Origin of the sequence: Floridaenema flaviceps BLCC-F50 (assembly GCF_041929275.2) — a bacterium.
Classification (GTDB): domain Bacteria; phylum Cyanobacteriota; class Cyanobacteriia; order Cyanobacteriales; family Aerosakkonemataceae; genus Floridanema; species Floridanema flaviceps.
The window spans coordinates 3,813,773-3,871,443 of record NZ_JBHFNR020000001.1; the positions used below are offsets into that span (position 1 = coordinate 3,813,773).

Annotated in this window: 51 protein-coding genes and 1 tRNA gene (2 of these 52 running past the window's edge); 26 read left to right on the forward strand and 26 right to left on the reverse strand. The window is 42.2% G+C overall.

Features of this window, described 5'->3' with window-relative positions; translation table 11 throughout:
* Positions 1–3,855, forward strand: partial view of a PAS domain S-box protein gene (locus ACE1CI_RS18465; RefSeq protein WP_496615560.1) — the 3' portion only. 1,047 nt of this gene lie to the left of the window's left edge; the window shows 3,855 of its 4,902 coding nt (coding positions 1,048–4,902); its start codon lies beyond the left edge, outside the window; it ends in the stop codon at positions 3,853–3,855.
* 213 nt (positions 3,856–4,068) lie between these two features.
* Positions 4,069–4,557 carry a TerB family tellurite resistance protein gene (locus ACE1CI_RS18470; protein ID WP_413265927.1) on the forward strand — a complete coding sequence of 163 codons (489 nt, stop codon included), beginning with the start codon at positions 4,069–4,071 and terminating at the stop codon, positions 4,555–4,557.
* A gap of 142 nt (positions 4,558–4,699) precedes the next feature.
* Here ACE1CI_RS18470 and ACE1CI_RS18475 read toward each other — a convergent pair whose 3' ends face one another.
* Positions 4,700–5,194 (reverse strand): hypothetical protein, encoded by a 495-nt coding sequence (locus tag ACE1CI_RS18475; protein ID WP_413265928.1) that lies wholly within the window; start codon positions 5,192–5,194, stop codon positions 4,700–4,702.
* 38 nt (positions 5,195–5,232) lie between these two features.
* Positions 5,233–5,730 (reverse strand): hypothetical protein, encoded by a 498-nt coding sequence (locus ACE1CI_RS18480; RefSeq protein WP_413265929.1) that lies wholly within the window; start codon positions 5,728–5,730, stop codon positions 5,233–5,235.
* A 294-nt stretch (positions 5,731–6,024) separates the two neighbouring features.
* Here ACE1CI_RS18480 and ACE1CI_RS18485 point away from each other — a divergent pair, with 294 nt between their 5' ends.
* Positions 6,025–7,710, forward strand: coding sequence for a potassium channel family protein (locus ACE1CI_RS18485; RefSeq protein WP_413265930.1), 1,686 nt, complete (start codon positions 6,025–6,027; stop codon positions 7,708–7,710).
* A 641-nt stretch (positions 7,711–8,351) separates the two neighbouring features.
* On the opposite strand, the gene ACE1CI_RS18490 is transcribed toward ACE1CI_RS18485, so the two are convergent.
* A complete protein-coding gene (locus tag ACE1CI_RS18490) occupies positions 8,352–8,585 on the reverse strand; it encodes a hypothetical protein (protein ID WP_413265931.1) in 234 nt (77 codons plus the stop codon).
* Between the two features lie 273 nt (positions 8,586–8,858).
* Between ACE1CI_RS18490 and ebsA the strand changes: the two genes are divergently transcribed.
* Positions 8,859–9,254, forward strand: coding sequence for a type IV pilus biogenesis protein EbsA (ebsA, locus tag ACE1CI_RS18495; RefSeq protein ID WP_413265932.1), 396 nt, complete (start codon positions 8,859–8,861; stop codon positions 9,252–9,254).
* A gap of 315 nt (positions 9,255–9,569) precedes the next feature.
* Here ebsA and ACE1CI_RS18500 read toward each other — a convergent pair whose 3' ends face one another.
* Positions 9,570–10,460 carry an alpha/beta fold hydrolase gene (locus ACE1CI_RS18500; RefSeq protein ID WP_413266096.1) on the reverse strand — a complete coding sequence of 297 codons (891 nt, stop codon included), beginning with the start codon at positions 10,458–10,460 and terminating at the stop codon, positions 9,570–9,572.
* A 135-nt stretch (positions 10,461–10,595) separates the two neighbouring features.
* Between ACE1CI_RS18500 and ACE1CI_RS18505 the strand changes: the two genes are divergently transcribed.
* Positions 10,596–13,094: an S-layer homology domain-containing protein gene (locus ACE1CI_RS18505; protein WP_413266097.1), complete on the forward strand. Its 2,499-nt coding sequence runs from the start codon at positions 10,596–10,598 to the stop codon at positions 13,092–13,094.
* Positions 13,095–13,364: 270 nt separating this feature from the next.
* On the opposite strand, the gene ACE1CI_RS18510 is transcribed toward ACE1CI_RS18505, so the two are convergent.
* The 3 genes from ACE1CI_RS18510 to ACE1CI_RS18520 all read right to left on the reverse strand — a co-directional run bounded on the left by ACE1CI_RS18510 (position 13,365) and on the right by ACE1CI_RS18520 (position 15,049).
* On the reverse strand, positions 13,365–13,874 hold the full coding sequence (locus tag ACE1CI_RS18510; protein WP_413262819.1) for a hypothetical protein: 510 nt from the start codon (positions 13,872–13,874) through the stop codon (positions 13,365–13,367).
* 72 nt (positions 13,875–13,946) lie between these two features.
* Entirely contained in the window at positions 13,947–14,429 is a 483-nt protein-coding gene (locus tag ACE1CI_RS18515; RefSeq protein ID WP_413262818.1) for a GNAT family N-acetyltransferase, read from the reverse strand.
* Positions 14,429–15,049: a MiaE family protein gene (locus tag ACE1CI_RS18520; RefSeq protein WP_413262817.1), complete on the reverse strand. Its 621-nt coding sequence runs from the start codon at positions 15,047–15,049 to the stop codon at positions 14,429–14,431. Before ACE1CI_RS18520 ends, ACE1CI_RS18515 begins: the two co-directional genes overlap by 1 nt.
* Positions 15,050–15,170: 121 nt before the next feature.
* Here ACE1CI_RS18520 and ACE1CI_RS18525 point away from each other — a divergent pair, with 121 nt between their 5' ends.
* Positions 15,171–15,920, forward strand: a complete 750-nt coding sequence (locus ACE1CI_RS18525; protein ID WP_413262816.1) for a metallophosphoesterase family protein — start codon at positions 15,171–15,173, stop codon at positions 15,918–15,920.
* Positions 15,921–16,068: 148 nt separating this feature from the next.
* Here ACE1CI_RS18525 and ACE1CI_RS18530 read toward each other — a convergent pair whose 3' ends face one another.
* On the reverse strand, positions 16,069–16,920 hold the full coding sequence (locus ACE1CI_RS18530; RefSeq protein ID WP_413262815.1) for a M48 family metallopeptidase: 852 nt from the start codon (positions 16,918–16,920) through the stop codon (positions 16,069–16,071).
* 323 nt (positions 16,921–17,243) lie between these two features.
* Between ACE1CI_RS18530 and ACE1CI_RS18535 the strand changes: the two genes are divergently transcribed.
* A complete protein-coding gene (locus ACE1CI_RS18535) occupies positions 17,244–17,771 on the forward strand; it encodes a DUF4330 domain-containing protein (protein WP_413262814.1) in 528 nt (175 codons plus the stop codon).
* Positions 17,772–18,031: 260 nt separating this feature from the next.
* On the opposite strand, the gene ACE1CI_RS18540 is transcribed toward ACE1CI_RS18535, so the two are convergent.
* Together ACE1CI_RS18540 and ACE1CI_RS18545 are read right to left on the reverse strand one after the other, a co-directional pair.
* Positions 18,032–18,643, reverse strand: a complete 612-nt coding sequence (locus tag ACE1CI_RS18540; protein ID WP_413262813.1) for a chorismate lyase — start codon at positions 18,641–18,643, stop codon at positions 18,032–18,034.
* A 117-nt stretch (positions 18,644–18,760) separates the two neighbouring features.
* A complete protein-coding gene (locus tag ACE1CI_RS18545) occupies positions 18,761–19,591 on the reverse strand; it encodes a DUF4351 domain-containing protein (protein WP_413262812.1) in 831 nt (276 codons plus the stop codon).
* A 159-nt stretch (positions 19,592–19,750) separates the two neighbouring features.
* On the opposite strand from ACE1CI_RS18545, the gene ACE1CI_RS18550 reads away from it, so the two are divergent.
* On the forward strand, positions 19,751–20,650 hold the full coding sequence (locus tag ACE1CI_RS18550) for a putative endonuclease domain-containing protein (protein WP_413262811.1): 900 nt from the start codon (positions 19,751–19,753) through the stop codon (positions 20,648–20,650).
* Between the two features lie 375 nt (positions 20,651–21,025).
* On the opposite strand, the gene ACE1CI_RS18555 is transcribed toward ACE1CI_RS18550, so the two are convergent.
* Positions 21,026–21,106 (reverse strand) — tRNA-Leu (locus ACE1CI_RS18555).
* Positions 21,107–21,395: 289 nt separating this feature from the next.
* On the opposite strand from ACE1CI_RS18555, the gene accC reads away from it, so the two are divergent.
* Positions 21,396–22,751: an acetyl-CoA carboxylase biotin carboxylase subunit gene (accC, locus tag ACE1CI_RS18560; protein WP_413262810.1), complete on the forward strand. Its 1,356-nt coding sequence runs from the start codon at positions 21,396–21,398 to the stop codon at positions 22,749–22,751.
* A gap of 94 nt (positions 22,752–22,845) precedes the next feature.
* Here accC and ACE1CI_RS18565 read toward each other — a convergent pair whose 3' ends face one another.
* Positions 22,846–23,130, reverse strand: a complete 285-nt coding sequence (locus ACE1CI_RS18565) for a YggT family protein (RefSeq protein ID WP_413262809.1) — start codon at positions 23,128–23,130, stop codon at positions 22,846–22,848.
* Positions 23,131–23,419: 289 nt separating this feature from the next.
* On the opposite strand from ACE1CI_RS18565, the gene psbX reads away from it, so the two are divergent.
* From psbX to ACE1CI_RS18580, 3 genes are all read left to right on the forward strand, one after another.
* Complete coding sequence (gene psbX, locus ACE1CI_RS18570) at positions 23,420–23,539, forward strand: photosystem II reaction center X protein (protein ID WP_193986431.1); 120 nt, start codon at positions 23,420–23,422, stop codon at positions 23,537–23,539.
* 221 nt (positions 23,540–23,760) lie between these two features.
* Positions 23,761–24,576, forward strand: a complete 816-nt coding sequence (locus ACE1CI_RS18575) for a Ycf66 family protein (protein WP_413262808.1) — start codon at positions 23,761–23,763, stop codon at positions 24,574–24,576.
* 444 nt (positions 24,577–25,020) lie between these two features.
* Entirely contained in the window at positions 25,021–26,475 is a 1,455-nt protein-coding gene (locus tag ACE1CI_RS18580; RefSeq protein WP_413262807.1) for a trypsin-like peptidase domain-containing protein, read from the forward strand.
* Between the two features lie 83 nt (positions 26,476–26,558).
* On the opposite strand, the gene ACE1CI_RS18585 is transcribed toward ACE1CI_RS18580, so the two are convergent.
* Positions 26,559–27,596 (reverse strand): succinate dehydrogenase/fumarate reductase iron-sulfur subunit, encoded by a 1,038-nt coding sequence (locus ACE1CI_RS18585; protein WP_413262806.1) that lies wholly within the window; start codon positions 27,594–27,596, stop codon positions 26,559–26,561.
* A gap of 619 nt (positions 27,597–28,215) precedes the next feature.
* On the opposite strand from ACE1CI_RS18585, the gene ACE1CI_RS18590 reads away from it, so the two are divergent.
* Positions 28,216–28,647, forward strand: a complete 432-nt coding sequence (locus ACE1CI_RS18590; protein ID WP_413262805.1) for an AbrB family transcriptional regulator — start codon at positions 28,216–28,218, stop codon at positions 28,645–28,647.
* A 133-nt stretch (positions 28,648–28,780) separates the two neighbouring features.
* On the forward strand, positions 28,781–29,611 hold the full coding sequence (locus ACE1CI_RS18595; protein ID WP_413262804.1) for a CPBP family intramembrane glutamic endopeptidase: 831 nt from the start codon (positions 28,781–28,783) through the stop codon (positions 29,609–29,611).
* Between the two features lie 3 nt (positions 29,612–29,614).
* Here the strand turns inward: ACE1CI_RS18595 and cbiE are convergent, their stop codons facing one another.
* The 3 genes from cbiE to ACE1CI_RS18610 all read right to left on the reverse strand — a co-directional run bounded on the left by cbiE (position 29,615) and on the right by ACE1CI_RS18610 (position 32,433).
* Positions 29,615–30,865, reverse strand: coding sequence for a precorrin-6y C5,15-methyltransferase (decarboxylating) subunit CbiE (gene cbiE / locus ACE1CI_RS18600; protein WP_413262803.1), 1,251 nt, complete (start codon positions 30,863–30,865; stop codon positions 29,615–29,617).
* Positions 30,866–30,913: 48 nt separating this feature from the next.
* Positions 30,914–31,582, reverse strand: coding sequence for a cobalt-precorrin-8X methylmutase (locus tag ACE1CI_RS18605; RefSeq protein ID WP_413262802.1), 669 nt, complete (start codon positions 31,580–31,582; stop codon positions 30,914–30,916).
* Between the two features lie 71 nt (positions 31,583–31,653).
* A complete protein-coding gene (locus tag ACE1CI_RS18610; RefSeq protein ID WP_413262801.1) occupies positions 31,654–32,433 on the reverse strand; it encodes a DUF1868 domain-containing protein in 780 nt (259 codons plus the stop codon).
* Between the two features lie 173 nt (positions 32,434–32,606).
* Between ACE1CI_RS18610 and holA the strand changes: the two genes are divergently transcribed.
* Both holA and ACE1CI_RS18620 read left to right on the forward strand, forming a co-directional pair.
* The gene (gene holA / locus ACE1CI_RS18615; RefSeq protein ID WP_413262800.1) at positions 32,607–33,587 is read left to right on the forward strand and encodes a DNA polymerase III subunit delta; all 981 of its coding nucleotides are present in this window, start codon (positions 32,607–32,609) and stop codon (positions 33,585–33,587) included.
* 141 nt (positions 33,588–33,728) lie between these two features.
* Entirely contained in the window at positions 33,729–34,193 is a 465-nt protein-coding gene (locus ACE1CI_RS18620; protein ID WP_413262799.1) for a DUF4168 domain-containing protein, read from the forward strand.
* Between the two features lie 14 nt (positions 34,194–34,207).
* On the opposite strand, the gene ACE1CI_RS18625 is transcribed toward ACE1CI_RS18620, so the two are convergent.
* On the reverse strand, positions 34,208–34,819 hold the full coding sequence (locus ACE1CI_RS18625) for a helix-turn-helix transcriptional regulator (RefSeq protein WP_413262798.1): 612 nt from the start codon (positions 34,817–34,819) through the stop codon (positions 34,208–34,210).
* Positions 34,820–35,194: 375 nt separating this feature from the next.
* Here ACE1CI_RS18625 and ureE point away from each other — a divergent pair, with 375 nt between their 5' ends.
* The 3 genes from ureE (at position 35,195) to ACE1CI_RS18640 (ending at position 37,346) form a co-directional block, all read left to right on the forward strand.
* Positions 35,195–35,626, forward strand: coding sequence for an urease accessory protein UreE (ureE, locus tag ACE1CI_RS18630; protein WP_413262820.1), 432 nt, complete (start codon positions 35,195–35,197; stop codon positions 35,624–35,626).
* A 227-nt stretch (positions 35,627–35,853) separates the two neighbouring features.
* Positions 35,854–36,531 (forward strand): urease accessory protein UreF, encoded by a 678-nt coding sequence (locus ACE1CI_RS18635; protein ID WP_413262797.1) that lies wholly within the window; start codon positions 35,854–35,856, stop codon positions 36,529–36,531.
* A gap of 380 nt (positions 36,532–36,911) precedes the next feature.
* Positions 36,912–37,346 (forward strand): HmpF-related protein, encoded by a 435-nt coding sequence (locus tag ACE1CI_RS18640; protein ID WP_413262796.1) that lies wholly within the window; start codon positions 36,912–36,914, stop codon positions 37,344–37,346.
* Between the two features lie 61 nt (positions 37,347–37,407).
* Here the strand turns inward: ACE1CI_RS18640 and ACE1CI_RS18645 are convergent, their stop codons facing one another.
* The gene (locus ACE1CI_RS18645) at positions 37,408–39,387 is read right to left on the reverse strand and encodes an AarF/UbiB family protein (protein WP_496615561.1); all 1,980 of its coding nucleotides are present in this window, start codon (positions 39,385–39,387) and stop codon (positions 37,408–37,410) included.
* 321 nt (positions 39,388–39,708) lie between these two features.
* Here ACE1CI_RS18645 and recN point away from each other — a divergent pair, with 321 nt between their 5' ends.
* On the forward strand, positions 39,709–41,469 hold the full coding sequence (gene recN / locus ACE1CI_RS18650) for a DNA repair protein RecN (RefSeq protein ID WP_413262794.1): 1,761 nt from the start codon (positions 39,709–39,711) through the stop codon (positions 41,467–41,469).
* A gap of 884 nt (positions 41,470–42,353) precedes the next feature.
* Complete coding sequence (locus ACE1CI_RS18655; protein ID WP_459564018.1) at positions 42,354–44,945, forward strand: GAF domain-containing protein; 2,592 nt, start codon at positions 42,354–42,356, stop codon at positions 44,943–44,945.
* A 38-nt stretch (positions 44,946–44,983) separates the two neighbouring features.
* Here ACE1CI_RS18655 and dusB read toward each other — a convergent pair whose 3' ends face one another.
* Both dusB and ACE1CI_RS18665 read right to left on the reverse strand, forming a co-directional pair.
* Positions 44,984–46,051 (reverse strand): tRNA dihydrouridine synthase DusB, encoded by a 1,068-nt coding sequence (dusB, locus tag ACE1CI_RS18660; RefSeq protein ID WP_413262792.1) that lies wholly within the window; start codon positions 46,049–46,051, stop codon positions 44,984–44,986.
* A 105-nt stretch (positions 46,052–46,156) separates the two neighbouring features.
* Positions 46,157–46,837 carry a Uma2 family endonuclease gene (locus ACE1CI_RS18665; RefSeq protein WP_413263015.1) on the reverse strand — a complete coding sequence of 227 codons (681 nt, stop codon included), beginning with the start codon at positions 46,835–46,837 and terminating at the stop codon, positions 46,157–46,159.
* Between the two features lie 533 nt (positions 46,838–47,370).
* Between ACE1CI_RS18665 and ACE1CI_RS18670 the strand changes: the two genes are divergently transcribed.
* The 3 genes from ACE1CI_RS18670 (at position 47,371) to hcp (ending at position 51,424) form a co-directional block, all read left to right on the forward strand.
* Positions 47,371–48,321 carry a PEP-CTERM sorting domain-containing protein gene (locus ACE1CI_RS18670; protein ID WP_413263016.1) on the forward strand — a complete coding sequence of 317 codons (951 nt, stop codon included), beginning with the start codon at positions 47,371–47,373 and terminating at the stop codon, positions 48,319–48,321.
* Between the two features lie 126 nt (positions 48,322–48,447).
* Entirely contained in the window at positions 48,448–49,170 is a 723-nt protein-coding gene (locus ACE1CI_RS18675; protein ID WP_413263017.1) for a hypothetical protein, read from the forward strand.
* A 604-nt stretch (positions 49,171–49,774) separates the two neighbouring features.
* The gene (gene hcp / locus ACE1CI_RS18680) at positions 49,775–51,424 is read left to right on the forward strand and encodes a hydroxylamine reductase (RefSeq protein WP_413263018.1); all 1,650 of its coding nucleotides are present in this window, start codon (positions 49,775–49,777) and stop codon (positions 51,422–51,424) included.
* Positions 51,425–51,461: 37 nt separating this feature from the next.
* Here the strand turns inward: hcp and ACE1CI_RS18685 are convergent, their stop codons facing one another.
* Positions 51,462–51,590: a hypothetical protein gene (locus tag ACE1CI_RS18685; RefSeq protein ID WP_413263019.1), complete on the reverse strand. Its 129-nt coding sequence runs from the start codon at positions 51,588–51,590 to the stop codon at positions 51,462–51,464.
* On the reverse strand, positions 51,590–51,958 hold the full coding sequence (locus ACE1CI_RS18690; protein WP_413263020.1) for a hypothetical protein: 369 nt from the start codon (positions 51,956–51,958) through the stop codon (positions 51,590–51,592). The genes ACE1CI_RS18685 and ACE1CI_RS18690 overlap by 1 nt, the downstream gene beginning before the upstream one ends.
* Positions 51,959–52,227: 269 nt before the next feature.
* On the opposite strand from ACE1CI_RS18690, the gene ACE1CI_RS18695 reads away from it, so the two are divergent.
* Together ACE1CI_RS18695 and ACE1CI_RS18700 are read left to right on the forward strand one after the other, a co-directional pair.
* Positions 52,228–52,572: a hypothetical protein gene (locus ACE1CI_RS18695; RefSeq protein ID WP_413263021.1), complete on the forward strand. Its 345-nt coding sequence runs from the start codon at positions 52,228–52,230 to the stop codon at positions 52,570–52,572.
* On the forward strand, positions 52,569–52,772 hold the full coding sequence (locus ACE1CI_RS18700; protein ID WP_413263022.1) for a hypothetical protein: 204 nt from the start codon (positions 52,569–52,571) through the stop codon (positions 52,770–52,772). Before ACE1CI_RS18695 ends, ACE1CI_RS18700 begins: the two co-directional genes overlap by 4 nt.
* 102 nt (positions 52,773–52,874) lie before the next feature.
* On the opposite strand, the gene ACE1CI_RS18705 is transcribed toward ACE1CI_RS18700, so the two are convergent.
* From ACE1CI_RS18705 to ACE1CI_RS18720, 4 genes are all read right to left on the reverse strand, one after another.
* The gene (locus ACE1CI_RS18705) at positions 52,875–54,275 is read right to left on the reverse strand and encodes a ferredoxin:protochlorophyllide reductase (ATP-dependent) subunit N (protein ID WP_413263023.1); all 1,401 of its coding nucleotides are present in this window, start codon (positions 54,273–54,275) and stop codon (positions 52,875–52,877) included.
* A gap of 233 nt (positions 54,276–54,508) precedes the next feature.
* Positions 54,509–55,447 carry a DUF5331 domain-containing protein gene (locus ACE1CI_RS18710; protein WP_413263024.1) on the reverse strand — a complete coding sequence of 313 codons (939 nt, stop codon included), beginning with the start codon at positions 55,445–55,447 and terminating at the stop codon, positions 54,509–54,511.
* Between the two features lie 34 nt (positions 55,448–55,481).
* Positions 55,482–56,348: a ferredoxin:protochlorophyllide reductase (ATP-dependent) iron-sulfur ATP-binding protein gene (gene bchL / locus ACE1CI_RS18715; protein WP_413263025.1), complete on the reverse strand. Its 867-nt coding sequence runs from the start codon at positions 56,346–56,348 to the stop codon at positions 55,482–55,484.
* Between the two features lie 723 nt (positions 56,349–57,071).
* A protein-coding gene (locus ACE1CI_RS18720; protein ID WP_413263026.1) for an iron uptake porin crosses the window boundary here: on the reverse strand, positions 57,072–57,671 show its end. 1,149 nt of this gene lie beyond the right edge of the window; only the last 600 of its 1,749 coding nucleotides appear in the window; its start codon lies off the right edge, out of view; its stop codon occupies positions 57,072–57,074.

Below are 57,671 nucleotides of genomic sequence, written 5' to 3' on the forward strand. Positions count from 1 at the left end.
GTAGTTAAAGATGAAGAAATTACTATCCTGCGGGGTGATGGTACTTATGGCACAATTTTGGCTAATTCTACCCCTTTTTACAATGCACAAGGACAAATTGAAGCAGGACTTGTCGCTTTTTTAGACATTAGCGATCGCAAACAAGTGCAAGAACAACTTGCCAATCTCAACACCATCTTAGAGCAGCGAGTACAGGAACGCACCGCCCAATTAGAACAAGCTAGAAACGAAGCTCAGTCAACCTTAAATCTTCTCAACGGGATTATTGAAGGCACTAACGATTTAATTGCGGCGGTAGATCTGGAATTTAGATTTACTGCTTTTAATACTGCCTATAAACGAGAATTTACCAAAGTCTTTGGTAGAGAACCTGAATTAGGAATGAATATAATAGATGCTGTGGCGCACTTGCCTATTGAGCAAGCAAAAGTTCGAGAGAGTTGGGATAGAGCGTTGCAGGGAGATAACTACACCATTATTCAAGCTTTTGACACTATAAATTCAGAACGCTATTACTACGAGATTAATTTTAGTTCGATTAAAGACACAAATAATCAGTTAATTGGAACTTCACAAATTGTTCGTAATGTGAGCGATCGCATTCGTAACGAAGAACAAATTCTTAACTTAAATCAGGAACTGGAACAAAGAGTAATTGAACGTACTCAAGCCTTAGAGATAGAAATTCAAGAACGGATTAAAATTGAAGCTAACTTGCGCGAAAGTGAAGAACGCTTCCGTACTTTGGCAGATAATATTTCACAATTTGCGTGGATGGCTGACGAGAAAGGATGGCTTTTCTGGTATAACCTTCGTTGGTTCGATTACACTGGCACAAACTTAGAAGAAATGCAAGGTTGGGGTTGGGAAAAAGTTCACCATCCCGATCATTTGCAGAGAGTGATTGAAAGCTTCACTCACTCACTAAATACAGGAGAACCTTGGGAAGATACTTTCCCACTGCTGAGTAAAGAAGGTGAGTTTCGCTGGTTCCTTTCCCGTGCTTTACCGATTAGAGATGAACAAGGAAATATTGTACGGTGGTTTGGCACAAATACGGATATTCAAGACATTAAAGAAGTTCAGGATGCCTTACGTGAAAGTAACGCGATTCTGAATGCGATTAACACTACCACCCCAACGATGATTTATGCTAAAAACTTAGCAGGACAGATGTTAATAGCAAATCCTGCTGTTCTTACTGCATTGGTTAAATCAGAGACAGAAGTGATTGGAAAAACCGATGCTGAGTTTTTGCCCGATCGTCAACAAGCAGAATATATTATGGCGAACGATCGCCGAGTCATGGAAACCGGAGAAGTGCAAACTTACGAGGAAAGCTTAGATTTTCCCATCGGTAAACGCACTTACATATCTACCAAATTACCTTACCGAGATAAAGATGGTAGCATTATCGGGTTAATTGGCATCTCTACAGATATTAGCGATCGCAAACGAGTTGAAGAAAACTTAGAAGCCAAAAATCGCGAAATTACTAATATTTTAGACAGCATTACCGATGGTTTTGCCAGCCTAGATAAAGATTGGCGCTACACTTTTGTCAACCCGAAAGCTGAAGATATTTTAGGCAAACAAAAGAGTGAGTTACTGGGTAAGAATGTCTGGGAAGTATTTCCCGAAGCAGTCGGTTTACCCGGTTACAATTATTGCTACCAGGCAGTAAACGAACAAGTAACTATTGAATACGAAGAATTTCACCCGTTCCTCAATAAATGGTTGAACGTGCGCCTTTATCCATCTGTTGATGGTTTAACACTTTACTTTCAAAACATCACTAAGCGCAAACAAGCAGAAATCGCATTGCGCTTGAGTGAATCAAAATTTAGACAATTAGCTGATGCAAATGTTGTCGGTATTATTGTTGCTAACTACGCAGGCGAAATTACCGAGGCGAATGATGCCTTTCTACAAATGCTTGGTTATGTGCGATCGGATCTAAAAGCTGGTGAAGTTAGCTGGCGCAATATTACCCCAATTGAATATTTCCCCCTAGACGAGCAAAAATGGCAGGAACTCCAACAAACGGGGAAAGTATATTTTGAAAAAGAATACTTGCATAAAAATGGCTCGCGCATTCCCGTTTTAATTGCCGCAGCTAAGTTGGAAGGCAACGAAGAGGCAGCAATTTGCATGATTGTCGATTTAACTGAACGCAAACAAGCAGAAAATGCCCTGCGCGAAAGCGAACAACGTTTCCGCAACCTCGCTGACTCAATGCCGCAAATTGTCTGGACTGCTAACCCAGATGGCACGATAGATTATTACAATCAGCGCATCCGGGAATTTAGTGGCTGTGAGCAACAACCAGATCGATCCTGGAAATGGCAATCAGTGTTGCATCCAGACGACGAACAACTCACCATAAAACTTTGGCAGCAAGCAGTTGAAACAGGCGAAATCTACGAATGCGAACACAGAATTAAACGAGTTGATGGCGAATTTCGCTGGCATCTGAGTCGAGGAATGCCAGTTAAAGATGAGCAAGGGCGCGTAATTAAATGGTACGGAACGGCTACCGATATTCATGCCCAGAAACAATACCAAGCGGAACGAGAAGAACTATTACGCCGGGAACAAGCCGCACGCACAGAAGCAGAATCAGCCAGCCGTCTCAAGGATGAGTTTTTAGCTACCCTTTCGCACGAACTACGAACCCCGATGAATGCTATGTTGGGGTGGACAACGATGCTGCGAACTCGCACCCTAAGTGAAGCGACTGTTGCGCGTGCATTGGAAACGATCGAGCGCAATACCAAAACCCTCAATCAACTAATTGAGGATATTTTAGATGTATCGCGGATTATTCGCGGTAAAGTCCGTCTCAACCTCCAACCATTAGAACTGTTACCTGTGATGGAACAGGCGATCGAAACAATCAAACCAACCGCAGCCGTAAAAGATATTCAGATTCTCCTACAACCGTTGCAGGTAAACTCTCTCAAAGTGATGGCTGATAGCAGTCGCTTACAGCAAATTATCTGGAACTTACTTTCTAACGCCATCAAATTTACGCCTAATGGTGGCAGCGTCAACATAAAATTATCAGCAGTAATGGCGAGGGCAAGGGAATCAGCTGAAAAGCAAAAGTACGACTCATGCCCGATTCTTAATTCTCACCATGCCCAAATTCAAATTACTGATACAGGTATCGGTATCGCCCCAGAATTTTTGCCATTTGTGTTCGATCGCTTCCGGCAAGCAGATGGCTCGATTACACGATCGCACGGTGGTTTAGGATTAGGATTAGCGATCGTCCGTCACTTAGTAGAATTACACGGTGGAACAGTCCATGTTTCCAGCTTGGGAATCGGACAGGGTGCCACTTTCACCGTTAACCTGCCATTAGTCTTACAGAGCAGCGCACAAGAGCAAACAGGTAGAAGAGAAGGTGATATCTCATCTTACGCTGATTATTCCTTACTTAAAGACTTAGAAGTGTTAGTAGTTGATGACGAACCGGATGTCCGCGATTTAGTAAGTGTAATTTTAGAAGACAGGGGAGCCAAAGTAACGACTGTCGGATCGGCTCAAGAAGCATTCACGACATTATTACAAAAATCACCTCCAGATATCATAGTCAGCGATATTGGAATGCCAGAAGGCGATGGTTATTCATTAATCCGCCAAATTAGGAAGTTACCGCCCGAAGCAGGGGGCGAAATTCCGGCGATCGCCCTAACAGCTTATGCTAGTGTTGAAGACTACAATAGAGCCCTTTCCGCAGGTTTTAATCTCCACATCCCCAAACCAGTCGATCCGACAGAGTTAACAATGGCGATCGCTCACATTGTTAAACATAATTCCTCTGGGCAGAAGGAAAGTTTTAAGTTTTGAATTTTGGGTTTTGAGTTAAAGACAGAAATTTGACTTCCCCGTTCTATAAGTAATAAATCAAAACAGCCGTATAAGTATTTTTTACAAGTGTAAATTGTAACATCAAATAGCATTTATATAATGATTTAATCATTTTGAAAAGTTTAATTTTTAATGCTACTCTGGTACAGTCAATATTACTTGAAAAAGTTCAATTAATGGAGTAATTAATTTATGGACATTGCCCAAAAAGTAGATTTTTCAGAATTTTTGAAAAAGAACTTGGGGATTTCCAACGCTCCCTTTGAAGCAGTATTAAATTATGGATATGCCTTGCTCACGATCGCGGGTGCTGATAATGACGTTTCAGAAGCGGAGCTCAACTGGTTAATCAATCATCAACGAATGGTCGGTGCACCTGAAGAAGCAATCGAAGCATACAAAACATTCGATTACAAAAATGCGAATCTAGAGAGCTTGCTGTCCAAGATTTCAGTTGATGTGTCTACTTGGTCGAAATCGAGAACATTATTGTATCACGCCATTCAGATGGCTCGCGCAGACCATAACTACTCAGCTGAAGAGCAAGCAGCGGTGAAGAGGGCAGCTAAACTGTTGAAGGTGGAAGATGATATTGCCTTCTCGATCGAGCGCTTGGTAGAAGCAGAAGAAGCAATCACTGCATTACGCAAGGCATTACTACAAACAGAGATTATATCTTAAATCTACTGCCCAGAACCGATGTCTGACTCATCCTACGGAAGATAACTCCAACACGAGGTAGGAAGGTGGCTTCGGTTAGAGGAGGTAGGGGGAGTAGAAGAAGTAGTGAATTATTTTCCCCATCCCCCATCTCCCCATCCCTTTAATCAGAGAGCGCCCATTTAATCGCCGGACGCGAAGACACCACACCTTTATAAGAAATTCTGGTTAGCCTATTACTAGGAAGGGAAGAAAGATCCATCCGAAAAATCACATTTTTATTACTAAATCGAAATCTATATATAGGTTCTTCATTAGAAGTAGCTTCTCCCACACAAGAAGCAAATTCCGATTTTAAAGGCGCAGTAAATTCCACAAATTTAGCCCCAGAATTAGTTAATCTCGCACCATTAGCGATCGCACTAGTATCAGCAATTACTGTATGTTCCCCCCCACCTTCATAACTCCGAAAAGAATTCCAAAGTTTCATATTACTGGGGCAATTTCCCGATCGCTTACTCACATTAATAGTTGTATTTGGCGCATTCTGAGGAATTGACGGCGCTGAAACTTGAGAATTTTGTGTAACGCCTGGATTAGCTGTCAGCAAAGCCGATAAAATCCCCAGGCTTAAAGTTAAACTCGTTAAGCTTTTCATAGTTTTACCTAATTCTTGATCTATGGTTTTGAACTTAATTAATCAGCGATCGCCCAACGCACCCCAGGTTGACCAGAAATCACCTTTTTAACCGTAATTTCTGAAGGATTGCTAGAAGTATCTTTAGGCAATTGCACGCGGAAAGTTACATTTCCGTTTTGCAACCGAAAACTATAAAGATTTAAAGTCTCACTCTGAGAAGTAGCTGTACCCACACAGGAAGCGAAATTACTTTTTAACGGTGCAGAAAATTCCGCAGACTTCTTATTGGAACGCACTAAACGAGCCGGACTTGCGATCGCCGAAGTATTAGCAATCACAGTAAACTCACCACCACCTTCGTATTGGCGCGTAGCAGTCCAAATACCAATACTTTGCGGACAAGTTCCCGAAGTACGAGTTACCTTAAAACTTTCATTCGGTGAAGTTCTTGGAATCGCTAGCGGCGTAGATTGGCTTTGTGTGAATCCCGGAATTGCCATAAATAGCGTCGCAAATATACTTAAACTAGTAGTAAATCGAATTAAATTGCTCATAAATGTTCCTAAGTAGGTCAGTCACCTTAATGATACAGACGCAAAAATTCCAGCTAAGTTTCATTAACTTTAAGTTATAAAAATAGTTTATGGTGTTTTCAGCTACAAAATCCAGCGCTACATAGATGGAAAATAAGATTTATATAGTACAGTGTCGCAGATAATGATGAGCAGTTAAAAACAGGTAAAAAGCTGAACTTAAAAGCCGAGCGAACCCTTCTGGCTTCTGTCCTAGAGCCCTCTGCCTTCTTGCATTAGAGAATAGCTTTAAAGCTTCGTTAATAGGTTAAGTCTATGAAAACCCGGATTATTGTCTGTGGCTTGAGTTCTGCTGGCTATAAAATATACACCTTATTGAGGCAACAAGGAGCATCTGTTACCGGAGTTCACGATCAACCGATCGCTGATGAAAGCTCAATAATTGTTGGAGATTTACGAGCAGCTTCTACTTTAATTTCAGCCGGAATACAGGAAGCAGATACTTTAGTTTTAGCCGGGAGTGATGAAGCTTTAAACTTAGCTATTCTCACCCAAGCCAGAGTTTTGAATCCGCAAATTCGGATTATTAACCGACTATTTAATACAAGTTTAGGCGATCGCCTCGACAAAATCTTACCCGACCACTTTACGATTAGCGTCGCCGCCTTAGTTGCCCCCGTCTTTGCCTTTGCCGCATTAGGAAATCGTGCCATTGGACAACTGCGCCTGTTTAATCAAACTTGGCCCATTCATGAAGAATGTATCCACGAATTTCACCATTGGAAAGGAAAGAAATTAAGCGAACTTTGGGACGATCGCTCCCGAATGTTAATCTATTATTTACCAATCAAAGGTCAAATAGACTTAGTTTCTGCGGTAAATTATGGGCAAACGTTGCAAGTTGGCGATCGACTAATTATAGGCACCAAACCCAGCATCCGTAACCATCGGCAATCCAAAATTCAAAAACTATTTAAATTCCTCACCAACCTCCGCCGATTTCAACAACATGGACAAGCATTAGCCATAGTTTCCCTCATCCTTCTTATTACCCTATTCTTTGCTACCACCACCTACGTTTTAACCAACTTAAAAATTACCATCACCGATGCCTTGTACTTTACCGTCGGCTTGATTACAGGTGCCGGAGGTAACGAAAAAGTCGCAGAAAGCGCCCCAGAAGTTATTAAATTTTTCACTGTAATCATGATGCTAATTGGTGCAGTAATCATCGGCATCTTTTACGCCCTACTCAACGATTTCGTCTTAGGAACTCGCTTAAAACAATTTTGGGATGCCGCCCAAGTTCCCAGCAAAAATCACTTCATCATCTGCGGACTTGGTGACATTGGAATGCAAATAGTTAATCAACTCCATTCCCAAGGACATGAAGTAGTTGTGATTGAAAAAGACCCCAACAATCGGTTTTTAAATACCATCCGTTCCATAGGCGTACCCGTAATTCATGGAGATGCCAGTTTATCCGCTTCTTTAAAAGCAGCCAACATCAACAAAGCCAATGCCTTACTAGCCGTCACCAGCAACGATATTAGCAACTTAGAAATCGCCTTAAGCGCCAAAGGAATTAACTCCAAACTACCCGTAATAGTGCGAAATCAAGACCCCCAATTTGCTTCCACAGTCCAACAAGTCTTTGAATTTGAAGCCGTCTTTAGTCCCACCGAACTAGCTGCCCCCGCCTTTGCCGCCGCCGCTTTAGGAGGCAGAATTTTAGGCAACGGAATGACAGGAAATACACTCTGGGTTGCTCTCGCCACCACCATCACTTCCGCACATCCTTTTTGCGGCAAACGAGTCAAAGAAGCAGCCATGACAGCTGATTTTGTCCCCTTATATCTAGAAACTAAAACTCAAACAATTCATGGCTGGAATTTATTAGAAACATCCTTAACAGTTGGAGATATTCTCTATTTAACAATGCCAGCCACAGAATTAGAACAACTATGGCGGCAAACTCCATCTCAGCTTTTAGCTAGTTAAACCAGGGAGAGAAAAGCACAAAAAAAGCAGCTTTTTATGTAGCTGCTAACCGATCTTCACTTACATAGCCTCAACATTTACCGACAAACCCTTTTGATTCTCTTATTATTCCCTTACTAAACCCTTTTAGAGTAGCCAACCTTATTTAGTAAAGGGGAAGCTGATGGCTTGGGATAATAACAAACCTTGCCTAACCATCAGCTACTCGTAAGGCATCTATCATCTAGGGGTCGTTATACCATAATACTTTTTTTGCCTCCAACTCCAAATTATTAGAGTAGAAAAAATGTAGTCTAACTTTTAAAACCTCGTTTCCATCTAACTTATAAATCAGCTACATTTTCTTTTTTAACTATCTAAATAAAAGCGCAAAAAAGTAATTTATTGATAATTATTTTCAATAATTAGACAATAAGGTTGATTTAAAACTATCTGTGTTGTAGGTAAATACAGAGTTTCACAAGTTTTTGATTTTGTCAATATCTTAACTGTAACTTGTTTTGAGAAATATTTAATTTCCACTCTAAATAACAGCAATATTGCCCACTACAAAACATCGGCTTGCCAGCCAGTTAATTCAGTTCATACATTGGACTAGCCATACTATTTTTATACGACTAGCCCAAAACTTCTCTGTGAAGTTACATCTTGCCTTTCTGCATCACTTCCTGAAGGTGATGGCGAATTTCTTGCGCCTGTTGCATATCTGACTCCATCAACTTCTTAAACAATTCCACACAAGGCTCAGACCCAGTTTCTTGGGCATCTTTTATATATGTGTCATAAGCCTTAATCGCTTCTGACTTATTTTGCAATACAGTCAGCAAATCATATTCTAGATTATTGATGACTTGTGAATCGCTATTAACAGCCATAGCTTTTACCTCGATCGATTTCAATACCACATTGACTCACCCAAAACTGTATTTCATCTGTCCAAAAGAGGATAAAAAGACAAGCCGTTTCCACTTGTCGTTTTAGTCAAAGTATAGTATTTTACTTTCTGACTTTCATACTTTTATGGTATTTCTGTTACTGCATAACTACTGTAGAGTTAGACATAATATATTTTGCGTAATGCAAGTACTTTCCCGTTAATTAGTCCGATCGACGGTTATCTATCCCTGTCAGAAAACAGAAAACAGAGCATGACACAATTACTTCCAGAACTGAAACCAGCCCAACCAAATATCGTCAACATTTTTCTACCTTACTGCCATAACAACAAACGTAGCCTGCTTCCTTTGGCACTCAATCTTTATCAAAGAGGTAACTTGGAAGGAGTACGTCAGATTATGGGCGGTGACAACATTCCTTTTGTGGCAATTTGGTCTGTAAATAACAACATCTTACCAACTGACTTAACTCGTTGTCGGATACAATTTGACAGGAACTCTGAGTATAGTTACGAAATTACGATCGCAACTTCTGAATTCGTCAATCATTTAATTGAACTAATTCTCAACTTCCAAAGAGATGGTATTAGAGATTTCTCCAAATCCTTTTACTACAGATTACTCCAAGCTAAACAAATCAACCGATAGGCAGATGACAAGGGGACAAGGGGACAAGGGGACAAGGAGACAAGGGGACAAGGGGACAAGGGGACAAGGGGACAAGGGGACAAGGGGACAAGGGGACAAGGGGACAAGGGGACAAGGGGACAAGGGGACAAGGGGACAAGGGGACAAGGGGACAAGGGGACAAGGGGACAAGGGGACAAGGGGACAAGGGGACAAGGAGAGTTGTTCTTTCACAGCGTCACCGCCTCCTGTTACTCCTAATCCCCAGTCCCCAGTCCCCAGTCCCCAGTCCCCATTCCCCAGTCCCCATTCCCCATTCCCCATTCCCCATTCTTCCTATTTCAAACTAGCCAACCAATCTAACATTAATTGGTTGACAAGTTCTGGCTTTTCATCATGAGGACAATGACCAGTATTCGGAATGGGAATAAACTTTAAAATTTGCCCATTTTCACTGAGTCGCTGATAAATTCCTGCACCTTTAATTGGTGTCCAAGGGTCTTTTTCTCCCCACAGCACTAACAAAGGATGCTGCACTTTTGGCAACAATTCTACAGGACTTGGGCCTGGAGGTGCAGTCAAAATCGAAGCAAAAACTTTTTGAGCACCCACATCACAGGAAGGCTCATAAAGCATATCAACTAATTCATCTGTGATCGCATCGGCGTTAATATAAACCTGCTTTAAAGTGTTGCGAATGCGGTGTTTTTGGCGAATCATATTAAATATGAAAGGGCCAAAAGCTGGCGAACTTACTAACTTAGTAAACGTTCCCATGACGAACCGCAAAGGCAGATTTAATTCATCTGGACGATGATTTAATCCTCCCGCACAATTAATTAAAACAGCACCAGCAGCAATTTCGGGATGATTCGCCACTACCATTAAGCTGAGTAAAGCCCCGATCGAATTACCCACAAATATGGTAGGTTCCTGTATGTGCGATCTGTGGAAATCCTTAACTAAATCTTGCCAAAGTTCCAAACTGTAGTTTAGTGGTGGCTTATCTGAAGCACCAAACCCCAATAAATCTAAGGCAAAAACTCGATAACCACCTGCGGCTAACACGGGAATATTTTGTCGCCAATGTCCAATCGAAGCGCCAAAACCATGTAACAGTAATAGCGGACGACCGCTTCCCATTACAGTGTATTGTATTTTGTGGCCTTGCCAATGCCAGGTGAGTTTTTCTAGCTGGTTGGCTTTCGTTAACTGCTGAGTTGTCACAGGATATTTATGAACTTTCGTAAAGTATTATCTCTTATATGATATTATGTCGAGATTTACAGGGATGATATTCAGGAACATTTACTTAAGGAATTAAGCTCAACCAGTTTTGTCTGAGGGTGGCAGAGGAGAATCATGAATCGAGGTTTTTTAGCTTTACTAGGCAGATTGGTGTTTGCTTCTGCCAGTTTGGTAATTATCCAAACAGCCGCTAATGCACAAGAAAGTCGGTTGTCAACAGTTAATGGTCAACGAATTAGTCAAAATTCGGCAGCAAATGAATTAATTTTAGGGCAAAGACCGACCAGAAGACAAAGGGTAATCAATAACAACGCCCCAGTTCCCCAAGGGGTTAGCGATGCGGTAATTCAAAATTTGTCCCAACAGACGGGAATAGAAGCTTCGGCTTTAAAAATTGTGGAAGCGCAACAGCAAACATGGGCAAATGGTTGTTTGGGAATTAGTAGCCCTGGAGTTCCTTGCGCGGAAGGAAAAGTTCCTGGTTGGGAAGTGGTAGTGGCGAGTGGAACCAGGCGCTGGGTTTATCGTAGTAATATATCTGGTTCTTTGGTGAAGCTAGATGCGATCGCTACTCAGAATATCGCCAATCGTCCCGCTGCGTCTACCGAAACTTCCCAGTCAGAGGCTACACCAACAGAACGGCAAACGACTTCTAGCGCCCGTCGCCAAACCACTCAAACTACGACTCAAACCCGCACTTCTGGAGGAGGCGCAACCCGCACGCAACGCCAAACTACTACTAACGTGCGTCGTCAGACTACTGCGCCAACAGAAGAGCAAACGGAAACGACTTCTAGCGCCACGCCCCAAACGAGTCAAACTACGACTCAAACCCCAGCTGCTAGCGACAGACAAACAACTTCTAGCACCCGTCGCCAAACTAATCAAACTACCACTCAAACCCCAGCTGCTAGCGAGAGACAAACAACTTCTAGCACCCGTCGCCAAACGAGTCAAACTACGACTCAAACCAGTACTTCCCAAGGAACTGCCACCCGCACGCCAAGACAAACTACTACAGCTTCCAGTCAGCAAACTCCAGCAAATGGTAGGGGAGAATTTAGCCTCGCAATTTGGCAACCTGCGGCTAATTTATCAGAAGTAATTGCTCGGATTTCAGTTATGTCGAAAGATAGCAATTTTGCCAGTGAAAGATACATCGGTGATTACCGCTATCAAGTAAATCAAAGAGCGAAGTTTGTCGGGGGAGTAAATCCAGGCGATCGCATCGTCCTTCGCTTGTATAATTATCAGAATCGCCTGATTGGGTTTACCGAATTTGAAGTTTTACCCCAAAGAGCCTCCGTTAACATTATTCTCGGCAATCGTCCCCTAGTTTCGCGCATCGTTCGCACTGTTTATGGCGCAGATGTTGACGAAAACGCCGCCATTGACAGAGGGGCAAATACTTACGATTTCTACACCAATATTAATGGCATAACACCAAATCAAGAAAGTGTAGTTTTCCTCAAAGATACTCAAGGAATTGATAAAAGTTGGTATCAAGTTGCTGGATTACCCGTACCGCCAGAAACTGGAGTTTTTTCCAGTTCAGTTAGAGCAAGGGAAGCGGCACAAATCAAGGTTTTTCCGGCAAATTTACCCGCAACTATTACCGCTGTTCCCGGTTCACAAGGACAAATTGTGAACGTAGCAGCTAACAACGAATCTACTTTTAATTTAAGTCAAGACGCTACTCGTTCGGCGCGAGAAACGCCCCGCACAATAACCGAACCAGTTAGCGGCACAACTGAACCAACTCGCGTAGTTAACGAACCAACTAACTCGGAAGTTCAAGCAAGTTTTCCCGATGTACCTGCAAATTATTGGGCAAGAAATTTCATTGGCAGATTAGCAGAAAAGGGAGTCATTCAAGGTTATCCCGATGGGTTATATCGCCCGACAGCTTCTTTAACTAGGGCAGAGTTTGCCATCATTATTACTGGCGCTTTTAACCAAGATAAAAAGCGGGAAGTTGTTGCCCTTAAGGATGTTTCTCCTAATTTTTGGGCATATCCAGCAATTCGAGAAGCTTACGAAATGGGCTTTTTAGATGCTGATAGTCGGGGGAATTTTCGCCCGGAAGAAAGGATTACTCGCTTAGATGTTTTGGTAGCTTTAGCTAAAGGATTAAATTATGCTCCTACTGCTGCTAGTGAGAAAACTTTGCGTGTCTACACCGATAGTGCTAGTATTCCGAGAGGCGATCGCAATTTAATCGCCGCAGTCACCGAACGAAATATTGTGGTAAATTACCCATACGTTCGCTCTTTAAACCCCCAACGAGCAGCAACCAGAGCCGAAGTAGCAGCCTTAATTTATCGCGCCTTAGTAAGTACCGGAGAAGTCGCTGATATTTCTTCACCTTACGTAGTTGGAGAAAATACTATCCAAAGAAGACAAACTACCCCCACCAGACAACCAGCTAATAACAATAGTGGCAGACAAACTCAGTCTCTTAGACGTTCAAATACTAATAATTCTGCCAACACTTCTCGCACCCGACGCACTACTACGGTAGAATCTTCTAATACTAATAGAACTAGACGGACTCCAGCAGTACAACGTTCTGGTAACAATTCAACTAGAAGCAATTCCTCCGTTAACCGTTAGGTATTAAAGTATTCAGCAAGAAGTAGAGACGTTTTATGAAACGTCTCTAAGTAGGTGCAAATAAATAAAGTGAAAATAGTTATCTATCAATGGGGCGGGCTAGGAGAGCCCACCCCACAAGAAAGCTGAAAATCTTGTGGGGTGGGCTCTCCTAGCCCGCCCTTGTTTTACTTTATTTAGATCTACCTACTTACTGAAACTTTGACGAAACCTCTCTACTGAAAGTTTTCTACTTCAAATCACCAGGGGGTAATTAACCAGGATTTTAAATTACAACTGTTGTTTTAACTGATAGATTTTTTCGGGAGTTAAAGCTACTTTTACTTCTAGCTGTTGCTTGTCGTCTCGGAGAATTAGTACATAATTTTCGCCCAATTTGCTAACTTCTATTTGCGGATTTATCGTCTGAAATTTTTGATAAACTACTTGCGGTAAAGCTAACTGAATCAGCACATCTTTTTGCGATTGTGGGTAAATATATAATTGCTGTTTGAGGGTATCTAACTCTAACTTAGAGGGTGTAGTGTTACGTTCTTGTGGTGAATCAGGTTTTTGCCAATACAGAGTAATACCTCGAATATCAGAATTAAAAATTATAAATTTTTCATCAAAACGTTGCGCTTCCCATTCAATTTTTATCACGTCGTAATCTGGGGGAATTAATCGCTGTTTCCATGTAATTTCTTTGCCATTGAGATTAGCGAACCATTGTTTGATAATAGCAAAATTATCTGCGTTTTCCGGGTTGTTGCTACCTTGTTCCCAAATGATTGTTGACATAGATACTCCTTTTTTTGAACTTTTTTCCTAAATAATAAGGACTAAAGTCCTCACAACGAACCAAGTTTATTACTATGGTAAATACTTGACATAAATTCGATCGCACCTGGGAGTTTCCACCCCCGAAGCAGGTTGATAACCGCTACTTTCATACAATTTTACAGCCTCCTTTAAAACACTCGCCGTTTCAATCCAAATTTCCCGGAAACCTTTATTCTCAATCGCTTTTTCCAATTGAGTTAACAAATACTTACCTAAACCTTGTCCTCGCGCTAGCGGTAACAGATACATTTTGCGAATTTCTACGGCTTTCTCACCTCGTTTTACCGGATAATAAGCCGCAGTTCCCACAAGTTTTCCCTGATGTTCCACTACCCAAAACTCACCCCCAGTAGACAGATAAAAATCTTCCACCTTAAGCACATCTTGATCTGCTGCGGTGGGTAGCCAAGGTAAGCCATATTCTGTTAAAACAGAATGGAGAATATTGGCAGCATTGTGGCGATCGCACTCTTGCCAATCACGAATTAAAAACTCTTGATAATAACCCTTCATTAGCTGTGAATTCTCGGTTCAGGATGCAAAGTTGATAAAATTTCACTTTCGATAATAGCTAATTCCTCTAATCTCCCATTCACCTCATAACGAGCAAAATAAGTATCAGCTAAAGTCCAATAAATTCCATAATGCCTTGCTTCCGAAGCCATCAAACTATGATAAAATTTAGCTAACTCCGGGTCAGGACAATGGGTAGCTAACAAACCCAATCTTTCGTGACTACGAGCTTCAATTAAACCACAAACTAACAAAGAATCCAAAAAGCGCCAAGGTTCATCTTTACGAATTTGCTTATTTAAAGAAGCACCATAAGGAGGCGCAGCTAACTGACGCAGGGGAATTTCTCGTTTTTCTAACCATTGATTCACCAACTCAAAGTGATCCAGTTCTTCTTTTGCGATCGCCGTCAGCATCCGCACCATCTTAGTATTAGAAGGATAGCGAAACATTAAATTTAACGCCACCCCAGCCGCTTTGCGCTCACAATGGGAGTGATCTAGTAAAATTACATCAAGATTACCGATCGCTTGTTCCACCCAGTCCCCGCGAGTCGGTTGTTTCAAAATATTAATTCTGGGCAATTTGGATAAATTACTATCTAGCCAGTCTTGAGTCATTAGGGGCATAATTAAAGTAACAGGGTGTTCTAAAAGTTACTAAGTTTCTTGGTTGTGCAGTCAGGGTAGCCTCAACCGCAAATGTGAAGTTTTTGTTAAATATTTTCTTATCTTAAGCTAAATGAAAAAAAGTATTCATCGTCGGATTGTGATCGGTGATGTTCATGGTCACTATAATGCCCTCATGACCTTGTTAGAAGCGATCGCTCCTAGCACAGAAGATGAGGTATATTTTTTGGGAGACTTAATCGATCGCGGCCCCCAAAGTTTTCAGGTAGTTGATTTTGTGCAAGCTAGTCCATTTTATTGCCTTTTAGGTAATCATGAACAACTACTATTAGACAGCTTTGGCAACCAGCAAAATCAACAAACAATCATGCAAGTTTGGTTATACAGTGGCGGACATAGCACGATCGCCAGTTATCGCCAAGAAGGAATTTCCATTTTATCCGAACATATAGAATGGATGCGAACTCTACCCACACATTTAGACTTAGGCGACGTTTGGTTAGTTCATGCAGGCGTACATCCAGAAATGCCCATAGACGAACAAAGTATCGATCAATTTTGTTGGATTCGGGACGAATTTCATAGTATTACAAAACCCTATTTTCCCGACAAACTAATTATTACCGGACACACCATCACCTTTACTTTACCCAACGTTCCCCCCGGAAAAATCGCCCAAGGACAAGGTTGGCTAGACATCGACACAGGCGCATATCATCGCAAAAGCGGCTGGTTAACCGCATTAGATATTACCAATTCCATCGTTTATCAAGTCAACGTCTTTCAAGAAACTCTCCGTACCCTACCCCTAGAAAAAGCCATCACTAGAGTAGAACCTGAGTTAGTTTTACCACGCAATTAGGCAGAGGGGCTGGGGGGCAGAGGGGCAGAGGGGCAGAGGGGCTGGGGTGCAGAGGGGCAGAGGGGCAGAGGGGCAGAGGGGCTGGGGTAATAACTTTAAACTCAGAAGTTTTTCCCTAACTCAAAACTCAAAACTCAAAACTTTTGAATCACCTCAACGGTTGAACAGCCGATCGATAAGCTTGAGCATCTAGACCATAACCAGTGTTAGCATTTTTAGGATCGATCGTCTTTTGAATAGCAGAAATGCGATCGCGAGTAGCTGGGTGAGTGCTCAAAAAACTGGGAGGCGAAGGTTGATCTAAGAGTTTTTCCAAGAAAGCGATCATCGCTGATTGTGGATAACCCGCCTTCGCCAAAATTCGCAAACTTTTCTGATCTGCTTCCAACTCATCACTACGGCTACGAGGACGGTTAAGAGCAAATTCTACACCCAAATTAACCAACCTGTTAGTATCAACACCCGCAGCCGTCGCAATACCTCTAGTAACAGCCGCTTGACGCATCTGTTTTAGCGCATGACGTTGTGTAATATGACCAATTTCGTGACCCATTACACTCGCTAACTGCGCTTCATTATCCACCGTCGCCAGCAAACCAGTAGTCACATAAACAAAACCGCCCATCGTTGCAAAAGCATTAACACTATCATCCCTCACCACTTGAAAAGTATAGGGAATATCTGGACGATCGCTCACAGCCGCTAATCGTTGACCAACTTGATCCACATACTTATTAATTCGCGCATTACGGTACAATTTAATCTGACTTCCGACCATCTGATCGTTAATCTGCTGTCCTAGTTGTACCTCTTGGCGATCGGAAATATTAGACAACTGAAGAATCTGAACACCTTGAAAAAGCAACCGATCCCAAGGTAACGCTTTCACAGGATTAGACATTGGCCAGAGCACCAAACCCAACGCCACCATCACAGACAGCAAAGGATAAAACCAACGACGACGCGAACGAGAACTGATTACAGACAAAGAATTAAACATAACTATATCGCCCTGAGAGTAGCAACTAAATTGGCAACCTTGACCAAAAACACGAAAGAATTGAAAGGTGATTGCGATCGAGAAATTGCACTATCCTAATCAAGCTCAAAACTCACCGAAATCAAAACTATCAGCGAGTTAACCGGAAAATTGCAACCCCTCGTTTTACAGAGACGCATTTTCCATAAATTAGGTTGCCAATTTTTAGTGTTTCCCAAAACTGAAGTTAAAAAATCTGTCGATCGCGAAGCGTGCGCGTAGCGCAATCGTGTTATAACTCCGTTTTAGTTAGTTAGCTGTTTCAAATATCTGGATAACTCCTCATGAAAATTTTAGACTCACAAGGTCGTATATTCGGTAAATTCAGCATCCTCGACTTAGGTGCCGCATTAGTCATCCTATTAGTAATAGTCGGAATCTTCTTCTTCCCCGGCACATCCGGTTCCTTAGCACAAATAGGAGTCCCAACCAAACCCGTTGAAATAGACGTAGTAGTGCGAGGGTTAAGTATCCGCCAACCACAAGATTTAATGAAGGAGTTTCAGACCAAAAAGAAAACCAACATCATCATCCGTAACCAACCCTACGGTCAAGTAGACGTAAAATCAGTGAAAGAACTCCCCAGAACCGTAGTAGTTCCCCAACCTGACGGCACCGTTAAAGCACTCCCCGACCCCAGAAAAGATACCTTTAGCAGCGACATGATCATTACCCTAGCAGGTAAAGCCCAAATCACCAAAAACGGCCCTGTTTTGGGTAACAGCAAACTAAAAGTCGGCATCCCACTAGAACTAGAAGGCTTCGACTACAACTTTAACTCCAGCGTCATCGACGTGCGAATTAAGAATTAAAGGCAGAGGGACAGAGGGGCAGAGGGGCAGAGGGGCAGAGGGGCAGAGGGGCAGAGGGGCAGAGGGGCAGAGGGGCAGAGGGGCAGAGGGGCAGAGGGGCAGAGGGGCAGAGGGGCAGAGGGGCAGAGGGGCAGAGGGGCAGAGGGGCAGAGGGGAAAGGTAAATTTAATTCTCCTTGTCCCCTTGTCCCCTTGTCTCCTTGTCCCCTTGTCCCCCAGTCCCCAGTCCCCAATCCCCAGTCCCCAGTCCCCAGTCCCCAGTCACTCCAATTTCATTGCCCCCAAATACTTAGTTAAATAAGGCGAAAAAACCTCATAAATTAGCGTCAGAGGTTGCCCATGATGCCAAAACAGGTAATGGCGACCCCAAAAAGGCCCGGAAAAGCCAAAAGCTGACTCTAACGCCGCCGAATGTCCGTAGTAAATACCCTGGACATCTCGATATAACTCCGTTCGCAAGCGTTCTAAACTTGCCCAAATTGGCAAAGAACGATTTTGTAAATACTCATCCACATGACTAGCTTCCCACCAAGAACAAGCATAAGCTAACCTTTGTCCAGAAGCAGTTCTCAGCCAAACCTGTCGCCGCACTCTTGGCCCCGGTACTACCTGCATTTGCTCAGGTGCATTATCTGGGTGCATTCCAATGGCAGACATATCGATTAAATCTACTTCTGTCTTTTCACCAGTCAGTAGTTGCAAGTGGCGCGTCGGTGAACCATCTCCCAACAAAAACATTTGCCAGGTTGGTGCTAGTTGGGAGTGAGGCAACCCATTTTCAATACAAGTTTCTCCTCCCTGCCAAAGCGGGGAAAGTGCGTGCCAAGAGGATGGCAATATCAGCGTTTCGGAGCTTTTGAATGTTGCAGTCAAGGTTCTTTACATAACTTAACTGTTTATTATCATACCGCTCCTCAGCCTATTAGACATCTCTAAAAAACCTTGTAGAGACGTTATATATAACGTCTCTACAGGGTTTTTTGCAGATGCCTATTGGTTTCGATCGAACCAAGCAGTCAAATCTGCTGGGGCAGAAAAATCTAACAATGCTTCTGCCAATTCTTCTAACTGCGGTAAGGTTAGAGTTTGAATTCGTTCTTGTTGCTGTGCTTCCACAACACCAATGCGACGGGCTAACTGACGCAGAATTAAAGACAAAGCTTCTTGTTTTTCTCCTTCTTCCCGTCCTTCGCGGAGAATAGCTTGGTAGGTAACAGACTCTCTCATAAACTCCCTTCTAAATAAGCGACGAATCAGGTTTTCATCGAATCGTAAACCAGCGAGAACGTCTGCACAGGAGAGAATATTTTGCCGTTCATCGACTGATTCAATCCTAGCGACTTGGGTGGCTACTTGTTCGAGTAATGTTTGGGGTGAGTCGCTGCGCGTTAGGGTGGCAAAGGGTAACAGCGCAGGGTTGGCTAAAAATGGCGCTGGTTCTTGTTCCCAAAGTCGCACGACTCTGTAACTATGGCTGGTGTTTCTGTCTGTATATTCAGATACAAAAACTAGGTCGGAAGTGGTTTCTTTGAGGTAGATTACTACTTGATCGATCGCACAATCATAAACCCGCTTCAACCTCACATAATAATCCAACATCCGCAAAGACATTGGCGGTTCTGAGTAAGGGCGCGTCTCAAATTCAATATGCAGAATCGAAGACGCAGTTTGCAGAAAGGTAACAGAGTCGGCGCGAATAGGTTCGAGAATTAGTTCAGTTTTGAGGACTTGAACTTCGGTTGTTTCAATGGCAAGTAACCAACGGACAAATTCGGCTGGATACTTTTGGGCAAGATACTTACAAGTATTGTCGTATGTCAAATGAGAGTATTAATTGAACGACTGCTTAAGTTAGTTTAATTTGCTTTCAGAATTAGCAGATCAGGAAAAAGTTTGTAAATGATGGTGATTTGTCTGTGTGTTTGGGAACTCTAATAACGGACAGATTTTGCTCTTTCACACCTTATAATAGTTATGTCAATGAGTCAATATCCTATTATCCTAATTCCTGAAGCTATTACACAGGCTCTATCTGCCAGACCCTTTGAATGGAAATTTTCTGAACCAAAGCCATTAGAACCTGGGCAAAAACCACGACCCATAAACTTACAATTTATACTTTCTAAAGCAATCCCACATCTTATTGTTACTTCTATTATTTCAGCAGCTACGGCTAAAATTCCTGCTGTGGCTTGGTCAGCATTCCTTTCTGGTTTATCAACGCTTGGACTCCGAATATGGCGGCAGCAACAATTATATTTAAAACGTCTTCATAAATATGAGTACGAATTACAGCAATACAAACGCCAATTAATAGCGTACCAAGAACGAGAAAATCAGCATAAACGTAAAGTAGCAGAATCCCAAAAACCCGAAAATATAAATAAATATCGATACAAACTGATTAGGGAAATCATGAGTAAAGCAGTTCCCCACAATGGCACAAATATTGCTGAAAAGCAAGAAATTTTCAATGGTGAATTAGGCAAATATTTAAAGCAATTATTTCCTAAAAAAATCTATAATGCTATTACTATGGACAATCCAACCTCTTACATTCCTTACCAAATAAACATAGCTTTCATTGACCAAAGCTTACATCTTTATATCGATATTGAAATCGATGAACCTTATAATGATGAAAAAACTGGAGAACCAGTCTATGAAGATGTGCTGAACCATGAAAATAAACGTCATCAACTATTTTTAGATAAAGGTTGGCTAGTGATTCGTTTTGCTGAAGAACAAGTTATCCGACAACCAGAAAGTTGCTGTAAAGTAATAGCCAATGTAATCAACAAACTTTCAGGAATACCAGTACCAAAGCAGTTAAATCAAGTGGAAAGTTTACAGAAATATCCTTCCCCAATAAATCATTAATTAGCTGTTCTCTTTTTCTTTCCTTCGTGTCCTAAAACGCTATGGCGTTTTAGGACACGAAGAAGTAGATCAATTTATTCGTCAAGAACGAGACGCATGGGAATAAAAACGCCATACACGCTAACTTGTACGTTTGGCGATACACGATAACGCACACGCTTGGCGATCGCACCACCACCCAACCCTACAAATACAGCGGAATGGTGCGTTACACTGGCGTTAACGCACCCTACAAATACAAATATTCAGTCCATTTTAATGGACTTTTGCTATTAGCCTGCGAATTGATAAGGCAGGCGGGATAACTCGCTGATAGTTAACCCCAAAACCACAAATCAAATAACAGAAATTACCGAATAAATAAACATAAAAAAATGCGGATGGCGAGACTCGAACTCGCAAGGCAAAGCCACACGCCCCTCAAACGTGCGCGTATACCAATTCCGCCACATCCGCGTAGAGAACAATAATAGCGCAAATCAATTCCGAAAATCAACCATCCGGCAAAAAATCTCCCCTGCCCTCAGTGCCAAAATGTTGCAATAGATTAAGCCGCAACAGCAGAGAACCCAAAGCTGGCACAGATCAACGATAAGTAGTCCCCGACAGCATGGTACGATTAACACCCGAACACAAAAAGCTGCTTTTCCTCCAGGGCTAGGTGTGACCAGAGAGAAGCAGCCTGAGTTGCTTCGATACTTAACATTAAAAACTTAGTGCCACTGCCCTCGCCAAAAGCTGGAAAATGTCTTTTTCAAAGATTCTAATTGCCAACCGGGGAGAAATAGCCCTTCGGATTCTCCGCACCTGCGAAGAGATGGGAATTGCTACCGTTGCCGTTCACTCTACCATTGACTGTCACGCTTTGCACGTCCAACTCGCGGACGAAGCTGTTTGTATAGGTGAACCTCCTAGCGGCAAAAGTTATTTAAACATCCCCAACATTATCGCTGCTGCCTTAACGCGCAACGCTACGGCAATTCATCCGGGATACGGATTTTTAGCCGAAAATGCCCGATTTGCCGAGATTTGCGCCGATCATCAAATAACATTTATTGGCCCTAGCCCCGAAGCAATCCGGGCGATGGGCGACAAATCCACCGCCAAAGACACCATGAAACGGGTAGGAGTTCCCACCGTTCCCGGAAGTGACGGCTTACTTACCGATGAACAAGAAGCGATGATTATCGCCAAAAAAATCGGCTATCCGGTAATGATTAAAGCCACAGCGGGCGGTGGTGGAAGAGGGATGCGCTTAGTTAAAGATCCCGAAGACTTTTTTAAACTATTTCAAGCCGCCCAAGGGGAAGCGGAAGCCGCTTTTGGCAATCCTGGCGTTTACTTGGAAAAATTCATTGAACGCCCCCGTCACATTGAATTTCAAATCATGGCGGACTCTTACGGTAATGTGATTCACTTGGGAGAACGGGATTGTTCCATTCAACGCCGACACCAAAAACTCTTAGAAGAAGCCCCCAGCCCCATTCTTACCCCAGAATTACGGGAAAAAATGGGGAAAGCAGCGGTTATGGCAGCTAAATCGATTAATTACGTTGGCGCGGGAACTGTAGAGTTTCTCTTGGATCAATACGGTGATTTTTACTTTATGGAAATGAACACGCGGATTCAAGTGGAACATCCCGTGACGGAAATGATTACCGGATTGGATTTAATTGCGGAACAAATCCGCGTCGCCCAAGGGGAAAGATTGCGTTTAACCCAAGAGGAAGTGGTTTTGCGGGGTCATGCGATCGAATGCCGAATCAACGCCGAAGACCCAGATCATAACTTCCGTCCCGCACCTGGGCGCATTAGCGGCTACTTACCACCAGGGGGTACAGGCGTGCGGATGGATTCCCACGTTTACACTGATTACGATATTCCGGCTTACTACGATTCTCTCATCGGTAAGTTAATTGTTTGGGGGCCCGATCGCCAAAGCGCCATTCAACGCATGAAACGCGCCTTACGAGAATGCGCCATCACCGGATTACCCACAACTATTAGCTTCCATCAAAAGATTCTGGAAAACCCCGCCTTTCTCAAAGGTGAAGTTTACACTAACTTTGTTGAGCAGATGATGATGCGATCGAATCGGTAGTGGGTAGTGGGTAGTGGGTAGTAGGTAGTAGTTTTGCCCATTACCCAAAACAAAAATTCTCCCAATCCCCAGTCCCCAATCCCCAGTCCCCAAACTAACCCATCATCCGCAACAACCCTTGCTGACCAATTAAAATTTCTCTTAGCAAGCTACAAATTCCCACCCAAATAATCGGGCTAATATCCACACCTCCCAAAGGTGGCACAATCTTTCTTGTCACCACTAAAAAAGGTTCTGTGGGCCAAGCGGCTAAATTCCAAGGAAAACTATTCAGGTTGATTTGTGGATACCAAGTCAACACGATCCTGATAATAAACAGGAAAATCATTACTGCCAACAGCAAACCAAGCCCTAAGCTAACAATGTCAATACCAGTCATAATTCTTGAAGTAAATTGTCAAAGTGGATACTTTTTAACAGAGTACGACACTAGGATGGTGCGTTACGTTAGCACCCTACGACTAACTACGACTATCCCAGTCCTCAGTCCCCAACCCCCTACATCAATTTTAAGTTTTATTAAATTTTTTATCTAGTTCTTTAATTTTAGACTCCAGTCAAGATATCCTGTCGATTTATCATCATCCTTGACAGTAGGACTTTTCAAGGTTGTAGCAGCTAGGTAAAATTAAAAGACGGTATCGTTTTGTAAAAATAGAGGCGCGGATATGACTCCTTCTTTAGCTAACTTTTTGTGGAGCCTGGTTGCAGGTTTTGTAATTGTGGTTGTTCCCGTAGTTGTGGGATTAGTCTTTATCAGCCAAAAGGATCGGATTCAGCGCTCTTAATAAAGCTGATTTACCAGAAACCAGATAATATTTTCGGGGGACGCTCAAGCAAAATCTAGGTAAACAGCGTCCCTTCTGTTCTATTAAGTTGGGCAGTAAGATCGGCTGATTTTCTTAAAACGCCGTTTCCAACTGGTTCAAGCGAAAAACTAGGCTCGTCAAGCTACATTGGAGATGTCAAGCCTGACTCACTGCCATAGAACTAACTTCGGAGAGATAAAATGCTCAATTTTGGGCAGTCATTTGCCACATTTCTCGGTATTGCACTAGCTGTAGCTGGTGTAGGACTCTATTTTCTCAGGTCAGTTCGCCCAGAACTAGCCAGAGATCATGATATTTTCTTTGCTGCCATTAGCTTAGTTTGTGGGTTAATTCTGCTGTTTCAAGGATGGCGCTTAGACCCAATTTTGGCTTTTAGTCAATATCTGTTGGCGGGAACTGCTGTTTTCTTTGTTGTGGATAACTTGCGGTTACGGGGTGTGACAACGGAACAAGCTAAACGTAATACACCGATCGTAGATGAAGAACGACCCGTCAGCCAGAAGTATAGAGTATATCAAGAAGCTGAATTGGATGAATTAGAACTAGAACCAGACGAAGAATTACCAGTTTCTCGTCGCATCAGAGGTAGCCGTGACTCGCGGAGTTCCCGCGATGGTTATGATGAACCCCGTCGCCGTTCCTCCAGTCGCAGCAGTAGCCTAGCTGAACGAGACAGGGATAGATTAAGCCCCAGTGATGCTCCCACACGCAAACGCCGTCCCCGTCCTGAATCTCGTTCTGTGGAACCGCCTGTAGATGATTGGGGTGTTAGCGATGTGGAAGAAAGACCTGTTCGCAGTTCCTCCCGTCGTCCCCCTAGAGATGAATTCGATAATCCCGAACCTGTTCCAACTCGTTCTAGAAAACGTCGTCCTCCAGAAGATATTGCTCAGAGGGAAGAACCGGGAAATCTACCGCGTAAAGCACCAGATGATTATGTAGATTATCAACCGATCGATCCCAAAGACGACCAAACTAGTTCTGGAATCTATTAGATAAATTGGCTATCCGATCGCCGAGCCGGATATCTTAGTGAGGGAAGGGAACTCTGGAACAGGGAACAGGGAACAAATATTTCTCTTACCTTGTCCTGGCTTGGGTTGGTTGCAGAAGAACAACCAGCCCTCCTGGTGGCCTCCAGAGTTCCAGAGGAAAGTAACTAACTGAAGTTAAAAACTTTTTTATTGATTGTTATTTATTGGTAATTGGGAAGTTGGAAATTTTGATGGAGTGGACAATCAACCATAATAATTTTGTCTCTCCAACTACCAATTACCAATTACCAATTACCAGTTACCAGCTACCAACTAACATTAGATAATAAAAACGTTATAACCGTAGTATCTGCCTGCATCCAATCGGGTGCAACTTTTCTGAGTAAAAAAACTGGCATCAGCCACTTACAAATACCACAACTACTATAAAATCGTCATCTGAGGATGAACACTAAACTTTTAACAATAGCTGCATCCAGCATGATAGCTGTCAGAACAACGTTAGGTGTTTTTGGCATTAGTTCGTTAGCTGCTACTACTGGGCTTTGGCTGAACGCAACTCCCGCATCAGCACAAGTTACTGACGAACAAACTAACGTCCGTGTATATCAAAAAGCCAGTCCCGCTGTAGTGTCGATCGCTGTACCTAATGGGAATGGCAGTGGTAGTATTATCAGTCGAGATGGCTTAGTTTTAACTAATGCTCACGTTGTCCAGGGTGCGCCCCAAACCTTAACCGTAACTCTGGCAGATGGTAGACGTTTGCCAGCTGATGTGGTAGCTTTTGGCGATCGCGGTTTGGATTTAGCCGTTTTGAAAATTCGCACTCAAAATAACTTACCTACTATCCCTTTAGCACGTTCCGGCGTACAAGTAGGACAGCGAGCCTTCGCCATTGGTAATCCCTTTGGTCGCTTTGAAGGTACTTTTACAGTAGGAATTGTGAGTCGGATCGATCGCGACAGGGGTTTAATTCAAACTGACGCAGCCATTAATCCTGGTAATTCTGGTGGGCCATTACTTAACAGTCAGGGAGAATTAATTGGCGTTAATACCGCTATTTTTACTAATAGCCAAGCGGGAGGGAATATTGGGATTGGATTTGCGATCGCGATCGATCGAGTACAGCCCTTTTTAGCCTCCGTTCGCCAAGGAACTGCTCCTCGTGTCGCCCAAACCGTCCCTCGTGCCGGACGTACTACCAACCCCCCGCAAACATTAACACTCAATGGTGAGCTAATCACCGACAGATTAGGCCCTGGAGATAACGTCTTACCCACAGATAATAGTTTCTTTAAAGCCTACAGGTTTCAGGGTCGCGCTGGTCAACAAGTCAGAATAGACATGGTAAGTCGAGAAATTAACCCATTTCTCATCCTAGTTGCACCCAATGGTCGGACATTAGCCCAAGACTACAACTCAGGCGGTAACAGAAATGCCCGTATTGTGACTAGCTTGCCAATCTCAGGTAGTTATCTGTTAATTGCTAACTCCTATCAAGGAGGAGAAGTCGGCACTTTTGAACTCAGAGCTATGACATCGGGTGCAGGTTTGAGAAATCCTAATACCCAAAGACAAACCAGATCGGCCATCCAATTACAAGGTACTCTTGGCCCAGGTGCCCCTATACTTCCTTCTGATGGCAGTTGGTACAGATCCTACACTTTTGATGGTGTCGCTGGTCAATCCATCAGAATTACTGTAGAAAGCGCTGATTTTGACACTTATTTAGCACTTCTTGGGCCTGATGGTCGCAAGGTTGCAGAAAACAATAATGTGGGCAGAAATAGTTCAAATTCTGCCCTCAATCTGACTTTACCCAGTTCCGGCACTTATCGCGTAATTGTTAACGCCAGCGAACCAGGTGCAGGCGGCAGGTATCGTCTGGTTATTCGTTAGAACAGGGAAGAGGTTTAGGGGTTAGGGGTTAGGGGTTAGGGGTTAGGGAAAAACTCAAAAGAGTACCCCTGCACCCCTTGCCTTTATTTCTGTTCTTTGTTTTCTGCTTTTCTTTTTCTGACAGATTCAATTAGCGATCGCACTTGAGCAGCGCCCTGAGATGGTTCAAAATCGAAGGGCAATTTTCTGCGTAATAAAGTTCTTAGTCCTACTGGCCCTAATTCTAGTAATCCTTTTATATCTCTAAAATAATTACCTAAAACTAGCACCGCGAACTTACGTTCATCCACCCAACCGCCTTTTTTCACTAAATCTACTAAAACTTTTCGGTGGCGGATCGATCGGCTCGCTTGAGCATCCTTTCTTTGGAGAATCTCGCCTTTGATTTTCCCGATCTGATCCATCGGTGCCACATCCATTGGACATACATTGTTGCAGTAAAAACAACGAGTACATCCCCAGACACCTTTAGTACCTTCGTTATAATTCTCTAACCTAGTTTCAGTTTGAGCGTCGCGAGAATCTGCTAATATTCGGTAAGCTTTCGCCAGGGCGTGAGGGCCGACAAAATCTGGGTTAACTTCACGGGCATTACATTCAGAATAACAAGCGCCACACAGAATGCAATTACCTGTCTGATCGAGCTGACTTCGCTCTGATGGAGATTGGAGAAATTCTCTTTCTGGTACTTTTCGGGCGTTGGTACTTACATAAGGATCGACTGCCTCTAAATTGTTCCAGAAACTTGCCATATCCACTACTAAGTCTCTGATGACTGGCATATTACCCATTGGGGCGATCGTAATTTCTGGAATCCCTTTCGCTGCTGATTCATCTATCTGTGAACTAACAACGCTTGTCATCAGTTCTTGAAGTCGTGCCACTTCATTTCCGACATTTTCTTTACAAGCTAAAGCAGAACGACCATTAATCCGCATCGCGCAGCTACCACAAATGGTATTGCGGCAGTTTTTCCGAAATGCTAAACTTCCATCCTGCTCCCATTTAATCTGATTCAGACAATCGAGAATTGTATTACCAGGCTCAACTTCTAAAGTATAACTCTGATACCATGAGCCACTGTTTTGGTCATGTCTGGCAATCTTAAAAATGACTTGCATGATTTTGAACCATTTCTTCAATATTTAAAGTAATAGTGGTAACAGACTAAATTTTCGGCTACTGTACCTGAGCAAAAATTTTCCCCTCTCTGCTGCCTTCTTAAACTACTACTGCTTCTAGTGTAAGCCTGTTATATCTTAACTTTCGCCAAAAGCCAGACTTTTTACCAACTGGGCAAAAATCCAGCACTTATATTTATCTGCACTACTTGATACCAAAAATTATCGTTCTCCCTCTGGGTAAAACTCCTTAAAGATAGATTTTCCTCCTGTGATGTCCCATACATCTTACCAGGAAAGCAGACAGACAAGTGAAGCTAATGTATTAGATATCTTTGCTAAGTGTAACAAGTTAACTTGTCGCAGACTTGCGCTGGCAATTATGCAGCACTATGGTAAGGTCTTTTATAAAATCCTGCTAAACATCCTTGATTATTAGCACTTACGAGGGTACCGCAGTCACCGGAAATTCCCAAATCTAAATTAAGCTTTTTACTCAAGTTAGGGATTGGGAAAAATAGTTGTCAAAAATATGAGATTTAACGATATATTCTTTATAAGGCCAATTTGGGTCTTGACTCTATTAACTAAGTTAAAGATTGGATATTTCACCAAAGCGATGAGTGACACAGCAACAACCCCTTTAACAGGAAAGGCACTGCTTCAAAAAGTAAAAGAACTTTCCAACCTTCCCCGTCGCGAAACAGCAAAGCGCTGCGGGTACTACACGACCACTAAAAATAACCAGACTCGTGTAAATCTGACCGATTTTTATGATGCTGTATTGGCAGCAAGAGGCATTCCTTTAAGTCCTGAAGGGCCGAAAGATGGTCGGGGACGCGAACCTACTTATCGGGTAAGCGTACATAAAAATGGACAAATTGTTATTGGTGCAACCTACACCGAGGCAATGGGTTTAAAATCAGGTGATGAATTTGAAATAAAACTAGGCTATAAGCATATTCACCTGATTCAGGTTGATGCAGATAAAGCATCATCAAATGGTAAGGCAGAATTAGATGAAGATGAGGATTCCGACGAGGAAGAATAACCTCTCAGGTCAGTTGTCAAGGGTCAAAACTAGTTTGATTTCCTTTAATTTGCCAAGGCTGACTTTTGGCTACTGACTAATCTATCTGCTTTGTGTAGCTATGAACTTATTTAACAAACATAGCTGGCGCTAAATGCTGGTGTTTTATACTGAGCCGATCGCACCCGTTAAGATAATTGTCTTTTTCTTAGCCTGGTTGGGGTGCTGGTTGCCAATAGCTATTCCCATAGCTTACGCCCTCAAATGGTACCCTCCTAAGCCCTTGGGGGCAGCACAAAAAATTCCACTTTTGGCATCCCTTTACCTGATTGCTCCACCGTTACTCTGGGGATTTGCCAGGGTAGAGGGCGTGTCTTTTTTGGATTACGGAATCTCTGGAGATGCAAATTTTTTGATCTCTCTAGGGATAGGATTAGCTATTGGTGTAATTAGCATCATAGTTGTGTTTGCGATCGAGTCCACTTTCGGGTGGATAAATTGGCATTGGCAACCCGATCGAAAGTTCTGGGAAACTCTACTGACAACCCTGCTTTTAGGATTATGGGTAAGCGGTACAGAAGAGTTAATTTTTCGTGGCTTTCTGCTCAATGAATTGCAGCAAAGTTATTCTTTATGGTTAGGGGCTGTGGTTTCTAGCTTAATTTTTGCATTGCTGCACTTGGTTTGGGAAATTGACGAAACTTTGCCCCAACTCCCTGGTCTTTTTTTGATGGGTTTGGTGTTAGTTCTGGCTCGTTGGGTAGACAATGGTAATTTAAGTTTAGCGATCGGATTACACGCGGGTTGGATTTGGGGATTGACGACGATCGATTCTGCCCAATTAATTAGCTATACAGGAAAAGGTTCAGCTTGGTTTACAGGTAAGAATGGAAAACCTTTAGCTGGTGCAGCGGGAATCTTTTGCTTGCTAATTACTGGAACCCTACTGTTGTATTTAGGGAGAGAATTTTTCCCATTTCCCTAATCTCTAGCGCTGATTTTGCTTTTTAATGCTTAAGATCGTCACGGGATTGAGGGGAGAAAATCGAGTCAGAGATCCGACTGCTACCGATCGCATCAGCTGCGCTTGTAACAAACTATGTTCCCAACCTTTTTCCCCCACCCACTGCATCGCCAAAGTCAAATGTTCCAAAGTAGCTAAAGCTAAGACGAGAGTTCCTTGGGGATGCAACTGAGCGCCTGCAAAGTTTAGAATTTCCCTTAAGTTACCACCACTACCGCCAATAAAAACGCGGTGTGGGGGAACGAGGTGGTGCAAAATTTCTGGCGCTGTACCATGAATGGATACGACATTATTAATGCCAAATCGCTGGCAATTCTGTTCAATTAAGGAAATTCCAGCGGCGGTTTTTTCAATGGCGTAAACTGTAGAAGTGGGGAATAAGCGGGCAATTTCGATCGCTACTGAACCCGTACCTGCGCCGATATCCCAAATAATTTGACCTGGTTTTAATGCTAATTCTCCCAGAATTAACAGGCGAATTTCGCGTTTAGTGATTAAACCTGGTCGATCGCTATAACTTAAAAAACTAGAATCTGGTAAACCTAAGAGCGGCAGATTTTGGAAATCCATCTCTTCCCCAGATGAATCAGTCTGGCGCAGTAAGACTACCACATTTAAGGGGGCAAATCTCTGTTCGGGGAGAGTAGCTAAAGACCAACAACCCACTTTTTCATCCATACCCCCTAGATTTTCGCAAATCCAGAACTGATAACTGGTAGCTAAATCAAGAGATTTAAGTAGACGAGCGATCGCCGCTGGATTATGATGATGATCTGTTAAGATGGCGATTTTCTCTGCCCCTTGCTGCAAAGTTTGGGTTAGCTGTTCCCAACAACGCCCGTGAACGCTAATTACCCTAGCATCTTGCCAAGGAACCTTAATCCGGTTAAAAGCTAACTGAATGGCGCTTAAATGGGGATGAAAAGTTAACTGTTCTTTAGGCAACTCTGCCAACAACAACCGCCCTAAGCCAAAAAATAAAGGGTCGCCCGTCACCAATACTACAATTACATCATCTGTTTGGAGACGATCGCGAATCTCACGCATCGTCGCCTTTATATCTTTCAGGACAATTCGATCGCCAGAGTAGTCGGGAAAATAATTCAAATGGCGATCGCTTCCCACCAACAAAGTCGCCTGGGCAATAATTTGCCTGACTTCCTCCCTTAACCCAGATGCGCCATCTAAACCAATGCCAACAACATGAACAGTCATCTATTCGATTTTAGATTTTGAATTAACCTTTTAACTTCTGCTTTAAACTCAAAACTTTTCCCCCTGCCCCTCTGCCCCCCTGCCCCTCTGCCCCTCTGCCCCTCTGCCTCCCTCTTCAGTTGCTAAACAGACTAAAGCGTTAAGGATAGCAGCGGCTACTGGAGAACCACCCTTTCGCCCCTCGACGCGGATTTGAGGTACTTGTGTGGCTGCCAAGGTCATTTTTGACTCTACGACCGAAATAAACCCTACAGGTGCGCCAATTACCAAAGCTGGAGATACAGAAGCTTTTGGGATTTCTTGACAGAGTGCTAACAAAGCGGTGGGGGCATTACCAAAGACAAAAATTCCTTGGGGATATTCTTGCCAACACTTTAATAAACCTGTTTCCGTGCGAGTTTTTCCCGGTAGTGGTTCCCCAATGCCTTCGAGTGCGCTAATTACTGGGTTAGCAAAAGTTTGTTCCACTAATCCCACGATACCCTGTTTAACCATCCCCACATCAGTCACAATGGGTGCGCGACGACGAATAGCAGCGATGCCAGCATCAATTGCCCCTAGACTAAAACGAATTAAGTCTTTAAATTCAAAATCAGCCGTACTGTGAATTACTCGTCGGACGATCGCATATTCCTGCGGACTAAAATTATGAGCGCCTATTTCTCGGTCAATTACCGCGAAACTTTGAGCCATAATTGGGTGGATGGTTAAACTCATAAATTTGTAGATTTGGGATGTTAGATTTTACAGGATTTTTTGTTTAGAATCTAAAATCTAAAATCCCAAATCTAAAATTCCAAAATGGGCCAATCAGCTTCGCGGTAGTAGCGTGTCATATCATCAAATTTCCGCAATTCGGCTCTTTTTACAATAAGTTCTTGGGGATTGTCCAACCATTGTAAGTTTAAATCAGAAAGGGTGTTGCCTAAGCGATCGCGATTAAAATCCGGTGGAACATCGCCAAAATAACCTAAAGTAATGTGAGCCGTCAAACCATATTGTTGCTCGATTCCTAATCCGATTAAGTCACCATTTTGGTAAATGGCGCGACGAAACTTGACAATGCGATCGTAAGTTGATTCATCCTTTGGGACTAAAGAAACAGCGATCGCTCTCGGCATAATCATTAATCCTAGCAATTGGAATTTAATTTGCTGACCTCCACCTACCAAAGGTTGAGTTTGCTGGAAAATGTTACCGATTTGAGCGCGTAACTTCCCTTCAAATTCAGGATTTTCTGTAGCATCAAGGAAAGCATTAGCCCAAATTAAATCTGCTAAGGTTAAATGAAAGCTAGCTGGAGGTACTGGCACCATTAAACCTGGAAACTCTTGTAAAATTTGCTCTTGACAATGCTGCAAATTTGTATAAAAAGACTTGTTTGCCTCATCTTCTTCAGTGGGAGGAGTAATTACTGTATATCCTGGAAAAGGAACAGGTTTTCTGCCTCCCTCAACAGCAGGCACAAACTTAGGTGATTCCTGAATATGCTGCACTTGGGATTTGTAAGTTTCCGGCAGCGTCATCCTTGCCAGTCGATTCAGATAAGTTTGATAGTTATCGTCCAACCTTGATATCCTCGCCTTTTAACTTGATAGAGTTTAACTAACTTTCTATTGTTTTAATGTTAAGTCCACCCAGAGAAATATTGATCCTAAATTTCCGGGATCGAGTCTTTGCGAACTGTAAGGGCAATTCATGAATTGCCCTTACCACAAATTTACTTAATTAGGTGTTCCTTATGCCAATTTACCTCTATTGGGGAGAGGATGATTTTACACTACAGAACGCAGTTGTTAAATTGCGTAAATCTGTACTCGATCGCGACTGGGCTAGTTTCAACTATGACAAAATTTCAGCCGATCAACCAGATGCCATACTTCAAGCTTTAAATCAAGCTATGACACCTCCATTTGGTATGGGACAACGTTTAGTTTGGTTAGTTGATACCAATATCGGGCAACATTGTCCAGAACAGGTGTTAGCTGAACTAGAACGTACCCTGCCATTTTTACCGGAAACTTCGGTACTTTTACTGACTAGCCGGAGCAAACCTGACGAACGACTTAAAGCCACAAAATTACTCAAAAAATATGCTCAAATCTGTGAATTTGCTTTAATTCCACCCTGGAAGACCGACCAAATTATACAGCGAGTTCAGCAAGCGGCACAAGAGGCAGGTGTGAAGTTAACGTCAGAGGCTATGCAACTTTTAGCTCAATCAGTTGGTAATGATACAAGGTTATTAAAGTCCGAATTGGACAAATTGCAACTGTATAGCTGGAGTCATCGACAAACCCTAGAGGTAGAAACTGTTGCTAAACTAGTAACAGCTAATACACAAAATAGTTTGCAGCTAGCCGGGGCAATTATTCAGGGAGATGCAGCTAAAGCCCTGGTATTGGTGGCAGATTTAATTAATCGTAATGAACCAGCTTTAAGAATTGTTGCTACTTTAATTGGGCAATTTCGCACTTGGTTGTGGGTGAAGTTAATGACGCAGGAGGGAGTAAGGGATGAAAAAGAGATTGCCAAAGCCGCAGAAGTCGCTAATCCCAAGCGAATCTATTTTCTCCTACAGGAAACTCGCTCTTTAGATGTGGAACAACTTTCTGAGAGCTTACCCATACTGCTAGACTTAGAAGTTAGTCTTAAACAAGGGGCAGAGCCAATAGCCACCCTGCAAACAAAAGCGATCGAACTCTGCCTACTTTACAAATAGTCTTGTTTAGATTACCTCAATAACTTTAACTACACCAACTTTTTTGCTAATCCTCTACCCAAATGCGGAACTTCACACCCAAAAGTTACTTCAAATTACATAGATGCCATTTAGTGTGCTAGTTCTAAAAACTATCCAATCATGATTAAAGCTAATTCTCCCATTTTTTTATCTTTGCTCAATCAAGTAATATCTCGCTCCTTACTTGTAACTTTTCTTGCCTCGATTGGTGTACTCTGCGGACTAGCTCCAAATCTGTCTTTCCGTTCTCCTCATTTAATCTTGAGTTCTTCTGCCTTGGCTCAGTCAATCAGCGATGATGAAGTCAGAAGATTTGCTCAAGCAGCTTATGCAATTGAGATAAAACGTCAAGCTTTAGTTCAAAGAATTGTCAACAGCGGTTCTTCTGTTCCTGACACCAATTGTGCTGCTAGTGGTAGTACTTCAGCTGAATTAAAGGATTTTTGCGAGTTTTCCAGACAGACAATTGAAGCAAATCAATTAACAGTTGGTCGTTTTCAACAAATTAGAAATGCAATGCAATCAGATCCCACACTTAAAGAAAGAATAGATGCTGTATTACGCCGTTTACAACCGAGAGATTAATTAACTTAAATTTATTAAATTGCTTCATCATCCATCAGAGTTTTGCGTTTAGCGTGGATATTTTTCATGTGTTTTTTGACAGTATTAATCGTAATGTAGAGTTTTTCAGCAATTTCTTTATAGGAATAGTTGGCTTTATAAAGCAACCAAACTTCTGCCTCTCTCGGTGTTAAATCGTATTGATGAACATCACTGTTCACTACTTCTCGTAGGGACTGATGTTTATCTTCAATAGTTACTAACAGAGATTCCTGGGACATTTGTTCAATCATAAACCAACGCACTCGCAACCGAAAATGGACAGCATTATCTTGAGTTATTTCCGATTCTAGAACAATTTTTTCACTGGGGAATAGATTTTTACTTTCAATTAATGACTGACAAACCTGCCAAATCTCTTCAGGAATAGAGCGAAATTCACCTGCAGATAATTGTTGAAAAATTCGTTTAGCAGTTTGATTGGCGTGCAGTAACTCGCCTGTTTGAGTGATGATTAAAATCCCATCCATAAACCCTTCTAAAATTCCTTGAAAAAGATTGTATGGCTCAAATTCTTGAGATTGTTTGACGGACTTCGCTGTTAATACCGGGGCATCTTGTACTGCAATCATTTTTGGTAAGGTCATGAATAAATATCACTATTACTAACTTTCTACATGACTATGATATGTTTTCCAGATGCGCCCTCAAGATTTTTACGTACTGATATTCTCGTTGTAAGTGAGTTATGGAAATTAAAAATCACCCTTACTCGTGAATGTACGCAGTTTATTGCAGAAGCTAGAAGGTAGAAGTCGGAAATGGATCTCTTATCATCACCTTAGAATTACCTAACTAGCGATCGCAAATCAGGTTAATCTGGCAAAATAATTCCTTGACACTCTCACCGTCGTAGGGGTAATTCATGAATTACCCCTACGCTGTGACGGGAGATTCTTCCTTCATCGAAAACCGCCTGTCCATTAAGATAAATATAGAAAAAATAGTAAGAATTATCGATGATGCTGACTTTGACGCAACGTTTACCAGCAAATGCCGATGCTGTAGTCAGCCACACCCTTTCCCTGACAGCTGAGGAACGCACGCGCAGCAACTACCGTTTTGAGACCCAAGCTGGACTTGTGTTGTTGTTGCGACTTCCTAGAGGGATAGTGTTGCGCGATCGCGATTTACTACAATCAGAAAACGGTATCCTAGTCAGAGTAATTGCCAAACCCGAACCAGTACTCACAGTAACAGCCAAAAATCCCCTAGAACTATTACGAGCCGCCTATCACTTAGGAAATCGCCACGTAGCTTTAGAAATCACTCCCACCTACCTGAGATTATCCGCAGATTCAGTATTACAGGCCATGTTAGAACATCTGGGATTAGAAGTAACTCCAGAAATTAAGCCCTTTGAGCCAGAAATGGGAGCTTATGGGCATCATTAGTGGGATTGGGGACTGGGGACTGGGGACTGGGGATTGGGGGCAAGGGGACAAGGGGACAAGGGGACAAGGGGACAAGGGGACAAGGGGACAAGGGGACAAGGGGACGAGGAAAAATTTAGCTTTTCATCTTTACCTAATGACAAATGACCAATGACCAATAACAAATGACCAATGACCAATGACAAATGACAAATGACCAATGACAAATGACCAATGACAAATGACCAATGACCAATAATTTAAATCTGCTGCGTTTATTACAAATTACGAACACAGCCTTACCAGTGGGGGCTTACAGTTATTCGGAAGGATTAGAAAGTTTAGTGGAAGCAAAAGTAATTTATGACCAAATAACTTTGAAACATTGGTTAGAACAAGAATTGCGTTATGGTGCGATTAGAATAGAAGCGGCTATTATGCTCAGAGGTTATAGAGCTACAGAAAGTGGGGATTTAGAAGCTTTAGAGTATTGGAATAATTGGGCCAAAGCTGCCAGGGAAACGGCAGAGTTACGGGAACAAAGCTGGCAGATGGGTCATGCTTTGAGGCGGCTACTGGAAAACTTGCAGCCGCAGCTTAGTAAAGAATTTAACAGCTTGAGTCAGGGAGCGAGTTTTGCGATCGGCTTTGGTATAATCTCCGCCCACTGGGAAATTGACCCATCAGCCACCATTTTAGGATACTTACATAGTTGGGCGACCAATTTAATCAGTGCTAGCATCAGACTCATCCCTTTAGGACAAACCATAGGTCAACAATTATTGTCCAAATTACACAACCCGATCGTAGAAGCCAGTAGCGAAATTTTAGCCCTAACGGATGACGATCTGAGCAGTTGTGGATGGGGATTAGGGCTAGCGAGTATGGCTCACGAAATCCAGTACAGCAGATTATTTCGGAGTTAATACTTATAAAAATTTTGGCATTTTCACCTAGAATTGAGGCAATTATGGCACATAATGTTAATCAAGGTAAACTTTTGCCAATCCATGCACTGTCCATTCTCATTCGCTCATTACTCACACAAATCAGTAAAATTTAGAGGAAATCGTCCGCTGTTAGCTCAAAAAAGGCATTGACAATTTGGTACATTACACAGGATGGGAATTTAGATCTTTTGACTTGTGTAATATCCTCAAGCTCGACTCAGCTGCGGCACAGGTAGCACCAAACCTGAGCGTATCTACTCTTAATCGGGCAATATTTTAGCCAATTTTGCTGAGCCACCCCGAAAACACAGGGATAGTTGTGATGAATCGAACAGAGGTAATCAAAAATCAAGCTGATGCTACATTTTGCCCAGGTACAAAAGGAAGCAATTAAAGATCAAACCAAGCTGCGGTTATTAGCCCGCCAAGAATCTGGATATACCTGGGCTTTAATTGAAGAAGCTGAGGTGATTCCAATTCCAGCAGCGGAAACAGATCGGTGGAGTAATGGCTTGCTAGTTTTGGTGGAACTTTCTCCCACTCGCCAGGTTTTGAGTATTAAAGATGCTACAGATTGGGTGCTAGATTTGGTCAAAAATTACCTGACAAGTGAGATCACAATAGATTTTTTGCAGCAAGAAAAGGAAAGGGTAGAGGAAGGGCTACAAACTCTGACTCTGGAAAAATTAGACCTCAGCCGTCGTTTACTAGAAGTAGAAGCAAGGCGAGAAGAAATACAAGAGTTAGAAGCCAAGTTACAGCAACAAATGAAAGACTTGGATAGTAAATAGTGGCAGGAGAGAGTTTTGAATTGTCCTCCCCCCTGCCCGGAGAGTTCCGAGAGCCACGCTGCTAGCGATTTTCAACTGGCACAGGTAAAGCCAATCTAGGTGGTGTATCTTCCCGATAGACTGCTTCTGGTTCTGCTAGAGACTGGTCTGAAATCAGAAGTTCCCGAATTAAGCGAGCAAGTGTCCGTTGGGTAAGTCCGCCAATTACTTGTTGTCCCATTTGTTGAGTTTCGGGTTTCAGCAAAAGTTTAGTAATAATCGAGATTACCTCTATTGGGTCAAAACCTGGGGTTTCTTGGAGAATTGCCCAAATTCTCTGGATATGTTCGAGACTCTTGGGTGTTTCGGTTGTAGCGGGGACTTCGTTTGCTGCTAGTCCCAATCTTTGGCGGAAGGCAAAAGTCAAATTTTCCCAAGTGTTGCGCCCGAAGATGTCTAAACTATTGACTATTTCGTTAACTAGTTTTTTGCGAATGAAAGCGCCTCGTTCTGAGTAGAGAAAGTCAACGGTTTGCTCAAGTGTCTGATTTAAGTCAAAATCTGGCGAGTTGCGGGCATTGCGGAGTAGATTTTCTAAACGATTCCAGCGAAAACCGCCTTCTTTGAACAATAAATCTTGTAAAGATGCTCTTAACTCTGGGGCTTGGTCGGTGAGTAAGCGTTTGGCGACGTAGGGATAGGTTTTGCTTAATACTTTGAAGTTGGGATCGATGTTAATGGCGATTCCTTCTAAAGTGACTAAGGAGCGAATAATGAGCGCGTAGTAGGCGGGTACGCGGAAGGGAAACTCATACATTAAAGCCGAAAGCTGGTCGGTGATGCTCTTAAAGTTCATTTCTGCGACTGTGGAAGATAGGGCATCGTTGAAGACGGCAGCAAAGGCGGGGATGATGGGTGTCAGGTCGGTGTCGGGGGTTAAAAACTCCAGTTTGATGTAGTCTTGCCCTAAGCCTTCAAAGTCGCGGTTGACTAGGTGTACGACTGCTTCGATTAAGCCGTAGCGTTGTTGACGCTTGACTTCGCTCATCATGCCAAAGTCGAGGTAGACGAGTTTGCCTTCTGGACTGGCTAAAAGGTTGCCTGGATGGGGATCGGCGTGGAAAAAGCCGTGTTCTAGTAGTTGACGGAGGGAACATTGAACGCCGACTTCGATGAGGTGGGAAGCGTCTATGCCTTGTCTCTGCATGGCTTCCAGGTTGGTTAATTTGGTTCCGGTGATCCATTCCATTGTGAGGACACGACGGCGGGTGTATTCCCAGTAAATCCGGGGAATATAAATATCTGGGATTTTGCCGTAGAGTTGTTCAAAGCGTTCGGCGTTTTTTCCTTCGTGAATGTAGTCCATTTCTTCAAAGATGCGGCTACCAAATTCATCGAGGATGGCTACTAGGTCACTCCGCAAATTTTGGAAGGTTTTTTTTGCATAAGCTGCTAGACCGCGCATAATGTATAGGTCTAGGGCAATTTTTTGTTGCAGGTCGGGTCTTTGGACTTTGACGGCGACTGTTTCTCCGGTTTTGAGTTTGCCTTTGTATACTTGCCCTAATGAGGCGGCGGCTAATGGTTGGGGTGAGAGTTCGGCGTAGATTTGGTCGGGATGGGCTCCTAGTTCTTCTTGAATGAATCTATAGGCTACTTCGTTGGGGAAGGGGGGTAGTTGGTCTTGGAGATGGGTGAGTTCTTCTAGGTATATTGGGGGTACTAGGTCGGGGCGGCTGGAGAGGGCTTGTCCGATTTTGATGTAGGCGGGGCCTAAGTTGGTGAGGAGTTGTTTTAGCTGGATGGCGCGTTTTTGTTGGTTTTGGTTAATTTTTCCTAAGCGGCGATCCCACCAGAGGCTAAGGGCGAAGATCATGGAGGGCCAGACGATCGCTAAACAGCGCCGCAAAACTAGGAAGGGTCTTCTGCGGTAATGTTGACCGATCGCTTCTGGATCGTAAACTATGGTTTCTGTTTCGGCTTCTGGTGCAACTGTTTGAGCGCGTTTTTGGGGCGCTGGCGAGATGGTTGCTGATTCGGCGATCACTATTGGCTTTTCCACTGGTGTTTTGTCCTCTATGTATGGTGTTTGGGTAGGTTGTGGTTTGGCGAACGCCTTCTGAATCAAGATGGGGCGAAGCTGGGGATACCGTCTTAGGATTCATGAACTTTTTATAATATTTAGTCTTGGGGGACTTATGTTAAAACATTGTAACAATTGCTAAGTTAATCAGGCAGAAGGCTAAGGGCAGAAGTTATACAGTTATAAACAAGACCTCAGAAAAACTCAGTTTCAGTTTTGGTGGTCTCAGATTAAACTTGACGATGGTAGCTCTTATGTGGCGTTTGCTCGAGAAACCCTTAATTGTAGGCTGATTGCCTTATGTTAATAGGATTGCGGATCGAAAATTTTGCTTTGATTGACCGTCTGGAACTGGCTTTTGGGGCTGGTTTAAATGTGTTGACTGGGGAAACTGGGGCGGGTAAGTCAATTATTCTTGATGCTATTGATGCGGCGTTGGGTGGTAAGGTGACTAGCCGATCGATTCGGACTGGGGCACAACGGGCTTTGGTGGAGGCGACTTTTCGCTTAAGTTCTGCTGTAGCTCAGTGGCTCAATCAAGAAGAAATTGATCTGTTGGATGATTATTCTGTGGTTTGTAGCCGGGAGATGTCTACTAGTCAAGAGGGTATCTTACGCAGCAGTCGATCGCGGATTAATGGTGTATTGGTAAATAGACAACAGATGGAACAGCTGCGATCGCGTTTGGTAGAAATTACTGCTCAAGGTCAAACTGTTCAAATTGGACAAACGGCTATTCAAAGGGATTATTTGGATAGTTTTGGGGGTGCGGATTTAATCGAAGCACGTCAAAAGGTGAATGCAGCTTATCACGCCTGTTCTCAAGCTCTTTCGGCTTTAGAAAATCGTCGCCAGTCGGAACAAATGCGGTTACAAAAGTTAGATTTGTTGCAGTTTCAATTTTCTGAATTGAGTGCGGCTAAACTTAACGATCCTGATGAGTTGGAGTCTTTGGAACAAGAACGTAGCCGACTGTCTCATGTTGTGGAATTGCAAAAGCAAAGTTACCAGGTCTATCAAGCTTTGTACCAAAATGATGAGGATGCCCAAGCTGCTGCGGATATTTTGGGAGAATCTGAAGCTACTTTAAGCAATATGGTAGTCTATGATTCTAGCTTACAGCCAATTTTAGATATGGTCAGTGCGGCTTTGGCTCAAGTGGCGGAAGCTGGCAGACAAATTAATAATTATGGTGAGGCTTTGGAAGCCGATCCCGAAAGGTTGGAAACTGTGGAACAGCGCATTCGTCAATTAAAGCAAATTTGCCGCAAGTATGGGCCGAGTTTGCCAGATGCGATCGCTTATCAACAGGGTGTGGAAGCCGAATTACAAGAACTTAAGGGTGGTGGTCAGTCTTTAGAAACTTTAGAAAAAATTTACATAGAAAAAAAGGCAATTCTGCAAGAATGTTGCCTCACTTTGACAGAGTTAAGGTTGGTTGCTGCGAGAAAATTAGAGGAGCGTTTAATTGAGCAATTAAAGCCTTTAGCAATGGAAAAGGTGAAGTTTCAGGTGGAAATTACGCCGATTTCTCCTACTGCTAATGGTGCAGATAAAATTACGTTTCTTTTTAGTCCTAATCCTGGTGAACCTTTGCATCCTTTAACAGAAACAGCTTCTGGGGGTGAGATGAGTCGTTTTCTTTTAGCTTTTAAAACGTGCTTTTCGATGGGTTCTGTGGGAACACTCGTATTTGATGAAATAGATGTGGGTGTTTCTGGGAGAGTGGCGGCGGCGATCGCGCAAAAACTCCATCAAATCTCACAATACCATCAAGTTTTATGTGTGACTCACCAACCTTTGGTTGCAGCTATGGCCGATCGACATTTCCGTGTAGACAAGCAAGTAATTGATACTCCAAATGGAGAAAAAAATGCTCACGCTTCCGATTTTCGCACTGTGGTACGGGTGAGTTTCTTAGATACTCATTCTACTCGCTCTCAGGAATTAGCTCAATTAGCTGGGGGTGATTCAGCTACGGAAGCGATCGCTTTTGCTGAATCATTGATCGCGGAGGCTGATTTAAAAAGAAAAGACAAAGGCAGTCGTTACAACATATAATTCAACCAGAAGCGATCTCTGTAAAATTTAACCAAATCTTAATAAAGTAATTAATAATTGAGGAGGTCGATCGGGTTTACTAATAAAGTAAGTTTATTCAATATAAAGTTTGCAGGATTGTCAAAAAAAGTAAGCATTTGATTGTTTGAGTTATGTCTTATTCTAACCACAATCTACCATTCGCCGAATCAAGTACTAATGTAATTGATGTCAAACCATACGTGGAAAAACAGGGTGTAAATCCAATGCTTGAAGTTACCAACGCTCAGGATAATGAACAGTTAATAAAGCAAACTCAGAAATTTAAAATAGAAATGTCTGAGCCAATATATACGATTGATTGTGTACCCTATAAGGAACAATCTGGGAATTCAAGAAATGAAAACTCAGTAAAGATTGATAGTGAAAACCCTCCGATAGAAGGAAATTTTATTGACTCAGTTCATAAAGAAAACCTATTCCAAAAAATCGAAAAGTTTATTGATGAGGATAAGATTAATGATATTGAAGAGGGAAAAAATCAGAATGGTTATAAATCCTACGCAGAGCAAATAAATATTGGTGAAACGCTAGAGAACAGAGAGAATCAAAATGGGCATCAAATTTATGATTTTGAGCGGGATTTTATAGATAGTTGTTGGGATGAAACTGAGAATGGAAGTGTTGAGGAAGAAAGTGCGATCGATGCACAAAACTACATAGTTGAAGTAGCGGGAAGTAATGGAGTAGACATAAAAAATGAAATTAACATTAGACAAAATCAAGTAATTGATGTTACTGCTCAAGAAATAAGTTACGAAGTAATTGATGTAAGTAGTATTGAAATCAATGGTGCAGTCAGTAATGAAGTAACTCAAGAGGTAACTCAAGAGGATAATAAACCAATTCAACCAGAAGTTTATGACCAGAATTCTTATGAAAATAATCGAGTTCCGGGGGGCGCATTAACCACAACCAAAGGGTCATTTTCAACATTTTTGGCTCCTTTAAATAAAGAATCTTTTAAGGAAGCGGTTAAAGAAGTTCACCAAAAACTTAGTACAGTAAATGACACCCTGACAATGGTAATTCATAGTGAGGGAATGGAAACTGTACTGCAAGAAATGTTGCAGAGTATTGCCTTAAAAACAGGAGAGTTATTAGCAGCCGATCGCACAACAATATTTTTGCTAGATGAAGAAAAGAATGAATTGTGGTCAATTTTAGCCAAAAATGATGGCGTTGGTACATTAGAAATTCGCATTCCGGCGGATAAAGGAATTGCAGGCGAAGTAGCTACTTTCAAGAGAGTAGTAAATATCCCTTATGACTTTTTTGACGATCCTCGTTCTGCGGAATCCCAAAAAACATATAAGAGAACAGGCTATCGCACATACACAATGTTAGCTTTGCCTCTGTTAAATGAAGATGGCGATTTAGTTGCAGTTGTCCAGCTGCTTAATAAATTAAAAACGTCGAATGATGGGACAAAACCTTTAAAAGAACGCATTGATAAAGCAGGATTTACCAAACAAGATGAAATAGTTTTTGAAGAATTTGCTCCGTCAATTCGGTTAATTTTAGAAAGTTCTCAATCTTTCTATGTAGCAACTCAGAAACAACGCGCAGCTGATGCTTTAATGAAAGCTAACCAAGCGCTAAGTCAAAGTAGCTTGGACTTAGAAGAAACCCTAAAACGGGTGATGGATGAAGCTAAAAAATTGATGGATGCCGATCGCAGTACCTTGTGGTTAATCGACCATGAAAGAGAACAATTATGGACAAAAATTCCCATTGGTGGTGAATTAAAAGAACTGAGAATTCCCAGAAACGCAGGTTTTGCCGGAATGGTAGCAGAGTCAGGCGAACCATTAATGATTCCTTTCGATCTTTATAACGATCCTCGTTCCGCAGTTTCTCAGCAAACAGATCAAAAAACAGGTTATCGCACCTGTAGTATGTTATGTATGCCAGTGTTTAATGCAGATGGTGAATTGATTGGTGTTACGCAATTAGTTAACAAGAAAAAACAAGGAGAATTGCCAGAATATAACCCAGTTAATTGGCCGGAAGCACCAGAATGTTGGAAAGCGAGTTTTAATCGCACCGACCAAGAATTCATGCAAATTTTTAATATTCAAGCTGGTGTAGCATTGCAAAATGCCAAGTTGTTTGATGAAGTAAAACAACAACAGCAAATGCAGCGAGATATTCTCCGCAGTTTGTCAAATGGAGTGCTATCTACGGATAAAGCAGGTTGTGTAATTGCGGCTAATGAAAGCGCTAGAAAATTGTTAGGCTTGAATGAAAATGAAAGAGTAGAAGGAACACCAGCTTGGGATTTGGTAAAAATTTGTGGCAAAGAAGGACTACAACAAGAAGAAGATAATAGATTCCGTTCTTGGTTCCAAGCAGCTTTAGAAGCAGTGGAAGAGAGAAAGCGGCAACAGTATTATCCAGACCAAGTTTTACAGTCAACTAATGACGAAAAACACAGCGTCAATCTTTCGATAAATACCATTTTAGATGTGAATGATACTAACAAAGTTCGTGGCGCTTTAGTGGTAATGGAAGATATTAGTCATGAGAAACGATTGAAGAGTACAATGTATCGTTACATGACTCAAGAAGTAGCGGAACAATTGTTAGCTAGAGGCGATGACTTTAAGATGGGAGGCGATCGCAAAGAAGTTTCCGTCCTCTTCTCAGATATTCGCAGTTACACCACTTTAACTGAAAGTATGCAAGCCGAAGAAGTGGTACAAATGCTGAATGAATATTTCGAGTTAATGGTAGAAGCTGTTTTTCAACATAAAGGCACATTAGACAAATACATTGGTGACGCTATTATGGCGGTATTCGGTGCTTTTGTACCCTTAGAAGATCATGCTTTAATGGCAACAAAAACCGCTTTAGAAATGCGTTACCGTTTAGCTAAATTTAATCAACATCGCCGCGAGAATAACTTGCAGGAAATTAAGATTGGTATTGGTATAAATTCCGACGTAGTAATTAGCGGTAATATTGGTTCTTCACAACGGATGGAACTGACTTCGATCGGTGATGGTGTTAACTTAGGTTCCCGTTTAGAAAGTGCCAGCAAACAATATGGCTGCGATATTATTATCAGCGAATATACCTTTGCAAAATGCCAACCAGAAGTTTATTGCCGAGAATTAGATTACATCCGTGTTAAAGGGAAAACTCAACCCGTCTCAATTTATGAATTAGTTAGTATGACAGAAGATATGTGTAAAGTTCCCGACTGGAAAAAACAGCAAATTGAACTTTACCACAAAGGACGGGAATATTACTTACAGAAGGAGTTTAGATTAGCACAAAATGAATTTGGCAAAATAGTCGAAGAAATGAACAGCAGGAAGATGAAAGATAAAGCATCGGAAATGTATTTAGAACGTTGCCAATATTGGCTAACGCACGATGAAGAATTAGAAAAGAAATGGGAAGATGGTGTTTGGAGTTTAACAGAGAAATAAATTGCCCAGATCCCCGACTTCTTCAAGAAGTCGGGGATCTAGAAAGCCACTAGCCCAGAGTCATCTTCTGTTAATTGCCAATTAGCTGTATCACCAAGAGTTTGCAAGTAATCGATCGCTTTATTTATCACTTCTAAACCATGATCTAAACTTTCAATTACACTCAATTGTCCGCGCAATTCTGAAGCATTGGGAAAACCTTTAGCATACCAAGTCATGTGTTTTCTAGCTTGGCGAATTCCCCTTTCTCCCTTATATTCCCAAAGCGCTTTTAAATGATCTTTAGCACATTCTAACCGTTCAATTGCTGTTGGTGGTTCCTTGACTTTTCCCGTTTTCAAAAAGTAGTCAACTTCCCCAACTAAAAACGGATAACCTAGCGTTCCTCTAGAACACATTACCCCATCTGCGCCCGTTTCTGACAAACAACGAACCGCAGCTTCCACAGAAAAAATATCGCCATTTCCAATTACCGGAATAGACAAAACTTCCTTAACTTTGCGTATCCATTCCCATTTTGCCGGACCCGTATAACCTTGGGCGCGAGTCCTACCATGAACGGTAATCATTTGTGCGCCAGCATCTTCCATCCGTTTAGCAAATTCTAAAATAGTAATCTCTTTATCTGACCAACCAATGCGAGTTTTAACTGTTACTGGAACATTCACAGCTTTAACAACTTCTCGCACAATTGCTTCTGCGACTTCTGGTTGTCTTAATAAAGAAGAACCGCCCCCATTTTTAGTAATTTTATTAACAGGACAACCCATATTAATATCTACTGTATCCGCCCCTTCTGCCACTGCTTTAATAGCAGCTTCGGCTAAAAAATCTGGGCGACAATCAAATAATTGAATACTAATTGGTCGTTCGCCTGGGTCTACCTCCATAATTTGAGGTAATTGTTTAACATAATGTAAACCTGTGGCGTTAACCATTTCCGTGTACATCATTGAATCTGGGGCGTAACGACGTACTAAGCGGCGAAATACCAAATCAGTAACACCGGATAAGGGTGATTGTAGCACCCGACTTTTAACTTCAAAACTGCCAATTTTTAAAGGTGTTGATAGTCTTTCTTGGAGACTGGGAGATAAAGACAACATATAAACTGTAAGGGAGTCTAGCCTTTCTATTGTAGATTATGATTAGGTACGTTGTTGCGCTTCAGCGCTAACCTAAATAGCGCTGAAGCGCAACAACGTACTTTTTTATTGTGGTAATTCGCCAAATCTTTCGCGGTATCTAGCTACTAATTCTTCTGCTTGTCTTGACCTTTCTTCTGCTGTCAAATAGCGATCGCCTCTCTCATCAAACCAGTATAATACTTCAAGTTGAGATTCCCCGTCAGAATAACGACCTCTACCAATACCTAAACCGACTTCTGGCATCCAAAAAGGTTCGCCAATTTGCTGTTCGTACTCGCCATTAACTAAGCGATAAACTTCAAAAGGTTGATGTTGATCTCGTCGCCAATAGTAAGGGTTGTAAACTACATAATATAATACGCCTAATTTGGCATAAATATCCATTTTTTTATCATATTCGCCGCCATAAGTTTGCGAAACAATTTCCAAGGCAAAAATTGGGGGGATATTATTTTCTTCCCAAACTACATAACTTACGCGCAAAGTATCGCCTTTGAAACGTTCTACTCCTAAACTCAAAAAACCATCAGGAACAACTGGTACGAGATGACTAATTCCCGTCGTATGATAGACTGCCATATCTACACCAAAAAACCAATCATTGCGCTTGTTCCAATAGAATTTAAGCAAAAACAACAGTAAATTTGGCAGAAAATTTTGATTTTCGTTATCCACAGGCGTATCATCAGAATTGGGTAGTTCAGCACCAGTTGGTAAGCGGATTTCTGGATTAAACTGTACCATAATAGGCGGGGAGAAATTGATTTATTAATTGTAGCGAAGAAATAGGTAAGCGATCGCACCAAAACCCCAAGAATGATAATGTAATTATGAATTGAAAAAGAGCGATCGCGCCGGACTCCCCAAAAATAACCTGTCTCTTCTCTTCGAGTCCTTTGCGTTCTTTGCGGTTAAAAAATACTCTCTGCGTTCTGTGCGCCTGGAGCGGTTCAATAAAAAAAGAGCGATCGCAATCATCCCTTATCTGACTAATTCATGATTCCTGATTCTCCCGCCATGTAACAATAATTCGCTCATCTGCCTGTCTAAACTCAATATGACAAGTGACTGCCCGAAAACGAATTGGTAATATTTGAATAGAAGCAACCTAGCGGGAAGCTTTATTTAGAAATCAGGATCGTTAAGAATTTTACATTATTTTATATAAAAATGAAAGTTTAAATTTTGCTAAAGCTTCTGTGAAAGTATAGACAGTCTTTATAGCTTAGGCTAAAGTGTGAAAAATTCATCAAGTTTATCAAAATAGGTAAGTAAAAATGCTGAATCGCCAAAGCTTCAAACTTGTCTTCTGGTTCGGATTATTGACTTTGCCAGGGATGTTAGTTGACAAAGCTGATGCCGCAATACTTAATAGGCGAGTGACGATTCAACCCATTCAAGTTTGCAATAACTTTGGTTTGGCTTGTGCAACAATGAAATTTTTCGAGCCAGAAACCGATAAGATTTGGGCACAAGCTGGCATTGATATCCGCTTCCTCCCATCTGTGAAACTGAATAAAACTAGCTTTTTGACCATAGACAACAGTACAGAACTAACTTCTTTATTCGGAGGAACAGGCAATAAACAGCACCCAGACAGCAATGTTATAAATATGTGGTTTTTAGACAAACTTATCCTTGGGGGTGGAACAACCTTTGGAGTAACCCAGTCCTTGGGTGCGAGAAATATCGCGATCGCCAAAGATACCTTTACCTTCAACAGAGGTATCGGTCGGCGGGATACAATTGCTCATGAGATCGGTCACAGTCTAGGTTTGGGTCATAACACCTTTGGAGCAGGTGGCAGACTAAATCTGATGACAGATGGAAGTTCGCGTGCAATACCCAGTTCGGTCAATGACATTTTCCCCAGCGGTGCTAAAACCGATCAGCTTACTTCAGGGCAAATCAATAAAGCTAAATCTAGTAAATATGCACGCTGTATCAATTCTATATTTGGAATCTGTTTGCCTTTCGGTGTTTTGGATAGCGCCTCCGTAGCAGATGAGGAAAGCGCCATAGATACCTCTTTCCCGAACGAGGTTGCTATTGAGGAGAGCCCTGAAACCATCGACCCAAGTCAGTTTTTGATTGAGGCACTTTCGATTGAAGAAATCGCTGAGGTTAGTGTCCCTGAACCTTCGACAAATCTTGCCTTGCTAGGCGTGGGGATATTCAGCCTTTACTGGCAGTTTAAAAGCAAAAGAGACAGTTTCAAAAGCACCTGAAATCTGACAAAATCAGACATTTAAATCCAGAAATTAGGCTCACCAGTCCCTCAGCATACTGGCAACATTGAGCCAGTTTTCTTTTAGTTCTGCAAAGAGTGGAAAACTATCAAAGGTTATGAGACTATGAAAATGACCCAAAATAAATCAGTTCAGGGAATAGAAATGGAAATAGAATCGAGTAATTCAGCATTCTTAGCCTTGGCAACAACTTTCATTCGGGTAGGTACACTCTGTTTAACTATCGGCACGATATTTATCTTGGCATTGGCGATCAACAGTTTGATTCAAAACAAGATTTCAGGGAGTGCAATACCGGAAGTTCCTTCTTTCCAGGAACCGCTAAGTTTTTCACAAATCGTTGATACAGATTCTATTGCTTTACCACCAGCACAGGAGGCTTTTTATTCTACTGATAGAAACTACGTTTTTGTGCTTTCCACACCGGATAACTGGAAGTCAAAGCAAGCAGAGGGTCAGCTGTTCCAAGTAAATGCAAACAGACGTAAATTGCTATGGACAAGACGATTACCTCATGAATATCGCCCCCGTTACGTGCTAGTAGGTAATAGAGGACAGGTACTTTTATTTGATGAATGGATCAATGTTAAAAGTCGCTATGCGGTAATGGAACTAAATCGTGAAAATCGTTTAGTTTTCGAGTATGACTTTGATGCAATACAAAAAGTTTTGGGTGTTCCAGAGGCAAGAATTGTGGAAATGGCAAGGTACGGTTGGTGGATTGGTTCACGTCCTACTTTAGACACTTCTGGTGAAACGGCAAGGGTAGAAGTAGCAGGAAAAATTTTGACCATCAACCTTAACAGCGGTCATCTATCCAAACAATAGAAACTTACTTTTGCAATTATTTTCGCAGCTTGGACATCAGCTGATAGAACGACTTGACAGAAGAAAGAAGTTAGCGATCGCTTCCGAAACCAAAGAATAATGATCTAATATATGAACTGAGAAAGACCGATCTCCAAACAAAAAAAAGAGCGATCGCAATAATACCTTATTTCACTAATTGATGATGCCTAATTTTCCCGCCATGTCAAAATAATTTGCTCATCTGCCTGTCTAATAGATTTTCTTAATACTCAAGTGAGAGTAGAGATCGCCTAAAGTTCCCCAGATGATCTACCTCAAGTTTAGCAATTATTCATTTGCTCTCTAAAATTGCGATCGCCTCTTCTGTTTGAGTCCTAGCTGGGATAATCAACAGAATTAATTGATGAAGCAGTAATAGCCGTTTCAGATGCAACTCTTCAAGAAACTAAAGAAACAGGCTGGAATTCTCCCCTAATTTGGGAAAGAAGAGGTCTTTTGCACCATAAGCAACTAAAGGGAACTCAGCAATTTATAGAATCTTAAATTTAACTTAAGCCCCGATATTTTTTGTTAAATCTGCTACAAATTAGACATACATAGATCCATATAGGAGAGATGATAAATGTTTTGCGAACAATGCGAACAAACCGCAAGTGGACAAGGATGCCATCAATGGGGTGCTTGCGGCAAAAGCCCCCAATTAAACGCCATTCAAGATTTACTAGTTTACTGTTTACGGGGACTTGCTCCTGTAGTTTTGCAAGCAAAATCGCTTGGTATTAATACTCATAACGTGGATGTTTTTACCTGCGAAACAGTCTTTTCCACGATGACGAATGTGAACTTTCATGAAAAGCGATTTGTCGAGTATATTCGGCAAGCACTGGCATATCGGGAAAACCTCAAAACCCAAATTCAAGCAATAAGTAATGTTCCCTCTGCTTGGTCAGAAATTTCTAATTTTCAACCTGATTTTGATGGCAGTTTAATTGAACAAGGTGAGCAAACATCCCTGAAATTTATCACTGAATCTGGTGGCGATGTGGATATCTTCTCACTCAAACTAACTACGATCTACGGTTTAAAAGGTTTAGCATCCTACGCCTTCCACGCGCTAGAATTGGGAGAAGAAGATGAGCAAGTTTATCGATTTGTTCACGAAACATTAGTTGCAATTGATAATCAAAATCTCACTTTAGAAGATTGGGTGAATCTGGCGCTGAAAGTGGGAGAGAAAAACTACCGGGTGATGGAATTACTCGATGCTGGACATACTAAAACCTACGGTCATCCAGTTCCTACTTCCGTTCCCCTGAATGCGAGAAAAGGAAAAGCAATTTTAGTATCTGGACATGATATTAAACAATTAGCAGCTTTGCTTAAACAAACAGAAAATACGGGAATTACTGTTTACACTCATGGTGAATTACTTCCCGCACATGGGTATCCTCGCCTGAAAGAAACTTACCCCCATCTTTATGGTCATTATGGCACGGCATGGCAAAATCAAACTAAAGATTTCCCCAGATTTCCTGGCGCAATTGTGATAACAACTAACTGTTTAATGCCAACGCATGAAAATTATGAAGATAAACTGTTTAGTGTCGGGCCAGTTGGCTATCCAGGTTTAAAATATCTGCCTAATATCGATCATGGTGCGCCTGATTTCACACCAGTAATTGAAAAGGCTTTGGCATTACCTGGATTTCTAGAAGATCAACCGCCAAGGGAAGTAAATGTAGGATTTGCGCGGAATACTGTATTAGGTGTAGCGGATCAAGTTTTAGCAGCTGTTAAAGAGGGGAAAATTCGCCATTTATTCCTAGTTGGTGGTTGCGATGGTGCGAAACCCGATCGCAATTACTATACTGAATTAGTGGAAAAAGTTCCTAGTGATTGCGTTGTCCTGACTCTCGCCTGTGGTAAATTCCGCTTTTTCGATAAACAGTTAGGAGAAATTAGTGGTCTTCCTCGCTTAATGGATGTCGGACAATGTAATGATGCTTATTCAGCAATTCAAATTGCATTAGGATTAGCAAATGCGCTGAATATGAATGTAAATGAATTGCCGTTATCTTTGATTTTGTCTTGGTACGAACAGAAAGCAGTAGCAGTTTTGTTAACTCTGTTGTATTTGGGAATTAAAGATATTAGACTCGGCCCAACTTTGCCTGCTTTTATTTCTCCTAATGTGTTCAATTTGCTTTCAGAAAAATACAATTTGAAAGCAATTACAACACCGGATGAAGATTTAGCGGCTTGTTTAGGGTAAAAACTCCAGAGTCATAGCGATCGCGAATTTGCTAGTTTTATAGTAAAGCAAAAGTGCGATCGCTCTCCTCCCCTCTTTTCTTTACTTGGGTACGCGGGTTAAAAAGACTTACTATCTCGCCACTTTCTGGGTCAACAGCTTCTACAGAGATGTAAATGCGAGACATTACTGATAATTAATAGCAGGTTTCAATCCACGTTCAACAGCTACTTTAAAAGCCCGCGCTTTGCGTAACAAACCACTTCGATAAACCTGCATTAATTCATCTAGTTTTTTAAATTCTGCATCATTGAGTTGTCCTTCTCTGTTACCTGCTAAAAGGTCGCTCAAAGTTTCTTGTTGTTCAGGTTCCATTTGCAGATCGCAGAGAGCCAAAACCTGTTCATCTGGTAGGGAATCTACAGGTAGTTCGTTAATGGCGCGATCGATCCATTCCACCAACACATCTTCCTGCCTTCGATTAGTAACAGCAGCAATTTCTTTGGCTTTTTTTGCTAATGATTCAGATAATTCAAGTGTGACAATTTCAGGCATTTTCTTTATTTCCACATCCCGCAAACCTATTCTACAATACATCTTTTAAAACTTGCGATCGCCCTCCTCCCCCTCTTTTCTTCGCGTCCTTTGCGTCCTTTGCGGTTAAAAAATCTTCTCTGCGTCCTCTGCGTCTCTGTGGTTCAAAAAAAGAGCGATACGCGCTAACGTGCACGCTTTGCGATCGCACCTAAATTTCTCACTATATAGTATCAATAAAAACTAATTTACCTTAATATGTAAAATTATGAGAATTTGAATTACAGATAATGGCAAAACTACCAAGTGAAACAAAAGCCACCATTTTAAATCTGCTGGGACAATTGGCAGAATTAATTGATGAAGCAGCAGCAACAGAATCATTAATTGCCGAACAGTTCGGTGAGACAGAGATAACTATTTCGACACTGGATGACTTACTGAATGTGAGAGAACGGCTGAGAAATCCTTATAATCGTCTGTGTAGGCTTTTTCTACAAGTTTCAGAATTTCAACCCACTCCTCCTGCGGCTATGCTAGATTTACTGTATCAGACTATGGAAGATGCTGAAGCCAGCATAGCGGCTTCAGATGCTACTATTCGAGAAGCAAAAAAGGATTTTGAATTACCATGAATCAGCCCAAAAAAGTACCCGATCCAGAAAAATTAAAACGCACACACGAACGCTTTCAAGAAACTATCCGCCAGCTGGAAATTTTAGATTTGAAGTTGGCGCAATTAAACGCGATGATGGAAATAGAATTGTGTCAACAGAGGTTAGAACGACTGGAGAGAAGAAAGAAGTTCGCGATCGCTTCAGAACCCAAAGAATAATCATGTAATCTATGAACTGAGAAAGACTGATCTCCAAACAAAAAAAAGAGCGATCGCAAAAGATCGCCCAACTTCATACCAAAGTCAATTAGGAGGAAAAACCTAAACTTTCGCCTCTTCTTTCACTAACTTATCCCAACCCAAATCTTTCAAATTATTATTCCGGCGCAAAGGACGAGTTACTAATTCCAAAATATCCCTCGCATTAGTAAAACCGTGAATTTGAGCGAAAGTAAATTCAACCGACCACTTAGTATTAATTCCCCTAGCTTCCAAAGGATTAGCATGAGCCATACCAGTGATTACTAAATCTGGATTCAACTCATAAATTCGTTGAATTTGATTATAATTATCTGGCTTTTCCACAATTCTTGGTAGAGTCACACCCATTTCCTGACAAGTTTTTTCTAACATTGCCAACTCAGCGGCTTGATAACGCTTATCCATGTAAGGAATGCCGATTTCAGGACAAGTCATGCCGCAGCGAATTAAGAAACGAGCTAAAGAAATTTCCAGCAAATTATCGCCCATGAAAAAGACAGATTTGCCGCGAATTAACTTAATATAATCTTCCAAATTTTCCCAAACTTGTTGTTCTCTTTCTGCCAAACCTTTTGGCTCAATTCCAAATACCGAACAAATCTTTTCAATCCAAGCACGAGAACCATCGGGACCGATCGGAAATGGCGCACCAATTAACTTACACTTGCGACGACGCATTAAAGTAGTAGCAGTGCGACTTAAGAAAGGATTGACACCAGCGACATAATACCCTTCTTCCAAAACTGGTAATTCAGTAAATCTTTTTGCTGGCAACCAACCGGAAACTTTAATGCCTTGCTTCTTCAATTCTAAAGTTAACTGTGTGACAACTGGATCGGGCAAAGAACCGAACAAAACTAAAGGCGGATGATCGACATATTCTGATTCTTCGGCTTGCACTTCTTCTTTCTTTTTACCGAAGTTTAGGAGTTTAGCGATCGCATTTCGCTCACTCTTCTCCGCTTCCACCACTGGAGCTTTATCAGGACAACGAGCCGCCATTGCAGCTAATACCGTATCTTCCCCTTGAGTGAAAGCGTAATCCAAACCGTTAGCGCGTGCAACTACGATCGGAATTCCAATTTCCGATTCCAACTTCGGAGCCAAACCTTCCAAATCCATTTTGATAATTTCTGTCGTGCAAGTGCCGATCCAAACAATTACACTAGGATTGCGATCGCGCTTAATTTGCACGCACAGCCGCTTCAACTCCTCATAATCATTTAATTGTGCCGAAATATCCCCTTCTTCCAACTCTGCCATTGCGTAGCGAGGCTCAGCAAAAATCATCACCCCCATCGCATTTTGCAGAAAATAGCCACAAGTCTTAGTTCCAATTACCAAAAAGAAACTATCCTCAATTTTCTGGTATAACCAAGCCACACAGCTAATCGGACAAAAAGTATGGTAATTCCCAGTTTCGCAATCAAAATTAAGCCCTTCAGGTTGAGCCACAGTCATAATAACCTCTATCCTTCAAGTTGTGCCAAGTAGAAATCGGTGTGGACAGGGCGACAAAGGGAGTTTTGAGTTTTGAGTTTTGAGTTTTGAGTTGAAGAGAAAGTTTTGAGTTTTGAACTTTTCTTGCCCCTCTGCCCCTCTGCCCCTCTGCTCCTGGAGCCCCTCTGCCTTGGAGCCTTCTGCCTTTTTAAAGAGCGAAACTTGAGCAAGACTGGGAAATTACCCCAGCTTAACTATTTCCACTCATCATCATCTAAGCCGTTTTGATTTGGATCGGCAAAAGGATCGAAATCTAAACCACCAAAGGCATCTTCGTCATCGTCAGACTCTTTCTCTGTATTAGAGCCAAAGTCATCGAGAGAGAGATCGCCAAAGTCTGCCAGAGACTCCTCACTTAACTCTTCAGTTTCACTACCCCAGACATTTGTTAATCCGCTAAAGTCGGAATCTGAATCGTCGCTGAGTTCTTCTGTTTCAGTGGTGTCACCAAAGGCATCTAGCGAGATATCAGCAAAGCCTTCGTCGCTGTCATCATCGCTCAGTTCTGTCAAAGACTCATCAGCAGTAAAATCATCATCGATCGCAATATCATCCAACGCATCCGCGCTTGCTTGCTCCACAGCCAGATTCGATTCATCTCCCAAATCATCGAGATCCATCGATTCGAGTCCGCTTTCATCTTCCTCGATCGCTGTGGCGACTGCGAATACCCCTGCGCCAACTGCTGCTGCACCAACTGCGGCAATACCGAGTACTGCTGCATTAGAACCTGATTCTTCTTCTTCTGAGTCTGAGAAGTCGGACAAATCATCTAATTCCGATTCTGCTGCCTCTTGGGTTACAGCAGGTTTTGCAGCAGATGGCGCTGTAGGTGCAGCTTTCATCGGTGGACGTTTCCCCAAAGCTACATCCGGGTCAAAATTCAACTCCAAAACCTCAATCAGAGAATCTGGATCGGAGTTGAGCTTGGAAAACGGTAACATCAACTGGGCCAATTTTGGCTCCAGTGCATTCAGAACCCCCAGGATGAGGTAAGAAGAAGGTCGCCGACCCCCATCTGGTGTTTTAACATTTTCTACTTCCATTTGTAGAGCCAGCCAAGAATGATTTAGCTGGTAGTATTGCAGCCATTTTTGTTTTAAAGCTGATGTGAAGTCATCAAAAAAAGCCACTGATCTTCTCCCTCATCCTGATAACTAGACATTTCTAAACCATCATTAAGTCTAGTTCTTCTTCTTCCGTCTTGATCTGTGGTTTTGTCGGATTCAGGTAAAAATCTGATAACAGAGCGAACAAATCCCTGTCTGGAGAGTCATTTGGCACTACTCCTTCAGGACGAGCCAAAATTTGATCGGCAATGTTCAGGTAATAATCACACACATAATTTAACGAAGGGTCTTTCTCAGCCATTTCAAACAGAGTTTTGCCCTTGACGCGAGAAACCCGAATATCTTCAATTAAAGGCAGCACTTCCAACACTGGCATCGGCACTGCTTCGATGTACTTTTCAATCAAGTCCCGCTTAGAAGTCCGATTGCCGATTAATCCCGCAAGGCGCAAAGGGTGAGTCCGAGCTTTTTCCCTTACAGATGCAGCGATCCGATTAGCGGCAAACAAAGCATCAAAACCATTATCTGTAACGATCATGCAGTAATCTGCATAATTGAGCGGGGCGGCAAAACCACCACACACCACGTCACCGAGAACATCAAACAAAATTACATCGTATTCGTCAAAGGCGTTCAGTTCCTTGAGTAGCTTCACTGTTTCACCTACAACGTAACCGCCACATCCAGCACCAGCAGGAGGCCCACCAGCTTCTACGCAGTCAACGCCACCGTAGCCTTTATAAATTACATCTTCAGGCCAAACGTCTTCGTAGTGGTAGTCTTTGGCTTGCAGTGTATCGATGATTGTGGGAATTAAAAAGCCTGTGAGAGTAAAGGTGCTGTCATGTTTCGGATCGCAACCAATTTGCAGGACTTTTTTCCCCCGTTTGGCAAGGGCTACGGAGATATTACAACTTGTTGTTGATTTGCCGATTCCGCCTTTTCCGTAAACTGCAAGTTTCACGATCGTCTTCTCCTTAAATGGTGCTTTATCAAAGTCCCGGTATTTTATTCGCTGCTCTCTCGAGTGCTGTTTATCTCTTTGACTGCATTATTGTCTAACTTTTCCAGGAAATAAAGGGGCTGCAAATTCAAATTGCTACGTAAAAGCGCTTATTTGAATTTATTATCTCACTAATCTCTCTTTTGTCAAGACAGATGCTTACTTAATCCTGAAAAAAACCTTATTTAAAATTTTATGCTTTTAAATCTATTATTTAGGTACAAAACACAAAAACAAAATAACCCTCGAACTCAAATCTTGCAGAGCTTGGAGGTAGAACCTCCAAGGTTTCGTTCCCTGGTTGAACCTGGGAACGAGAGACAGGAGAAAATGAACCGCAGAGGCACAGAGGACACAGAGGAAAGACGGAGAAGATATCGGGGGTAACTAACCCGGATTTGGTATTATTTCAGTCTCACAAAGAGAAGATCGAGGGGAGCGAACAGATCTGGAAGCAGAGGAGGTAGAACCTCCTTCATCTCGTCATCTCGTTCATCTCGTTCCCAGGTTCAACCAGGGAACGAAAAACCGAGGCTCTGCCTCTTGGTGCCAAATCTGAAGTGAACAGGTGTAATTTGGTTGGGAAGTGGTGAGCGATCGCAAATTCCAGCCTTTGAGCAAAATGTTCTGGATTTTCGTAAATTCTTATTAAGATATTTCAGCAAGCGGAACAGGACAATGGCGTTAAAAAGTAAATTGGGCGCGTAAGTTGCCGACAAATACTGTGGGATTGTTATCGAAATTGTTGGCATTAAAAATGGCGTAAAATGCCGGAACTAGGGCAATATTGTTGTTAATTGGGTAATAGTACGATGCCTCTAACTCGTACTGAGTTCCGCCATTTCCTGCGCCAGATAACAGGAAGCGAGTTCCAGAGAGATAATCGTAGGGGATTAAAAATGACAACACGCCCAAAGCGCCTTTTTTACCTACGTCAGGAAAGCCTAGCCCTGCCTGAATGGATTGTACTCGCACTTCACCGCCCTCTCTAGCCGGGTTTTTCGGGTTAATGTCGGTAATGCCGTAGGAGTAACGCCCGAAGATGCCAAAGTTTTTGGTGATTAACCAATCGAAGTTGGCAACAAAGGTATCTGCACCAGAGTCTCTGACTTGTCCACCAAATCCATCATCAGCATAACCGTAAGGTAACGGTTCCCCTGCTGCACCTCCGATAAAACCGTTGTAAGCTTTGAGACTGGAACGTGCATAAATTAGCCGGAGGTTGAAGTTGGAACTGGGAGAAAAGGCTAATTGAGCAGAGATGGTATTGCTACTATTAAACAA

Excerpts from the sequence above, each read along its gene's own strand:
- ACE1CI_RS18470 (WP_413265927.1), top strand. The coding sequence starts at position 4,069 with ATGGACATTGCCCAAAAAGTAGATTTTTCAGAATTTTTGAAAAAGAAC.
- ACE1CI_RS18475 (WP_413265928.1), bottom strand. The coding sequence starts at position 5,194 with ATGAAAAGCTTAACGAGTTTAACTTTAAGCCTGGGGATTTTATCGGCT.
- ACE1CI_RS18480 (WP_413265929.1), bottom strand. The coding sequence starts at position 5,730 with ATGAGCAATTTAATTCGATTTACTACTAGTTTAAGTATATTTGCGACG.
- ACE1CI_RS18485 (WP_413265930.1), top strand. The coding sequence starts at position 6,025 with ATGAAAACCCGGATTATTGTCTGTGGCTTGAGTTCTGCTGGCTATAAA.
- ACE1CI_RS18490 (WP_413265931.1), bottom strand. The coding sequence starts at position 8,585 with ATGGCTGTTAATAGCGATTCACAAGTCATCAATAATCTAGAATATGAT.
- ebsA (WP_413265932.1), top strand. The coding sequence starts at position 8,859 with ATGACACAATTACTTCCAGAACTGAAACCAGCCCAACCAAATATCGTC.
- ACE1CI_RS18505 (WP_413266097.1), top strand. The coding sequence starts at position 10,596 with ATGAATCGAGGTTTTTTAGCTTTACTAGGCAGATTGGTGTTTGCTTCT.
- ACE1CI_RS18510 (WP_413262819.1), bottom strand. The coding sequence starts at position 13,874 with ATGTCAACAATCATTTGGGAACAAGGTAGCAACAACCCGGAAAACGCA.
- ACE1CI_RS18515 (WP_413262818.1), bottom strand. The coding sequence starts at position 14,429 with ATGAAGGGTTATTATCAAGAGTTTTTAATTCGTGATTGGCAAGAGTGC.
- ACE1CI_RS18520 (WP_413262817.1), bottom strand. The coding sequence starts at position 15,049 with ATGACTCAAGACTGGCTAGATAGTAATTTATCCAAATTGCCCAGAATT.
- ACE1CI_RS18525 (WP_413262816.1), top strand. The coding sequence starts at position 15,171 with ATGAAAAAAAGTATTCATCGTCGGATTGTGATCGGTGATGTTCATGGT.
- ACE1CI_RS18530 (WP_413262815.1), bottom strand. The coding sequence starts at position 16,920 with ATGTTTAATTCTTTGTCTGTAATCAGTTCTCGTTCGCGTCGTCGTTGG.
- ACE1CI_RS18535 (WP_413262814.1), top strand. The coding sequence starts at position 17,244 with ATGAAAATTTTAGACTCACAAGGTCGTATATTCGGTAAATTCAGCATC.
- ACE1CI_RS18550 (WP_413262811.1), top strand. The coding sequence starts at position 19,751 with ATGAGTCAATATCCTATTATCCTAATTCCTGAAGCTATTACACAGGCT.
- accC (WP_413262810.1), top strand. The coding sequence starts at position 21,396 with ATGTCTTTTTCAAAGATTCTAATTGCCAACCGGGGAGAAATAGCCCTT.
- ACE1CI_RS18565 (WP_413262809.1), bottom strand. The coding sequence starts at position 23,130 with ATGACTGGTATTGACATTGTTAGCTTAGGGCTTGGTTTGCTGTTGGCA.
- psbX (WP_193986431.1), top strand. The coding sequence starts at position 23,420 with ATGACTCCTTCTTTAGCTAACTTTTTGTGGAGCCTGGTTGCAGGTTTT.
- ACE1CI_RS18575 (WP_413262808.1), top strand. The coding sequence starts at position 23,761 with ATGCTCAATTTTGGGCAGTCATTTGCCACATTTCTCGGTATTGCACTA.
- ACE1CI_RS18580 (WP_413262807.1), top strand. The coding sequence starts at position 25,021 with ATGAACACTAAACTTTTAACAATAGCTGCATCCAGCATGATAGCTGTC.
- ACE1CI_RS18585 (WP_413262806.1), bottom strand. The coding sequence starts at position 27,596 with ATGCAAGTCATTTTTAAGATTGCCAGACATGACCAAAACAGTGGCTCA.
- ACE1CI_RS18590 (WP_413262805.1), top strand. The coding sequence starts at position 28,216 with ATGAGTGACACAGCAACAACCCCTTTAACAGGAAAGGCACTGCTTCAA.
- ACE1CI_RS18595 (WP_413262804.1), top strand. The coding sequence starts at position 28,781 with ATGCTGGTGTTTTATACTGAGCCGATCGCACCCGTTAAGATAATTGTC.
- cbiE (WP_413262803.1), bottom strand. The coding sequence starts at position 30,865 with ATGACTGTTCATGTTGTTGGCATTGGTTTAGATGGCGCATCTGGGTTA.
- ACE1CI_RS18605 (WP_413262802.1), bottom strand. The coding sequence starts at position 31,582 with ATGAGTTTAACCATCCACCCAATTATGGCTCAAAGTTTCGCGGTAATT.
- holA (WP_413262800.1), top strand. The coding sequence starts at position 32,607 with ATGCCAATTTACCTCTATTGGGGAGAGGATGATTTTACACTACAGAAC.
- ACE1CI_RS18620 (WP_413262799.1), top strand. The coding sequence starts at position 33,729 with ATGATTAAAGCTAATTCTCCCATTTTTTTATCTTTGCTCAATCAAGTA.
- ACE1CI_RS18625 (WP_413262798.1), bottom strand. The coding sequence starts at position 34,819 with ATGACCTTACCAAAAATGATTGCAGTACAAGATGCCCCGGTATTAACA.
- ureE (WP_413262820.1), top strand. The coding sequence starts at position 35,195 with ATGCTGACTTTGACGCAACGTTTACCAGCAAATGCCGATGCTGTAGTC.
- ACE1CI_RS18635 (WP_413262797.1), top strand. The coding sequence starts at position 35,854 with ATGACCAATAATTTAAATCTGCTGCGTTTATTACAAATTACGAACACA.
- ACE1CI_RS18640 (WP_413262796.1), top strand. The coding sequence starts at position 36,912 with ATGCTACATTTTGCCCAGGTACAAAAGGAAGCAATTAAAGATCAAACC.
- recN (WP_413262794.1), top strand. The coding sequence starts at position 39,709 with ATGTTAATAGGATTGCGGATCGAAAATTTTGCTTTGATTGACCGTCTG.
- dusB (WP_413262792.1), bottom strand. The coding sequence starts at position 46,051 with ATGTTGTCTTTATCTCCCAGTCTCCAAGAAAGACTATCAACACCTTTA.
- ACE1CI_RS18665 (WP_413263015.1), bottom strand. The coding sequence starts at position 46,837 with ATGGTACAGTTTAATCCAGAAATCCGCTTACCAACTGGTGCTGAACTA.
- ACE1CI_RS18670 (WP_413263016.1), top strand. The coding sequence starts at position 47,371 with ATGCTGAATCGCCAAAGCTTCAAACTTGTCTTCTGGTTCGGATTATTG.
- ACE1CI_RS18675 (WP_413263017.1), top strand. The coding sequence starts at position 48,448 with ATGAAAATGACCCAAAATAAATCAGTTCAGGGAATAGAAATGGAAATA.
- hcp (WP_413263018.1), top strand. The coding sequence starts at position 49,775 with ATGTTTTGCGAACAATGCGAACAAACCGCAAGTGGACAAGGATGCCAT.
- ACE1CI_RS18685 (WP_413263019.1), bottom strand. The coding sequence starts at position 51,590 with ATGTCTCGCATTTACATCTCTGTAGAAGCTGTTGACCCAGAAAGTGGC.
- ACE1CI_RS18690 (WP_413263020.1), bottom strand. The coding sequence starts at position 51,958 with ATGCCTGAAATTGTCACACTTGAATTATCTGAATCATTAGCAAAAAAA.
- ACE1CI_RS18695 (WP_413263021.1), top strand. The coding sequence starts at position 52,228 with ATGGCAAAACTACCAAGTGAAACAAAAGCCACCATTTTAAATCTGCTG.
- ACE1CI_RS18700 (WP_413263022.1), top strand. The coding sequence starts at position 52,569 with ATGAATCAGCCCAAAAAAGTACCCGATCCAGAAAAATTAAAACGCACA.
- ACE1CI_RS18705 (WP_413263023.1), bottom strand. The coding sequence starts at position 54,275 with ATGACTGTGGCTCAACCTGAAGGGCTTAATTTTGATTGCGAAACTGGG.